Source organism: Brevibacillus choshinensis, from assembly GCF_016811915.1.
Classification (GTDB): Bacteria; Bacillota; Bacilli; order Brevibacillales; family Brevibacillaceae; genus Brevibacillus; species Brevibacillus choshinensis_A.
In genome coordinates, this window is sequence record NZ_CP069127.1 from 3581985 (window position 1) to 3639400 (window position 57416).

General features: G+C 49.6%; 59 protein-coding genes, 1 pseudogene and 1 riboswitch (2 of these 61 cut by a window edge). Of the genes and pseudogenes, 14 read left to right on the forward strand and 46 right to left on the reverse strand.

Annotation, left to right across the window (positions count from 1 at the left end):
* On the reverse strand, nucleotides 1–1036 hold the 5' portion of the coding sequence (locus JNE38_RS18045) for a YifB family Mg chelatase-like AAA ATPase (protein WP_203255032.1). The gene continues 515 nt to the left of window position 1, outside the view; 1036 of the gene's 1551 nt are visible here — the first part of the coding sequence; the start codon lies at nucleotides 1034–1036; its stop codon lies off the left edge, out of view.
* Between the two features lie 201 nt (nucleotides 1037–1237).
* On the opposite strand from JNE38_RS18045, the gene JNE38_RS18050 reads away from it, so the two are divergent.
* Nucleotides 1238–1393 (forward strand): hypothetical protein, encoded by a 156-nt coding sequence (locus JNE38_RS18050; RefSeq protein ID WP_203255033.1) that lies wholly within the window; start codon nucleotides 1238–1240, stop codon nucleotides 1391–1393.
* A 34-nt stretch (nucleotides 1394–1427) separates the two neighbouring features.
* On the opposite strand, the gene lspA is transcribed toward JNE38_RS18050, so the two are convergent.
* The 3 genes from lspA to JNE38_RS18065 form a co-directional block, all read right to left on the reverse strand.
* Nucleotides 1428–1880 (reverse strand): signal peptidase II, encoded by a 453-nt coding sequence (gene lspA, locus JNE38_RS18055; protein ID WP_203255034.1) that lies wholly within the window; start codon nucleotides 1878–1880, stop codon nucleotides 1428–1430.
* 138 nt (nucleotides 1881–2018) lie between these two features.
* Nucleotides 2019–2735, reverse strand: coding sequence for a hypothetical protein (locus tag JNE38_RS18060; protein WP_203255035.1), 717 nt, complete (start codon nucleotides 2733–2735; stop codon nucleotides 2019–2021).
* 151 nt (nucleotides 2736–2886) lie between these two features.
* Nucleotides 2887–4215 (reverse strand): Ig-like domain-containing protein, encoded by a 1329-nt coding sequence (locus JNE38_RS18065; RefSeq protein ID WP_203255036.1) that lies wholly within the window; start codon nucleotides 4213–4215, stop codon nucleotides 2887–2889.
* Between the two features lie 217 nt (nucleotides 4216–4432).
* Between JNE38_RS18065 and JNE38_RS18070 the strand changes: the two genes are divergently transcribed.
* Nucleotides 4433–5251 carry a methyl-accepting chemotaxis protein gene (locus JNE38_RS18070; protein ID WP_203255037.1) on the forward strand — a complete coding sequence of 273 codons (819 nt, stop codon included), beginning with the start codon at nucleotides 4433–4435 and terminating at the stop codon, nucleotides 5249–5251.
* 194 nt (nucleotides 5252–5445) lie between these two features.
* On the opposite strand, the gene JNE38_RS18075 is transcribed toward JNE38_RS18070, so the two are convergent.
* The 32 genes from JNE38_RS18075 to JNE38_RS18230 form a co-directional block, all read right to left on the reverse strand.
* Complete coding sequence (locus JNE38_RS18075; protein ID WP_203255038.1) at nucleotides 5446–5817, reverse strand: YraN family protein; 372 nt, start codon at nucleotides 5815–5817, stop codon at nucleotides 5446–5448.
* A complete protein-coding gene (locus tag JNE38_RS18080; protein WP_203255039.1) occupies nucleotides 5814–6107 on the reverse strand; it encodes an EscU/YscU/HrcU family type III secretion system export apparatus switch protein in 294 nt (97 codons plus the stop codon). Before JNE38_RS18080 ends, JNE38_RS18075 begins: the two co-directional genes overlap by 4 nt.
* A complete protein-coding gene (locus JNE38_RS18085) occupies nucleotides 6104–8005 on the reverse strand; it encodes a hypothetical protein (RefSeq protein ID WP_203255040.1) in 1902 nt (633 codons plus the stop codon). Before JNE38_RS18085 ends, JNE38_RS18080 begins: the two co-directional genes overlap by 4 nt.
* A 39-nt stretch (nucleotides 8006–8044) precedes the next feature.
* Nucleotides 8045–8821, reverse strand: a complete 777-nt coding sequence (locus JNE38_RS18090) for a ribonuclease HII (protein ID WP_203255041.1) — start codon at nucleotides 8819–8821, stop codon at nucleotides 8045–8047.
* 73 nt (nucleotides 8822–8894) lie between these two features.
* Nucleotides 8895–9788, reverse strand: a complete 894-nt coding sequence (gene ylqF / locus JNE38_RS18095) for a ribosome biogenesis GTPase YlqF (protein WP_203255042.1) — start codon at nucleotides 9786–9788, stop codon at nucleotides 8895–8897.
* A 35-nt stretch (nucleotides 9789–9823) separates the two neighbouring features.
* Complete coding sequence (gene lepB / locus JNE38_RS18100; protein ID WP_203357623.1) at nucleotides 9824–10387, reverse strand: signal peptidase I; 564 nt, start codon at nucleotides 10385–10387, stop codon at nucleotides 9824–9826.
* Nucleotides 10388–10495: 108 nt separating this feature from the next.
* A complete protein-coding gene (gene rplS, locus JNE38_RS18105) occupies nucleotides 10496–10843 on the reverse strand; it encodes a 50S ribosomal protein L19 (protein WP_203255043.1) in 348 nt (115 codons plus the stop codon).
* 157 nt (nucleotides 10844–11000) lie between these two features.
* Nucleotides 11001–11747: a tRNA (guanosine(37)-N1)-methyltransferase TrmD gene (trmD, locus tag JNE38_RS18110; protein WP_203255044.1), complete on the reverse strand. Its 747-nt coding sequence runs from the start codon at nucleotides 11745–11747 to the stop codon at nucleotides 11001–11003.
* A 17-nt stretch (nucleotides 11748–11764) separates the two neighbouring features.
* Nucleotides 11765–12280 (reverse strand): ribosome maturation factor RimM, encoded by a 516-nt coding sequence (rimM, locus tag JNE38_RS18115; RefSeq protein WP_428993663.1) that lies wholly within the window; start codon nucleotides 12278–12280, stop codon nucleotides 11765–11767.
* Nucleotides 12281–12302: 22 nt separating this feature from the next.
* Nucleotides 12303–12725, reverse strand: a complete 423-nt coding sequence (locus JNE38_RS18120; protein WP_203255046.1) for a YlqD family protein — start codon at nucleotides 12723–12725, stop codon at nucleotides 12303–12305.
* Nucleotides 12726–12799: 74 nt separating this feature from the next.
* Nucleotides 12800–13027 carry a KH domain-containing protein gene (locus JNE38_RS18125; protein ID WP_203357624.1) on the reverse strand — a complete coding sequence of 76 codons (228 nt, stop codon included), beginning with the start codon at nucleotides 13025–13027 and terminating at the stop codon, nucleotides 12800–12802.
* Between the two features lie 23 nt (nucleotides 13028–13050).
* Nucleotides 13051–13323, reverse strand: a complete 273-nt coding sequence (rpsP, locus tag JNE38_RS18130) for a 30S ribosomal protein S16 (RefSeq protein ID WP_007719713.1) — start codon at nucleotides 13321–13323, stop codon at nucleotides 13051–13053.
* 112 nt (nucleotides 13324–13435) lie between these two features.
* Nucleotides 13436–14848 carry a signal recognition particle protein gene (gene ffh, locus JNE38_RS18135; RefSeq protein ID WP_203255047.1) on the reverse strand — a complete coding sequence of 471 codons (1413 nt, stop codon included), beginning with the start codon at nucleotides 14846–14848 and terminating at the stop codon, nucleotides 13436–13438.
* A gap of 10 nt (nucleotides 14849–14858) precedes the next feature.
* Entirely contained in the window at nucleotides 14859–15197 is a 339-nt protein-coding gene (locus tag JNE38_RS18140) for a putative DNA-binding protein (protein ID WP_203255048.1), read from the reverse strand.
* Nucleotides 15198–15338: 141 nt separating this feature from the next.
* Nucleotides 15339–16346 carry a signal recognition particle-docking protein FtsY gene (ftsY, locus tag JNE38_RS18145; protein WP_203255049.1) on the reverse strand — a complete coding sequence of 336 codons (1008 nt, stop codon included), beginning with the start codon at nucleotides 16344–16346 and terminating at the stop codon, nucleotides 15339–15341.
* A 42-nt stretch (nucleotides 16347–16388) separates the two neighbouring features.
* A complete protein-coding gene (gene smc, locus JNE38_RS18150; protein ID WP_203255050.1) occupies nucleotides 16389–19961 on the reverse strand; it encodes a chromosome segregation protein SMC in 3573 nt (1190 codons plus the stop codon).
* A gap of 229 nt (nucleotides 19962–20190) precedes the next feature.
* Nucleotides 20191–20892, reverse strand: coding sequence for a ribonuclease III (rnc, locus tag JNE38_RS18155; protein WP_203255051.1), 702 nt, complete (start codon nucleotides 20890–20892; stop codon nucleotides 20191–20193).
* Between the two features lie 39 nt (nucleotides 20893–20931).
* Nucleotides 20932–22173: a beta-ketoacyl-ACP synthase II gene (gene fabF, locus JNE38_RS18160; protein WP_203255052.1), complete on the reverse strand. Its 1242-nt coding sequence runs from the start codon at nucleotides 22171–22173 to the stop codon at nucleotides 20932–20934.
* Between the two features lie 144 nt (nucleotides 22174–22317).
* Complete coding sequence (acpP, locus tag JNE38_RS18165; RefSeq protein WP_005834336.1) at nucleotides 22318–22551, reverse strand: acyl carrier protein; 234 nt, start codon at nucleotides 22549–22551, stop codon at nucleotides 22318–22320.
* 114 nt (nucleotides 22552–22665) lie between these two features.
* A complete protein-coding gene (gene fabG / locus JNE38_RS18170) occupies nucleotides 22666–23406 on the reverse strand; it encodes a 3-oxoacyl-[acyl-carrier-protein] reductase (RefSeq protein ID WP_203255053.1) in 741 nt (246 codons plus the stop codon).
* Entirely contained in the window at nucleotides 23400–24350 is a 951-nt protein-coding gene (fabD, locus tag JNE38_RS18175) for an ACP S-malonyltransferase (RefSeq protein WP_203255054.1), read from the reverse strand. Before fabD ends, fabG begins: the two co-directional genes overlap by 7 nt.
* On the reverse strand, nucleotides 24350–25369 hold the full coding sequence (locus JNE38_RS18180) for a beta-ketoacyl-ACP synthase III (RefSeq protein WP_203255055.1): 1020 nt from the start codon (nucleotides 25367–25369) through the stop codon (nucleotides 24350–24352). Before JNE38_RS18180 ends, fabD begins: the two co-directional genes overlap by 1 nt.
* 5 nt (nucleotides 25370–25374) lie before the next feature.
* A complete protein-coding gene (plsX, locus tag JNE38_RS18185; RefSeq protein WP_203255056.1) occupies nucleotides 25375–26382 on the reverse strand; it encodes a phosphate acyltransferase PlsX in 1008 nt (335 codons plus the stop codon).
* Between the two features lie 32 nt (nucleotides 26383–26414).
* The gene (gene fapR, locus JNE38_RS18190; RefSeq protein WP_428993664.1) at nucleotides 26415–27005 is read right to left on the reverse strand and encodes a transcription factor FapR; all 591 of its coding nucleotides are present in this window, start codon (nucleotides 27003–27005) and stop codon (nucleotides 26415–26417) included.
* A gap of 111 nt (nucleotides 27006–27116) precedes the next feature.
* Nucleotides 27117–28082 (reverse strand): ABC transporter ATP-binding protein, encoded by a 966-nt coding sequence (locus tag JNE38_RS18195; protein WP_203255057.1) that lies wholly within the window; start codon nucleotides 28080–28082, stop codon nucleotides 27117–27119.
* Between the two features lie 12 nt (nucleotides 28083–28094).
* Entirely contained in the window at nucleotides 28095–28883 is a 789-nt protein-coding gene (locus tag JNE38_RS18200) for an ABC transporter permease (protein WP_203255058.1), read from the reverse strand.
* Between the two features lie 2 nt (nucleotides 28884–28885).
* A complete protein-coding gene (locus JNE38_RS18205; protein ID WP_203255059.1) occupies nucleotides 28886–29665 on the reverse strand; it encodes an ABC transporter permease in 780 nt (259 codons plus the stop codon).
* Between the two features lie 194 nt (nucleotides 29666–29859).
* Nucleotides 29860–30630, reverse strand: coding sequence for a DeoR/GlpR family DNA-binding transcription regulator (locus tag JNE38_RS18210; RefSeq protein WP_203255060.1), 771 nt, complete (start codon nucleotides 30628–30630; stop codon nucleotides 29860–29862).
* Between the two features lie 215 nt (nucleotides 30631–30845).
* Nucleotides 30846–31016: a 50S ribosomal protein L32 gene (gene rpmF, locus JNE38_RS18215; RefSeq protein ID WP_005834357.1), complete on the reverse strand. Its 171-nt coding sequence runs from the start codon at nucleotides 31014–31016 to the stop codon at nucleotides 30846–30848.
* Nucleotides 31017–31159: 143 nt separating this feature from the next.
* Nucleotides 31160–31681, reverse strand: a complete 522-nt coding sequence (locus JNE38_RS18220; RefSeq protein ID WP_203255061.1) for a YceD family protein — start codon at nucleotides 31679–31681, stop codon at nucleotides 31160–31162.
* An 83-nt stretch (nucleotides 31682–31764) separates the two neighbouring features.
* Nucleotides 31765–32832: a SepM family pheromone-processing serine protease gene (locus JNE38_RS18225; RefSeq protein WP_203255062.1), complete on the reverse strand. Its 1068-nt coding sequence runs from the start codon at nucleotides 32830–32832 to the stop codon at nucleotides 31765–31767.
* Entirely contained in the window at nucleotides 32829–33623 is a 795-nt protein-coding gene (locus tag JNE38_RS18230) for a patatin-like phospholipase family protein (protein ID WP_203357626.1), read from the reverse strand. Before JNE38_RS18230 ends, JNE38_RS18225 begins: the two co-directional genes overlap by 4 nt.
* A gap of 135 nt (nucleotides 33624–33758) precedes the next feature.
* Between JNE38_RS18230 and ylbJ the strand changes: the two genes are divergently transcribed.
* Nucleotides 33759–34988 (forward strand): sporulation integral membrane protein YlbJ, encoded by a 1230-nt coding sequence (gene ylbJ, locus JNE38_RS18235; RefSeq protein WP_203255063.1) that lies wholly within the window; start codon nucleotides 33759–33761, stop codon nucleotides 34986–34988.
* A gap of 3 nt (nucleotides 34989–34991) precedes the next feature.
* On the opposite strand, the gene coaD is transcribed toward ylbJ, so the two are convergent.
* On the reverse strand, nucleotides 34992–35477 hold the full coding sequence (gene coaD, locus JNE38_RS18240) for a pantetheine-phosphate adenylyltransferase (protein ID WP_203255064.1): 486 nt from the start codon (nucleotides 35475–35477) through the stop codon (nucleotides 34992–34994).
* A gap of 7 nt (nucleotides 35478–35484) precedes the next feature.
* A complete protein-coding gene (rsmD, locus tag JNE38_RS18245) occupies nucleotides 35485–36099 on the reverse strand; it encodes a 16S rRNA (guanine(966)-N(2))-methyltransferase RsmD (RefSeq protein WP_203255065.1) in 615 nt (204 codons plus the stop codon).
* Nucleotides 36100–36542: 443 nt separating this feature from the next.
* Here rsmD and JNE38_RS18250 point away from each other — a divergent pair, with 443 nt between their 5' ends.
* The 4 genes from JNE38_RS18250 to JNE38_RS18265 all read left to right on the forward strand — a co-directional run bounded on the left by JNE38_RS18250 (nucleotide 36543) and on the right by JNE38_RS18265 (nucleotide 40145).
* Entirely contained in the window at nucleotides 36543–36686 is a 144-nt protein-coding gene (locus JNE38_RS18250) for a hypothetical protein (protein WP_203255066.1), read from the forward strand.
* A 133-nt stretch (nucleotides 36687–36819) separates the two neighbouring features.
* Nucleotides 36820–37773, forward strand: coding sequence for a non-homologous end joining protein Ku (locus JNE38_RS18255; protein WP_203255067.1), 954 nt, complete (start codon nucleotides 36820–36822; stop codon nucleotides 37771–37773).
* A 126-nt stretch (nucleotides 37774–37899) separates the two neighbouring features.
* Nucleotides 37900–38014: riboswitch (TPP riboswitch) on the forward strand.
* A 149-nt stretch (nucleotides 38015–38163) separates the two neighbouring features.
* Complete coding sequence (thiC, locus tag JNE38_RS18260) at nucleotides 38164–39948, forward strand: phosphomethylpyrimidine synthase ThiC (protein WP_203255068.1); 1785 nt, start codon at nucleotides 38164–38166, stop codon at nucleotides 39946–39948.
* A gap of 26 nt (nucleotides 39949–39974) precedes the next feature.
* Entirely contained in the window at nucleotides 39975–40145 is a 171-nt protein-coding gene (locus JNE38_RS18265) for a hypothetical protein (RefSeq protein WP_203255069.1), read from the forward strand.
* Between the two features lie 65 nt (nucleotides 40146–40210).
* Here the strand turns inward: JNE38_RS18265 and JNE38_RS18270 are convergent, their stop codons facing one another.
* The 7 genes from JNE38_RS18270 to JNE38_RS18300 all read right to left on the reverse strand — a co-directional run bounded on the left by JNE38_RS18270 (nucleotide 40211) and on the right by JNE38_RS18300 (nucleotide 49630).
* Nucleotides 40211–41284, reverse strand: a complete 1074-nt coding sequence (locus JNE38_RS18270) for a glycosyl hydrolase family 18 protein (RefSeq protein WP_238933363.1) — start codon at nucleotides 41282–41284, stop codon at nucleotides 40211–40213.
* Between the two features lie 26 nt (nucleotides 41285–41310).
* Nucleotides 41311–43077, reverse strand: coding sequence for a polysaccharide deacetylase family protein (locus JNE38_RS18275; protein WP_203255070.1), 1767 nt, complete (start codon nucleotides 43075–43077; stop codon nucleotides 41311–41313).
* Nucleotides 43078–43121: 44 nt separating this feature from the next.
* Entirely contained in the window at nucleotides 43122–44969 is a 1848-nt protein-coding gene (locus JNE38_RS18280) for a glycosyltransferase family 2 protein (protein ID WP_203255071.1), read from the reverse strand.
* 23 nt (nucleotides 44970–44992) lie between these two features.
* The gene (locus JNE38_RS18285; RefSeq protein WP_203255072.1) at nucleotides 44993–46306 is read right to left on the reverse strand and encodes a nucleotide sugar dehydrogenase; all 1314 of its coding nucleotides are present in this window, start codon (nucleotides 46304–46306) and stop codon (nucleotides 44993–44995) included.
* 26 nt (nucleotides 46307–46332) lie between these two features.
* Entirely contained in the window at nucleotides 46333–47790 is a 1458-nt protein-coding gene (locus tag JNE38_RS18290) for a polysaccharide deacetylase family protein (RefSeq protein ID WP_203255073.1), read from the reverse strand.
* A gap of 362 nt (nucleotides 47791–48152) precedes the next feature.
* Complete coding sequence (locus JNE38_RS18295) at nucleotides 48153–48482, reverse strand: DUF1904 family protein (RefSeq protein ID WP_203255074.1); 330 nt, start codon at nucleotides 48480–48482, stop codon at nucleotides 48153–48155.
* A 422-nt stretch (nucleotides 48483–48904) separates the two neighbouring features.
* Nucleotides 48905–49630 carry an ATP-dependent DNA ligase gene (locus JNE38_RS18300; RefSeq protein WP_275296723.1) on the reverse strand — a complete coding sequence of 242 codons (726 nt, stop codon included), beginning with the start codon at nucleotides 49628–49630 and terminating at the stop codon, nucleotides 48905–48907.
* A gap of 267 nt (nucleotides 49631–49897) precedes the next feature.
* On the opposite strand from JNE38_RS18300, the gene JNE38_RS18305 reads away from it, so the two are divergent.
* From JNE38_RS18305 to JNE38_RS18335, 7 genes and pseudogenes are all read left to right on the forward strand, one after another.
* Entirely contained in the window at nucleotides 49898–51046 is a 1149-nt protein-coding gene (locus JNE38_RS18305) for a tyrosine-type recombinase/integrase (protein WP_203255075.1), read from the forward strand.
* Nucleotides 51039–52676, forward strand: coding sequence for a site-specific integrase (locus tag JNE38_RS18310; RefSeq protein WP_203255076.1), 1638 nt, complete (start codon nucleotides 51039–51041; stop codon nucleotides 52674–52676). Before JNE38_RS18305 ends, JNE38_RS18310 begins: the two co-directional genes overlap by 8 nt.
* 22 nt (nucleotides 52677–52698) lie before the next feature.
* Nucleotides 52699–54411, forward strand: coding sequence for a tyrosine-type recombinase/integrase (locus JNE38_RS18315; RefSeq protein WP_203255077.1), 1713 nt, complete (start codon nucleotides 52699–52701; stop codon nucleotides 54409–54411).
* Nucleotides 54412–54425: 14 nt separating this feature from the next.
* Nucleotides 54426–54947, forward strand: coding sequence for a hypothetical protein (locus tag JNE38_RS18320; RefSeq protein ID WP_203255078.1), 522 nt, complete (start codon nucleotides 54426–54428; stop codon nucleotides 54945–54947).
* A gap of 92 nt (nucleotides 54948–55039) precedes the next feature.
* On the forward strand, nucleotides 55040–55987 hold the full coding sequence (locus JNE38_RS18325; RefSeq protein ID WP_203255079.1) for an ATP-dependent DNA ligase: 948 nt from the start codon (nucleotides 55040–55042) through the stop codon (nucleotides 55985–55987).
* A gap of 32 nt (nucleotides 55988–56019) precedes the next feature.
* The gene (locus JNE38_RS18330; protein WP_203357628.1) at nucleotides 56020–56421 is read left to right on the forward strand and encodes a VOC family protein; all 402 of its coding nucleotides are present in this window, start codon (nucleotides 56020–56022) and stop codon (nucleotides 56419–56421) included.
* Nucleotides 56422–56794: 373 nt separating this feature from the next.
* Nucleotides 56795–57388: pseudogene (locus JNE38_RS18335) on the forward strand (SOS response-associated peptidase).
* Here the strand turns inward: JNE38_RS18335 and JNE38_RS18340 are convergent.
* On the reverse strand, nucleotides 57375–57416 hold the final stretch of the coding sequence (locus JNE38_RS18340; RefSeq protein WP_238933366.1) for an SDR family NAD(P)-dependent oxidoreductase. 246 nt of this gene lie beyond the right edge of the window; only the last 42 of its 288 coding nucleotides appear in the window; its start codon lies beyond the right edge, outside the window — the gene reads right to left on this strand; the stop codon is at nucleotides 57375–57377. The pseudogene JNE38_RS18335 and the gene JNE38_RS18340 overlap by 14 nt on opposite strands.

Here is a 57416-nt window from a genome sequence, read left to right on the forward strand (position 1 = left end):
GGGCAGGAAACGTAAAGACCTGCTTGGCCCTGCCAATCGTTACGACCCCCGCTTCCAACGGCTGCCGAAGAACCTCCAGCACATGGCGTGAGAATTCTGGCATCTCATCGAGGAACAGAATCCCCCCATGAGAGAGACTGCACTCTCCGGGTCGGGGAATTTGCGTACCTCCACCTATCAGAGCCGTCGAGGTAATCGTGTGGTGCGGGGAACGGAAAGGGCGTTCCCGAATCAGGCCGCTCGTTTTTGTCAGCTGACCTGCGATGCTGTATATTTTCGTGACTTCATAGGATTCATCGGTCGTCATTTGCGGCATAATGCCGGGCAAGCAGGTGGCCAGCAGCGTTTTACCAGAGCCAGGTGGCCCCACGAGCAAGACGTTGTGAAAGCCTGCCGCTGCGATCTCTAGTCCGCGTTTGACAAATTGTTGGCCATATACGTTGGCGAAGTCGGGGATATCGTCGCATTTTTTGGTGCTTGGGGGGCTAGACGCTGTTTGGCTGAGCTCTATGGTCGTTTCATCCAGTCGCAAATCGTGCTTCCAGTAATGAACCGCTGTGGACAAGTCTGCGGAAGGCAGCACGATGATATCGACAAGTCTGGCTTCAGGGGCATTTTGGATGGGAAGGATGACATGTGTGAAGCCGTTACGCTTTGCCTCCAGCAGGATGGGCAAAACACCCGTGACAGGGCGCAACGATCCATCTAGGGCGAGCTCTCCAATAATGAGGATTTGTTCTGTTCGCGGAGTGATCTGTTTGGAAGCGAGCAAAATGCCGAACGCGATGGCGAGGTCGAAGCCCGAGCCTTCTTTTCGCTGGTCGGCAGGAGCGAGATTTACCGTAATGCGCTGCATCGGGTACTCGAAGCCCGCATTGCGCAGAGCTGCACGAACGCGGTCACGCGCTTCTTTTACCGCAGAACCTCCGAGTCCTACCAGATCGAACTGCGGCAGTCCATTAGCGATATCCGTTTCTACGGATACGAGTAAGCCGTCGATCCCGAGTACCGTGCCGGAATAGCTGCATGCATACATGGGTGTATCCCCTCCTCTTTTTTAGGGTAGGAAAAGATAGAGGGGGTGGGCAAGTTTTTTAAGATTGCCCCAAGCAGGTTTATGGAGAGAACGCATTCGCCCCCTTCCAACAATCTGCTTGTTTTTCGTCATTGGCATTCTAAATCCTGCAGCATGACTCATACATTATGCAAAAGGGACATGCTAAAGGAGTTGACAATCATGAGTTTGAGAAGAGCCCTCGGAATGCTTTCAGTGGCTGTCGGAGCGATCTGTCTGATCCAGACCAATAGCGAACTGTCGATAAGCACCAACGCCATTCTTATTGTTCTGACCATTGTATTGATTCTCGTCGGATTGCATTTCTTTGAACAATGACCAGCTTCCTGGCTGGTTTTTCTTTTGCCTCTCCCTAACGACTGCCTCTCCTCCTCGCCACAACCTGCACTATCCCATGCAGCACTAGCAAAACTATGCCCACGTTAATGGCGTGATCCGCGAAATTGAGGATGCCGTTGCCTGAGCGGGATACGAGGAAATCGGTCACGCGTCCAAATACGATTCGATCAATCGCGTTACCGGCCGCTCCTCCGGCTAGAAAGCCCAATGCGAGGTTCAGCAGCTTGGCCACTGGTGCTTCGTGCATGCGAAAATACAAAATCCCGAGAACAAATAAGATCGCTACGACGGCAAAGAGTCGCGCATACCCTTGAAATAAGCTAAAAGCCATGCCTGCATTCTCATAATGCGTCAGCTTTATGCTCCCGATGTAGATCGTATCCCCTACGGCAAGGGTAGCCCGTATGATGATCTTGGAGAGCTGGTCGATGAGAAGAACGAGTATAGCTGGTACGTAAAAAAACATAACGTTCCTTCTTTCTTGTTGCAGAGAACTTGGAATTAGAGTACCGAATACCCACACTTTTTCGAAGAGCCTAAGTCGAATGTGAAAAGAAAAACCCCCTCATGATCGTGACTCAATGAGAGGGTCTGACGATATTCTTTATTCTACCACAATCGTGATTTCCTTGGTTTCCACTCTGTCCGTACGACTTTGCGTCGCCTTTACCTTCAGGGTGTACTCGCCTTTTTTCTCTGGCTTCCAGAGATATACTTTCTTGTACACGCCGTTTTTTCTGCTGGATCCGAGTTCCGTCACTTTTTGGTTGAATTCCAACTTTGTTGTGATGTTGCTGTTGTAGGTAACGAGCACAGGGATTTCTTCTCCCAGTTGAGCGTTGATAACATTTGGAGATACCGTGAGATTGATTTTGTTTTTATCTACTGTCCGAAAGCTTTTTTCAAGATTTCCTTCCACTACCTCACCAGCAGCGTTCTTTTGCTTGATTGCATACAAAAGTATGTACTGGCCTTCCGATTTTGGGGTGAAATAGCCTGTTGTCGTGTAATATTTTTTCGTTCTGCTCAAGGTTGTTTTTACACTTTCGATCTTTTCCCCGTTCGAGATCAGGAAAAAGAATTTCCCTTCACTCTCGAGCGAACCGACAGAATCCGTATTCACCGTAATTTTGTACTTTTTCCCTACTTCCAACGTGCTAGGAAAATCCACAAATTCAGGCTTTAGCTGCCCTGCTGTGGTGGATGCTTCGGATGCTTCGGATACATCGGATGCTTCGGATGCGTCTGCAGCACTGTAGCCGACAAAGGAAATTCCAAACGCCATGACAAACGCCATCATGAGTTTCAGCAATGATTTCAACACAACTCCTCCTCTTTCCATTAGTTAAAATTTTCCACTTATTATATTACCATTTGCTGATTTCTTTTACTAGTATTTTCAAGTTCCTGAGAAGAAAAAGCCCATCGGAGCTTGCGATGCTCATCTCCGATGGACTTTCCTCTGGGGTGTATTATTTTACGGTAACTTTAATTTTTACAGATTCATCTTTGTACTTCGCTGTGATGGTTGCGGTTCCTTTTTTCTTACCTGTTACGACTCCATCCTTAACAGTTGCTACCGAAGAGTCCGATGTGCTCCAGGTTGCTTTGGAGCCTTTCAATTCTTTGTCATCGTAGTACAGGGTGATGGTTTCTTTTTTGCCTTTTTTGACGGAAATGGAAGTGTCGTCAGCTTCCAGGCTGTCAGAGCTTTTTACTGTTACTTCGATTTCAACCTTTTCCCCTTTGTACTTTGCGGTAATGGTTGCCGTACCATTGGCTTTTGCTGTGATAACCCCTTTGCTTACGGTGGCGACAGATGATTTGGAAGTGGTCCATGTAGCGTTAGAAGCACTCACGCTTTTCCCGTCATAGGACAGCTTGATGGTTTCTTTATCCCCTTTTTTCAGGGTGATATCTGTATCGTCTGCCTCGAGCAAATCCGATGTGCTCCCACCGCCAACAGTGACTTCGATTTCGACCTTTTCATTTTTGTACTTAGCCGTAATCGTAGCGGTCCCTTTTCCTTTTGCCTTTACCACACCGTCATCGACAGTAGCCACGGAGGATTTCGAAGTGGTCCACGTTGCTTTGGATCCTGAAATGCTTTCGTCGTCATATTTGAGCTTGATGGTCTCCTCGTCGCCTTTATCCATTTTTAGCTTGGAATCGCTTGCTTCCAGCTTGCCAGAAACGTTTGACTCGACTGTCACTTCAACATACACCGTAAGATCTTTGTATTTTGCCGTGATGATTGCCGCTCCATTCCCTTTTGCCGTGATGACACCACTTTTGACAGTGGCCACAGCCGGATAGGAAGTAGTCCATGTAGCTTTACTCGCTTGCAGAGGTTTACCATTGAAGGTCAGTTCAACCGTCTGCTCTTTCCCTTTTTTCAAGGTCGCTTTCTTGATGCTTGCCTTCAGTTCATCCGGTGCAGATACGGTCACTCTTACTTTCGCCGTTTCTCCACTGTATCGTACCGTGATGATGGCAGTACCGGTTCCTTTCCCCGTCACTACGCCACTACTGGATACCGAAGCGATCGAAGTACTTGAGGAGCTCCATGTCGCGCGTGAGGAATCGAGCGTTTGACCATTGTACTTCAGCTTGATGCTCTGTGTATTTCCTTTCACAACGCTAATTGCGGAAGAACTAACGGTCAACCCCTCAGAATTCGCTGCCTTCACCTGAGTGAGTGATTGTGCATACGTACTGACTGGGAAAGCGAAATGTACCGCACATACCGTAGCCAAAGCTACTGTAACGGTCTGAAAAATACTTTTCTTCATTCTTTTCATGATTTACCTCCAAAAAGTTATCCTTTATATGTTTGACGGATGATGTGGAAAAATGTCACATGATTTTTCCAGTTTTTTTGAAAAACATTTGTTGTTTTATATAACTCTTGTCTGTTTATGAGTTTGTCCGGTTTTGCCGATGTAAATAATAATGATTTTCTCGCACATGTAAGTGTTCCAACAAGGACCGAAAAAAGAGAAAAGGGGAGTTTTGATCATGTCGCCAAAATTAGGAGCCTTGTTAGCATGCCTGGAGGATATCAAGGCGAGCCAGGTCGAAGAGGCCTGCGTTGCATTGACCGACACGGAGAAGTACATAGCCTTTTTAACAAGTGAGACCTTGGGACTCGAGACCAAGCCAGGCACGCTGATTACCGATATCAAAGGAACCGTCACAGAGAAAGCGATTCGAAGCGGCAAAAAAATGATCCAGGAGCAAGGACCAGAGGTTTGCGGTATTCCTTATATCTCCTCAGCCACTCCCATTTTTGAAGATGGAAATCTGGTGGGGTGCCTCACCATTTTGACGGCGAATAGCAAGATCGAGAATATTCGATCGGTATCCTCCACGTTAGCAGCAACCGTAGAGGAAATTACAGCGACTGCAGACCAAGTCGCTTCCGCATCGATACACGTAAACGAACAAATCTTGACGGTTTCGAATGAATCACAATTCGTTACGAAAGAAATTGAAAAGATTTTTAAGGTCCTGTCTTTTGTCAAAGAGATGGCTTCCCAATCTCACATGCTTGGTCTGAATGCTGCTATCGAAGCCGCACGTGCAGGGGAACACGGCAGGGGCTTCAGTATCGTTGCCAATGAGATCCGCAAAATGGCCTCACAAAGCAAAGAAGCTTCGGAAGAAATTCAAAAGCAACTGAAATTTATTGAGAATTCTATACAGAAGATGAACGTCTCCATCCAATCCGTCACTTCTCAGTCGCAAAATCATTCCGCCAGCATCCAGGAGCTCCGCGCCGCTTTTGATCACATCGCGAGTACCGCAACCGAACTGAATGATGAAATCAAAAAATAAGAAAGAGCACTTCCCCGCCTGCCCCGTCATGCGGGGGTTTGTTTGCAAAAAAAATGCTTTCCAGCTGGGTGCTGGAAAGCTCATGTTGATGCTTGGAGGAGTTTCATCGCGTCGAGTACAGTACATAGTACGCTGGGAACAAGGCGGTTGATGTAGACATTACCCCATTCCCAAGCGTTTCAAGAGCCCGTTTTTTAAAAGGCATGCTTGATATGATCGATCTTACTTTCTTCGCTCCCCTCCCCATTTCTTGGACAGTGGATGCCTACGACATCAAAGCGAAATGCGGGTACGAAGGCTGAATATGTCCGAAGATAATCCAAAGCAAGCTCCCTGAGCTTCTGCTGTTTTTTCCAAGTAACGGATTCCGCAGCAGAACCATAGGTGACGCTCGAGCGTGTACGGACTTCCACGAAGACGAGTGTGTCATTGTCAATCGCGATCAAATCGATCTCGCCACGTTTTGTGCGAACATTGCGTCCGACGATCTCGTATCCCTTTTGACAAAGGAATTTCTCCGCCAGCTCTTCTCCACGCTGTCCCAACGCTCGCCGCCTCTCCGTCATCTTTGGCCTCCTCCACCTTTGTCCATCCGATATACGAATGCGAGAATTTCAGCAACGACTTGATACAGCTCAGGTGGAATTTGTTGATCTAAATCCAGCTTGCCCAGTACCTCGACGAGTGAGGGGTCCTCTTGAACCGGTATTTCATGCTCCCTTGCTGTTTTCAGCATGTTTTCAGCGACGTAACCCTTCCCTTTTGCCACCACTTTCGGAGCGTCTATGGTACCCGCTTGATACTTGAGGGCAACTGCCTGTTTTCTCTTGTTGTCGGAAGGGGGGGTCTGGCTCATACGCGAAGATCCACTCCTTTGTATTCGGACAGAATAGCGCCCTTTGAACCAGCCGCCATCGATGTCTTGGTCCGTTGCTCCGGAATGGGCTGCACACGGACAGCTGACAAATGGTATCCCACTTCATGCAATTGCTCAGCAAATCCACCCTTCATTCCTTGAATAAACGGATCGACCCATGGCAGGTCGTTGAAGATTTGCAAATTGACTATTCGGTTCACGATACTCACATCGATCATGGTTGTACCCATCTGCTTTAGTTCCAAATGGAAGAACAGGCGACAATTTTCTGCATCTACTTGCCCGCCTCCCTTTTTCTTTGACTCGATCTGGACATAAGCGGTTTCCTCGCCCTGTGCCAATCGGATGGGAATTTGCATGACGATTTGGGATAACGCCTGATTGGTTGGCTGGAGCATCATCAATTGCTGGCCCGTCACTTGCTGCAAAAGCTGGTCTGCCGCTTCACGCAAGCCAGCCGGTACCGTGTGGGATGGCGCTTGTGTGAGCTGCATGAGCATCGATTTTACCGAATCCATTTGCTTCTGTACACTAGGATCTGCCGCTGCGGCCCCTGATAGCGTCTGACCCATCAACTCGTGCTCATGTGCGATTCCCATTTGCCGGAACAGGGCTTGGATGGGATTCGTGCCTGGAGTAATCGTCTGCGCAGCAGTGTTCGCGTGTGGCAAAAGTGAAGCCGATCTTTGTGATGCCACATTGGCCTGCTCTACTTGCCCTGCTGGCCTACTTTCGATAGATGGTTGAACCCCACCAGAAGCAGGAAGAACACCAGACGGAGTGACTGCTTGAGACTGCGCAGTGCCTCCCTGAACGCTTCCGATGTGTGTAGTTAGACCTTGCGTACCCGTAGAAGCCGCGTTAGCACTAGCAGATTGAACTCGGCCATTCGGAAGCGGGGTTTCGGATTGTAGGATGCTTTTCTGAATATCCTGATGAGCAGGCAAATGAACAGGTGAAGCTCCTGAATTGCCTTTGGCCGCTGTTTGTGCCACTGGTGCAGCTGGCTCGCCGCCTTTTGCAGGAGCGGAGTCAGATGCATTGGCCTCGGGCAAGGAATTAGCGGCTGGAAAATTTGAATGGGCACTGCTCCCTGCACCACTCTGTGCCTGAGCGGACTGTCCCGGTGCAGATGTCACAATCCCCTGGCTTTGCATCCTTCCTGCAGTCTGCTCCGGTTCCCCTGGATTGGAGATCGTCAGCGGCAGAGCCTGGACCCTCTCTTTCAAGTTCATCACCAGCTGTCGAAGCGCAGGATCCGCTTGCTGCGGTGATAAAGGTGCAGCCCCTGCCTCATTCTCTAGAAATTGCGAAGCTTGCTGCAAAAAGTTCTGGATCACCTGACTGACCGGTTTGTCAGCCATGAACGCTTTTAATCCTGCAATGGTATCCGGCGTCAGCGGCAAGCTCCTTTTAACCGCCATCATGAATGCCTCCACTGTTGCATCGTCTGTACCGAGACGAGTGGCTACCGTCGCGAAAGCTTGAACGGTTTCTTTTGTGACAGGTAAATTCGCATTCATCAAAGCGGCGACTATCACTCTGCTTTCTTTTGACTCAGGGAGACCAAGAGAGCGCATCAGTCCTTCCATGGTAGCTTCTTTTCCCGATCCTTCGTCTGGTGTATCCAGCACCTTCAAGGTGACGACATCTGAGGATGGCTGCACTTGAAGCCATGCTTTTTGCCCCGGCTCAAGCTTTGCTTCCAGCTTGGCCTGTACCTGCATTCCCCCAATTTGCACAAGTGCCATGCTATCGGGGTATTGTTTGACCACCGTCCCTTTAAAGACTTGCCCTGGCGTCAGTTCTACCGGTTTGGGGGCGGTTACCGGTGCGCGCTGCACGAAAGATTGAATCAGCTGTGAAGGGGAAAACATGGTTCATCAAACCTCCTGCCAGACCAAGGACAAGGCTCATTACGCCTGCTCTTTTACGCCTGTAAACGTCATCCGATGAATCGGTGTCGCTCCAAAACGCTCGATTGCAGCCAAATGCTCTGCCGTGCCGTAGCCTGCATGTTTTTCGAATCCATACTGTGGATATTCTTTCGCGTAGTCTGCCATCAATCGGTCACGCGTCACTTTGGCTACGATGGAAGCAGCTGCGATGGTAACGCTTTTCCCATCGCCACCGATGATTGGCACTTGCTCACAACGGAGTCCTGTCAACTGCAGTGCGTCAATCAGGCAAGCATCAGGTGCTACGGATGCACGGTCAATCGCCTGATGCATGGCTTCCTTCGTAGCATTCAAAATATTTATCGAGTCAATTCGCTTTGCGTCGATGATTCCGATCCCTACAGCGATCGCATCGCGCATGATGACCTCGTAATAGGCCTCACGTGTTGCCACGGGCACCTTTTTGGAATCGTTCAAGCCCGGCAAATAGAAATCCGCGGGCAAGCAAACGGCAGCGGCTACCACGGGTCCTGCCAACGGTCCACGACCGACCTCATCCACGCCAAACAGATGAACGTGCCCTTTTTCTCGGAGCGCTCGCTCGTACTTCGTCATTTCCGTCCAGAGCAGCGCGAGTTTCTCCTGGCGAGCAATCGCTGCCTCTTGCTGGCGTGCAATCTCCTGGACACCTGCTCGTTTGTCTTCCTTTAACAATTGTAGGAAATCTTTAGGTAGCTCGTCCAATTTTTCGATCCATGCCCGTATTTCCTTTATCGACATTTCCCCTACGTTCATTGATCCATTTCTCCTTATGTACGTAAAAAAACCGCCTACCACAATGATAGACCGGTTTTTTTACACTTTCGCTTTACTCATACAATGAGATGGGTTTGCCTATCGGTTCATCCATTTCCCAATCGATCGGACGCTCCAATGACACCTGTCCCAGCTTTCCGGAACGCAGCTCCCGTAAAAAGAGCTCTGCCGCCTTGTCGTAGTCGATATTTCCTCCCGATACCAGACAGCCTCGCTTCTTGCCGATTTCCTCCAGCATCGCGACCCGGTCTTCCGGCAATTCCTTCAGCTTGAATCGCTCCAGCAAACGCTCCGGATAGTAGTGCATCATGTATGTGATGGCATACAGCGCTACTTCCGTAAAGTCGATGAGCTCGTCCTTGATCGCGCCGCTGGCCGCAAGTCTAAGTCCCACCATCTGATCTTCGAATTTGGGCCACAAAATACCTGGCGTGTCCAACAGCTCGAGGGTATCACCCATCTTCACCCACTGCTGCGCCTTTGTGACGGCAGGACGGTCACCCGTCTGGGCAACGGAGCGCTTTGACAGCCGATTGATCAACGAAGACTTCCCTACATTCGGAATGCCCAAAATCATAATGCGGATCGCACGCCCCTGCATGCCTTTTTCTGATCGCTTCGCCAGCATTTCACCTGCCAGCTCCTTGCATAGCTCAGGCAGCTTGGTTACCCCTTTGCCGCTCAGAGCATCAATCGGCAGTGTGCGAATTCCGAGTCCGCGGAAATACCCTATCCATTGATCTGTTACCCTCTCGTCTGCAAGATCCGCTTTGTTCAATAAAATGAGCCGCGGCTTCTCACTGACAATCTCGTCAATCATCGGGTTTCGGCTGGATAAAGGAAGTCTTGCATCCAGCAATTCGATAACCACATCAATTAATTTTAGCTTCTCCGTCACTTGACGGCGCGCTTTCGCCATGTGGCCCGGAAACCATTGGATTGTCATGCTGTCTCACCTACCTTGAAGCTGTTCGTGCAAAATTATCGTGTCATGCGGATGTCCGCAACCGGCCAAAATGTAAATTCTGCTCGTCCGACGACCGTACTGATCGCGACAGGACCGATCGCCCGGCTGTCATGGCTGTTCAGACGATTGTCTCCCATGACAAAGATGTGATCCGCAGGAATGATTACAGGAGGAAAGTCGTTGGTGAAAAAGGGCTCTCCCTGCTTTTTCGCCTCTTCTTTATGTTGTGCCAGATAAGGCTCTTCTACAACCTTTCCGTTCACCAGAAGCTGATCGTTCTTGACTTCCACTGTATCTCCTGCGACGGCGATCACCCGCTTGATATAGTCGCGTGTCTTTTCCGCATGGAACACAATGATATCTCCTGGCTTCGGATCTCCCAAATAATAAATGGCTTTGTTTACAACCAGTTTTTCATTGTTATGTAAGGTGGTTTCCATGGACTCGCCCTCTACAATAAAGGGGGCAAATAGGAAGGTCCGGATGAGAAACGCTAGGATAATCGCAATGACGAGCGCACGGATCCATTCCCATAGCTCGTTTTTCTTGGGGCGCGTGGAGGTAACTTCTTCGCTCATGATCTGATCCTCCCGTGTTAGCTCGTCCATCATAGACTTTTCTTCCTGAAATGGAAAAAAGAGGCCTGGCTAGCAGACCAGTCCTCTTTCTTATGCGTTAGCAAACGCTTATCGACGGATTTCTTTAATACGAGCTGCTTTACCCACGCGATCACGCAGATAGTACAGTTTCGCACGACGCACTTTACCATGGCGCACGATTTCGATCTTTTCGATCTTAGGCGTGTGCAATGGGAAGGTACGCTCAACACCTACACCGTAAGAAATCTTACGAGCGGTGAAAGTTTCGCTGATACCAGTACCACGACGGCGAATGCATACGCCTTCGAAGAGCTGAATACGCTCACGCTGACCCTCGATAACCTTTACGTGTACACGAACGGTGTCACCAGGTCGGAACGCAGGAATGTCCTGTTTCAGTTGCGCTTTTTCCAATTCACGGATTACTTGGTTCATTTGAATTCCCTCCTTCCGATCAGACGTTCTTACTCGTCTACCAATAGTTGGCTCAGCGCATATGCCTGAGATACGAGTAGCGGACCGCCTTAGTCAGCGGGCAAAATTGCCACAAGAAGTATATTAGCACATTGGGCGACGAACTACAAGACGGTTTCTACGAATTTCCCTCCAGTTTTTTCTCTTTCTCCAGCTCAACTAACAACTTTTTCATTTCTGTTGTCATTTCGAGCTTGTCCAAGAGGTCCGGCCTGCGCTCACGAGTGCGTCTCAGCGATTCCTTCAGACGCCACTTCTCGATATTCGCATGATGGCCGGAGAGGAGGATGTCCGGTACTTTCCATCCTCGGAATTCCGGCGGTCTGGTGTAATGAGGGTACTCCAGAAGCCCTGTTGAAAAAGAATCCTCCACCGCTGATGTCTGATTGCCCAGCGCCCCTGGCTGCAGGCGAACGACGCTGTCGATGACGACCATCGCAGCCAGTTCACCGCCGGTCAGCACATAGTCGCCTATCGATATTTCGTCCGTTACCAGATGCTCGCGAATCCGCTCGTCATAGCCTTCGTAATGCCCGCAAATAAAGACGAGATGCTCTTCCTGTGCGAGCTCTTCCGCCAGCTTCTGATGATAGGGGACGCCTTGGGGGCACATCAGAATCACCCGTGGCTTCTTGTCCCCCGCCATCGATTCCACCGCGCGAAACAAGGGCTCCGGCTTCAATACCATGCCCCCGCCGCCTCCATATGGAGTATCATCAACCGTACCATGCTTGCTTTCTGAGAAGTCGCGAAAATTGGTCACGTGAAAATCCACGATTTCCTTTTCACTAGCTTTCCCCAAGATACTGCTGGATAACACCCCGCTAAACATCTCCGGAAAAAGCGTAAGAATATCAATGCGCATGCAGCTTCAAGCCCTCCTTACAGCAAGCCTTCCATCAGATGGCAGACTACGCGTTTGCCTTTGACATCTACCTGTTTGATGCAATCATCGATGTAGGGCAAGAGGATTTCACCGCGCTTGCCTTTGACGACCCAGACATCATTGGCACCCGGCTGCATCACGTCGACGATTTTGCCCAGCTCTTCGCCTTCATCCGTGACGACCTCACAGCCAATCAGCTGATGGATGTAAAATTCATCGTCCTCCAGATCCATCAATGACTCTTCTGGAATTTTCAATTCGCCGCCCTTGTATTTCTCAATGTCATTGATATTGGTATAGCCATGAAAGCTCAAAATCTCAAACCCTTTGTGCGGCCTTCGAGTGGCTATTTTCACTTTCAATGGCTCTGTGAGTGTGGGGTGAAACAAAAACAGCTCGTTTCCCTTCCGAAACCGTTGGTCAGGAAAATCTGTAGTGGATATGACTCGCACTTCCCCGCGCAATCCGTGGGTATTCACCAGCTTCCCCACTCCGTAAAAACGCTTTTCCAATCCGTCCATTCCTCCTAAGCTCTTACCTTTGGTCTGATGTTCGATGACGAATTTCATGCACCTGACCATCTTTTATCAGGATTTCCGTCCCCGCCATGATTTCATCCCAGACATCTCCGATTTGGACCGTTACAGGGCTTTGCACAGTCTGGTAGTCCATTTCACTGCCCTCTGGCAAATTCTCGGCTTGCTTCAGCTGGAATTGGAGAATCTCGATCTTCTCCCTCCGCTGTTTTTCTTCCTTCGCTATTTTTTCTTGTGCAAGCGCGTATGTATCCGCTGACTTTTTCCTGGCTTCAGCGAGTATCTTTTTCGTTTGAAATTGCCACTGCTCCCATCCATCGCGATGCTGGCGGATCTGTTTCGCGTATTGCTCGACCAACGCAGCACGGGAGGCTTCTGTCATGATGATCTTGACCTGTACCGAACGAAAAATAGTGAGCATTCGTGCCACTCCTTCCGACGTCGCCCAGAATCGCTCATAGGAAAAAAGACTGGGAATGCTCCCAGCCTTTTCACTCAAACAATTTCAACCGTGACACGCTTGTCCGTTTCCACGGATGCCGCCATCACGACTGTGCGCAGTGCTTTTGCAATCCGTCCCTGCTTGCCAATGATCTTCCCCATATCATCAGGGTGGACCGACAATTCAAAGACGAGACTGCGTTCCTTTTCCACTGCATTCACACGAACCTCATTCGGATGATCGACGAGAGCTTTTGCGATCGTTTCGACCAGCGCTTTCATCATCAGACCTCCAGATGAACGGCTTATTTGCCGTATTTGGTTTCGTGTACTTTAGCCATAACGCCTTCTTTGGAGAGAAGGTTACGAACGGTATCAGTTGGAGCTGCACCATTCAGGATCCATTGTACCGCTTTGTCGGTATCAATTTTCACCACTGCCGGTTGAGCAACCGGATTGTAGTAACCGATTTCTTCAATGAAACGGCCATCACGAGGGGAACGAGAGTCAGCTACTACTACACGGTAGAAAGGAGCTTTCTTGGAACCCATACGCTTCAGACGGATTTTAACTGCCATGTTGTGTCACCTCCTGTATAAATCAACGCGATATTCCTTCGCGTTGGTGCTACTATATCTGAACCATCGCGTCAGCTGACGAATCAGTGCCGCGAAGAGAGTTCATGCTAGATCATTTGAACGGCGGTTTGAAATTAAAGGGGAAGTTCATGCCACCCTGGTTTTTGCCGCCCTTACCCATGAACGGGAGTCCGAGTCCACCTTTTTTCTTGGACTTCTTTATCATCTTGTCTGCGGTGCCGGAGAACTGCTTCATCATTTTCTTCATTTCGTCAAATTGCTTGATGAACCGGTTCACTTCCTGAATGCTGGTCCCGCTGCCGTTTGCAATGCGCTTGCGGCGGTTGGCGTTCAGCAGGTCAGGATTGGCCCTCTCCGCTTTCGTCATGGATTTGGCGATCGCTTCCACACGGGCAATCTGCTTCTCATCGACGTTCATTTTTCCCTTCATCTTGTTCATTCCTGGCAGCATGCCGAGAATGTCTTCGAAAGGTCCCAGGTTGCGCAGCTGCTGCATGGAGTCCAGGAACATGTCGAAGGTGAATTCACCCTGACGCATCTGACGTTCCATGTCGCGCGCCTTTTCTTCGTCAACGTTGGCCTGCGCCTTTTCAATCAGGCTGAGCACATCGCCCATTCCCAGGATACGGGAAGCCATACGATCCGGATGAAACGGCTCCAACGCGTCCAGCTTTTCACCCATCGCCGCAAATTTGATCGGCTTGCCGGTGACTGCTTTGACCGATAAGGCCGCACCGCCTCGGGTATCGCCGTCGAGCTTGGTGAGAACCACACCGGTCAGCTCCAGCTGACTGTTAAAGCTCTCTGCTACGTTGACAGCGTCTTGTCCAGTCATCGCATCGACGACGAGCAGGATTTCATCGGGCTTTGCTACCTCGCGAATCTGCTTCAGCTCATCCATCAGTGCTTCGTCGATGTGCAGGCGACCTGCCGTATCGATCAGAACGACATCGAGATGATTCGTCTTGGCATGCTCAATGGCTTGCCGAGCGATTTCTACCGGACTGACTTGATCTCCGAGAGTGAAGACGGGAACACCTAGCTGCTCCCCCAAAACCTGAAGCTGCTTGATTGCTGCAGGACGGTAAATGTCCCCCGCTACCAACAGCGGCTTACGGTTTTGCTTTTGCAAATGCTTGGCCAGCTTACCAGTCGTGGTCGTTTTACCGGCCCCCTGCAAACCTGCCATCATGATGACAGTCGGCGGGCGGTGAGCCATCGTCAGTTGGGCGACACTTCCACCCATCAGCTCGACCAGTTCTTCGTTCACGATCTTGATAACCATTTGACCAGGCGTCAGGCTTTTCATGACATCCTGACCGACTGCGCGCTCTTTTACGCGAGCGACGAAGTCTTTTACTACTTTAAAGTTAACATCTGCTTCCAACAGGGCGAGCCGTACTTCACGCATCGCTTCGTTGACGATGGTTTCGTCAATCTTTCCTCTGCCTCGCAGTTTGTCAAACGCGCTTTGCAGCCGATTGGCTAAGCTCTCAAACGCCATGCGAGCCCTCCTAATCCATCTCTGACAGTTGGTGCAGCAAAGTGTTCAGTTCGTCTCTTGCCTTGCTATCCGCAATCCCATTCACAAGCTCTTTCATGCGGCTCAGCGCGTTCATCCGCTGTTCATGCTTCACTGCGAGATGCAGCTTCTGGTCGTATTCGAACAGTTGCTTTTCTGCTCGCTTGATGTGGTCATAAACAGCTTGGCGGCTGACCTCATGCATCTCGGCGATCTCTGAGAGCGACAAATCATCCAAATAGTACAGCTCCAGATATTCACGCTGCTTGCCCTTGAGTAGCGGCGCATAGAAATCAAACAAGAGGTTGACTTGATTGGTTTTTTCCAGCATGGAATCCAATCCTTTGCTATGAGGTACTCGGTGCGAACTGTAAAGACTTTTTCTTTACAGCACGTAGATTATAGTACCCAATTCCGCACCCAGTGTCAAGGTTTTTTATTGACATCATTTTTTTCTCTTTGAAAACGCGATTTACGCCTCGTTTTGCTCTTCGTTTTCCTCTTGCTGAATCAGTCCTGCGAACAGGGCGTGGACAAATTGCTCTGGGTCAAAACGCTGCAGATCGTCCATCTTCTCACCCAATCCCACGTATTTCACCGGGATGTTCAGCTCGTTGCGGATAGCGATGACGATTCCGCCTTTTGCCGTACCATCGAGCTTGGTCAGGACAAGTCCACTCACGCCGGCAGACTGGCCGAATGTTTTTGCTTGGGACAGCGCGTTTTGCCCTGTCGTCGCATCCAGCACGAGGAGGACCTCATGCGGGGCTCCCGGCAATTCACGTTGGAGGACGCGGTGAACCTTCGCCAGCTCCTCCATGAGATTGACCTTGTTTTGCAGGCGGCCAGCCGTATCGCACAGGAGTATATCTACCTGGCGCGACTTGGCTGCCTGGATCGCATCGTAAATGACAGCAGCGGGATCAGAGCCTTGCTGCTGCTTGATGACATCGACGCCTACGCGGTCGCCCCACACTTCCAATTGCTCAATCGCTGCTGCACGGAATGTGTCTCCCGCTGCCAGCAGGACCTTTTTGCCCTGCTGCTTGAACATGTGAGCCATTTTTCCGATGGTCGTGGTCTTTCCTACTCCGTTTACCCCGACAAACAAAATGACATTAAGACGCCCGTCCTGCACGTTTAGCTCGGTGTCGGCTGCTTCGTCGTTTTTCAGCAAAGCGACGAGCTTTTCCGAGAGAATCGGCTGCAGATCGATGGCATTCTCGATTTTTTGCTTGCGGACTTCGCCGCGCAGATCGTCAATCAGCTCCATGACGGTGTTGACGCCGACATCCGAGGTGATCAAAATTTCTTCGAGTTCATCAAAGAAATCATCATCGATTTTTTTATAGCGGCGAACGAGATCCTCCACTTTCTCCACGAGAAGATCTCGAGTCTTGGCCAGTCCGTCCGTAAACTTCTGGGTGACCTCTTCGGATTTTTGCACAATCGCGTCGCGCAGGCGCTTGAAAAAGCTCATCTTCATCTTCCTTTGCAGGTAATAATCATTCGGCCCCCAAGATTACGAGGCGGATTCAATAAACTTATCGCTTTCCTCCAGCTTCACCGACACCAGCTTGGACACGCCGCCTTCCTGCATCGTGATCCCGTAGAGCACATCCGCACTCTCCATGGTTCCTTTGCGGTGCGTAACGCATATAAACTGTGTCTGATTGCTGAAGTGATGCATGTATTCGGCGAAGCGATTCACGTTTGCTTCATCCAGCGCCGCCTCTACCTCGTCCAAGACGCAGAACGGAACAGGCTTGACACGCAGGATCGCAAACAGGAGCGCCATCGCGGTCAGTGCCCGCTCCCCACCGGAGAGCAGCGCCAAATTTTGCAGCTTCTTGCCAGGCGGCTGAGCAACGATATCAATCCCTGTGTCCAGCAGACTTTCCGGATTGGACAAGAGCAGATCCGCACGTCCTCCACCGAACAGCTTCACAAATACGTCGCGGAACTGCTCGGAAATCGCTTCAAACGTTTCCTTGAATCGGCGGGACATTTCTGTGTCCATCTCTTCAATGACCTGGTAGAGCATGTCTTTGGCTTCGTTCAGATCGGCTTCCTGTGAGCTTAGGAATTGCTGGCGCTCAGACAGACGTTCAAACTCCTCGATCGCTCCCAGGTTCACGGTACCCAGCGCACCGATCTGCTTTTTGAGGCGCGCAACAATCTGCACTTCGTCGGATATCTCACCGCGAGCCGGGTACTTTTGCTTCGCCAGATCGTAGCTCATTTCGTATTCTTCGGAGAGTTTGTTCAACAGGTGATCCAGCTCCACCTCATTGCGGTTCACCTTGACTTCTTCCTGATGCAGCTTTTCTTCGAGAGACTTCACTTCCCTGCGAATCTCTTTCACCTGCTGCTCGACTTGCTCCTGTTTGTAGAACAGAGTGGCCCGCTCGCTGCGGCGCTCCTGTATCAGACCGGCTACCCGGTCCTTGTCCTGCCGCAGCTCTGTAATTTTTTGATCGAGCTCGGAACCGGATGTTTCGTTGGTTCTCTCCAGCTCGTCGAGAGAAGCGAGGGTCGCATTTTGCTCCTCCCACTCCTTTTGCAGCGAGGTCTTTTGCTCCATCAATCGCTCTGTCTGCTCGATCCGCGACTGATATTCCTGCATGACCTGCGCACCCTGCACTTTGAGGCTGGTAATTTTCTGGTTCATTTCTTCCTTGGATTCGAGCTGTTCCTGTCGTTTGGCTTCAGCCTGTGCAACCAGGGCAGCCAGCTCCTTCTCCTCTGCATCCAGGGCAGCGAGAGACGCTTGCAGTTCCTCCTGCTTGCGGATCGCATCCTCCATCTCGCGGCGATATCCAGAGATGTCTTGCTCCACCAGCTTGATACGCTCACTCAAGGACCGGCCTTCCGCTTCTGTTTGCTGCAGCAGCCCTTTGACTTCCTGTTCTTTCAAGCGCAAGGACTCACCTTGGCTGCGCAGGGATTCCTGCTCCTGCTCCCACTTTCGAAGTTCATTTGCCAGTTGATCCATATGCGTAGTATGCCCAGAAATTGCCTGGTCGATTTCGGTCATCTGAACTTCCAGCTCTTCGGCTTGGCGATTTCGCCCCAGAAGATTGGTGCTGTTCTTTTTCAAGGCACCCCCGGTCATAGAACCGCCGGCATTGACGATATCCCCCTCGAGCGTAACCACCCGATAGCGATAGCTCAGAGCACGCGCGACCTTATTGGCTTGCTCCAGCGTCTCTGTCACGATCACGTTGCCGAGCAGCGACTCCAGAATCGGACGATACGTTTCCTCGAACGAAACCAGCTCGCTTGCGATCCCTACTACACCGGACTCCTTGGCCAGCTGACGTTTGTCATCCGACTGAAGCTGGCGCGGGCGGATGACATCCAATGGCAAGAAAGTCGCACGTCCGGCATTATGCTTCTTCAGGTGAGCGATGGCAGCACGACCTGCGCCTTCATTCTCTACCACGACGTTTTGCAGGGCACCGCCAAGCGCAACCTCCAAGGCCGTTTCATATTGCTGCGGAACGACGACCAACTCGGCTACTGCCCCGTGAATGCCTGCAAAGCCCCGTTCGCGAGCCTTGAGAATTTCTTTTACACCCTGCTGAAAGCCGGCAAACTCCGACTGCATTTCTTTTAACAGATCCAGGCGAGACTTGGCCGCTTCCTTCTTTTGTTCCCACCCGCGCAGCTCGCGGCGAGCGGTTTCCAGACGAGCTTGTCCCTCGCGATTGCGTTCCATCAGTTCTTTGTAGCTCGCGACGGTCTCCTGTATCGTCTGATCAATAGATTCCAGCTGTGCTTTGAAAGAGTCGAGCTTGGCCAGGCGTTGCTGCTCTTCCTGATCCAGCTGTTCTTTCCCCGAAAGCTGACGATCGAGCCGTGCCTGACTCGTTTGCACCAGTTGCTGCTGGTGACGCATTTCGTTTCGCAAATTGGCCATTTCGTTCAGCTTTTCGAAATAGTCACCTTTCAATCGTTCCACATCATCTGTCAGGGACTGCACCATCGAGAAAAACTGCCCTTCCGCTTCCTTCAGCGATTCACCCGCTTCTATCATTCGGCGGTTGGCTTCCTGGGCACGGTCTTGTTCTTCCGTGAGCTCTGTCTCCACCGCATGCTGCTTCTCCGTGATGCGATGCATCTGCTCCATCGTCTGCTGTCGATTGGCATTCAGGTTGCGCATGCGCTCCCGCAAAACTTCGCGCTGCCCCTCTACCTTCTCCGCCTCTTCGCTCACGGTCAAAAGAACCTGCTGCAGCTCTTCGATCGATTGATCAATCTGGGTGACGTGGAAGCGCGCCTGCTCCAGGTCTGCTTCCTGTTTCGATGCTTCCGTCGATTGTGCGACCAGCTGCTCCTGCAGCTCTGAAACACGCTGCGTGGCAGCTTCCCACTTGGCATGTGCTGCCTCGATCTGCTGCACGTAAAGCGCTACCTCGTGTTCGACCAGTTTGCGATGAAGCTCCTTGTAGGTGCGGGCTGTCTCCGCTTGCTCTTGCAACGGCCCGATTTGCTCGGTAATTTCACTTACTATGTCATGAATACGGACGAGATTTTGCTCGGTTTCATCCAGCTTCTTCTCCGCTTCACGTTTTCTTGTCTTATACTTGACGATCCCGGCGGCTTCTTCAAAAATGCCGCGGCGGTCTTCTGATTTGGTACTGAGGATTTCTTCGATTTTCCCTTGGCCGATAATCGAATACGCTTCTTTCCCCAAACCGGTATCCATGAACAGCTCCATGATGTCCTTCAGACGGCAGGATCTGTTGTTTATGTAGTACTCACTGTCGCCGGACCGATATACTCTGCGAGTAACCGAGACTTCCGAATACTCCACATCGAGGGAGCGGTCCGTATTGTCCAACGTGAGGGTCACCTCGGCAAAATTGACGGGCTTGCGGGTGTCACTGCCGGCAAAAATGATGTCCTCCATCTTTGCTCCGCGAAGCGATTTGGCGCTCTGCTCACCCAAAACCCAACGGATGGAGTCGGAAACATTACTTTTTCCGCTTCCGTTCGGGCCCACAACCGCTGTCACTCCAGGTACAAATTCCAGTTCCGTCCGGTCGGCGAAGGACTTAAATCCTGCCAGTTCCAGGCGTTTTAAATACATACTGACGGTCCTCCCTTAACAGCCCATCCGAAATATAGCTTGCATGCTCGAAAAGAAGCCCCTGCAAACGGACAGGAGCTTACTTCACTCAGCTACTTCGTCATATCGACATAAGTGTAACATAGAAGAGTACGTCTCGCAGTAATTTCCACTTGTTTACGAGGAGGAAAAGAGAAAGCCGCACCACTCGGCAAGAGTAGGTGCAGCCTTCTTTCAACACAACATCCTCTTATTTATCTCCCAGCTTGACCAATGCGCGCGCTGCCGCCTGCTGTTCCGCTTCCTTTTTGGATCGGCCCGAGCCGACGCCCAGCGAGCGATTGTTCAATAGAACCTCAGAGACGAACTCCCGATTATGAGCTGGTCCTTTTTCTTCTACGATGCGATATTGGATGTCTCCCAGATTGTCTTGTTGAACAAATTCCTGCAACTGGCTCTTGAAGTCGGTAACCTGGGCAAACTCTCCCTTATCTACCCGAGGATAGACGTATTTCTCCATAAAGGTAAATACTGCATCCACCCCTTGATCCAAATAAAGGGCGCCTACAAATGCTTCAAAAACGTCCGCTAGCAAGGCAGGTCGTTGACGTCCCCCCGTCAACTCTTCCCCTTTTCCCAGCAGAACGAGATCGCCGAAATTCAGCAGCTCAGCAAACTTCACCAGAGACGGTTCACAGACAATAGCTGCTCGAAGCTTCGTCATTTCCCCTTCACTCATCTTGGGAAATGTCTTGTACAAGAACTGGGAAACTGTCAATTCGAGGACAGCATCCCCCAAAAACTCCAGTCGCTCATTGTCTTGAATCCGTTTTCCGCGTTGCTCGTTCACGTAGGAAGAATGGGTGAATGCCTGCCGCAGCACGCTCTCATCATGAAAGCGCACGCCTATTTTCTCTTGCAGCTGTGCAAAACTCATCACCCTCACCGCCATTCCAGGAGACTTCCTACTCATTCTATCAGTAGGACTCATTTATGCTTCGTATCGTTTCAAAATAACCGTAGCGTTGTGGCCGCCGAATCCAAAGGTATTGGATACAGCCACATCCACTTTCGCCTTGCGTGCTTGATTCGGCACGTAGTCGAGGTCACATTCCGGATCCGGATTGTCCAAGTTGATCGTCGGAGGCAGGATTTGATCGCGCAGCGCGTACGCTGTGGCAATCGCCTCAATGCCACCTGTCGCTCCCAGCAAGTGTCCTGTCATCGATTTGGTCGAGCTGACAGCCAGCTTGTAGGCATGCTCGCCAAATACGGATTTGATCGCTTGCGTCTCTGCGATGTCCCCTTGATCCGTAGAAGTACCGTGCGCATTGATGTAATCCACTTCAGCAGGATCGACGCCTGCATCTTTCAAGGCATTGGTCATGCAGCGAGCTGCACCTTCCCCGCCTGGAGATGGAGAAGTAATGTGATGGGCGTCCGCGCTCATGCCATAGCCAATCACTTCGGCAATGATTGTCGCTCCGCGTTTTTTCGCATGCTCCAATTCTTCCAGAATGACGACGCCTGCGCCCTCACCCATGACGAAGCCATCGCGGTGTTTGTCAAATGGGCGGCTTGCTTTTTGCGGTTCGTCATTGCGAGTGGACATCGCTTTAGCCGAGCAGAAGCCTGCGAATGCCATCGGACGTACCGTTGCTTCTGCACCACCCGCGATCATCACATCCGCGTGATCAAACTGGATCAGGCGAAGCGCATCGCCAATTGCATTGGTGCCTGTGGCGCAGGCTGTGATTGCACTGGACGTCGGACCTTTTGCTCCATACTGGATGGAAACCGCCCCAGAGGCCATGTTTGCAATCAGCATCGGAATAAAGAAAGGACTCACACGACGAGGACCTTTTTCCAGCAAGGTCGTGTGCTGCTCCTCCCAGGTGGACAGACCGCCAATCCCGGACCCGATGTATACACCCACTCGCTCCGCATTTTCAGCTGTGATTTCCAGCTTGGCGTCTTCAACCGCCATTTTAGCAGCGGCTAATCCAAATTGAACGAATCGGTCTGTACGTCGAACTTCTTTTTTATCCATATACAGCTCAGGGTTGAAATCCTTGACTTCCCCCGCGATCTGCGTCGGATAATCCGTAGCGTCAAATGCAGTCAATCGGTCAATGCCTGATTTTCCTTCCAGCAGGCTGTTCCAGAAAGTCTGCGCGTCATTTCCCACCGGGGAGATGACTCCGACGCCGGTAATCACCACTCTTCGTTTCATTACGATCACCTCTATATAAAAGTCAGCAATCTGCTTCTTATTACTCCATTTTAGCCAAACAAGATTCTTCTTTACGTGCGCAGTTATGTACAGTTGGTAATGAAGGAGAAGTCCCGTATGATACGGGACTTCCAACTGATCGACCTACTTGTGAGATTCTATGTATTTTACAACCTCACCTACAGAAGTGATCTTTTCAGCATCTTCGTCAGAAATCTCTAAATCAAACTCATCTTCGAGTTCCATTACGAGTTCTACTACATCCAGGGAGTCAGCGCCCAGGTCTTCTTTGAAAGAAGCCTCCAAAGTAATCTTGGACTCATCTACACCCAGACGATCGACGATGATTTTCTTCACGCGCTCCAATGTATCTGCCATTTTGCTTCACCCCCTCTCCCGTATTATAGTGGATGAGCCTTCAAAAAACCAGTTTCTAGATTACAGGAGAAATCCATCCAATCCCTGGCTCTGAATGCTCTGTCACCCATGTGACTACATGTACATACCGCCATCCACGTGAAGCGTCTGGCCAGTCATATAATTCGCCGCATCAGATGCGAGGAACAAAACAACGGAAGCAATATCGTCCGTCTGCCCCAATCTGCCGAGCGGAATCTGTCCCATCATGCCCGCTTTCACATCTTCCGAAAGAACGGAAGTCATTTCGGTATCAATAAAGCCTGGCGCTACCGCATTTACCGTGATGCCGCGTGTAGCGAGCTCGCGCGCAGCCGTCTTGGTCAAGCCGATGACACCCGCTTTTGCCGCCACGTAGTTCGCTTGGCCAGGATTCCCCAGCACGCCAACAACGGAAGTGATGTTGATAATCTTGCCGGAACGCTGCTTCATCATCGGGCGAGTCGCTGCTTTCAGGCAGTTGAATACGCCTTTCAGGTTGGTCGCGATGACATCGTCCCATTCGTCCTCTTTCATGCGCATCAAGAGATTGTCACGTGTAATTCCCGCATTATTGACGAGGATATCGATTGCTCCGAAATGATCCAGAGCAGATTTGAACATCTCGTTTACTTCTTCGGTTTGGGACACATTTGCACGTACCATAATCGCGTCGCGTCCCATTTCCTTGATGAGAGCCACCGTTTCCGCAGCAGCTGCTTCGCTTCCTGCGTAGTTCACCACCACATTGGCTCCCGCGTCCGCCAGCTTCAAGGCGATCGCGCGTCCGATTCCTCGGGATGCGCCTGTGACCAGGGCTGTTTTACCTGCTAGCATAGTACCCCTCCGTTCAGCAGCTCTGTCAATGAATCCATGTCTTGCACGGAAATGATGGTGGTTTCAGCCGGTGCAATCTTTTTGATCAATCCAGCCAGCACTTTTCCCGGTCCGATCTCTACGAAAGTCGTAACTCCCTGCTCGACCATCCATTGAACGGTGTCTTCCCAAAGCACCGGAGCCGACACTTGTTTGACCAGACTGTCCACGATCGTCTGCGCTTCCGATACGGGCCGTGCGGTCACGTTCGCCACGACAGGAATGCTTGCTTCCTCCACGGTGATTCCCGCCAAGACCGCATGCAGCTTATCTGCTGCAGGCTGCATCAGACTGGAGTGGAACGGTCCGCTTACATTCAGCGGCAATACACGTTTTGCCCCTGCTTCTTTGGCTTTTTCACCAGCGAGCTTGACACCTTCCGCAGAACCGGAGATGACGATCTGTCCCGCACAGTTCATGTTCGCCATCTGTACCGGATGCCCGGATTGAGTCACCGCTTCACATACCGCATGCAATACGGCACGATCCAGGTTGAGCACAGCAGCCATGGCACCTTCGCCCGCCGGCACCGCTTCTTCCATGAATTGGCCGCGGGCACGGACGGTTTTGACTGCATCCGCAAACGAAAGAGCACCCGCAGCAACCAGCGCAGAATATTCGCCCAAGCTGTGTCCTGCCACAAAATCCGGTTTGAATTCCGGCTGCTTTTCTTTAAAGGCTGCAAGCACTGCCACGCTTGCGGTCAGAATCGCAGGCTGTGTATTCGCAGTCAGGCGCAGCTCTTCCTCTGGCCCTTCAAAGCACAAGCTCGAAAGGGAAAAGCCCAATGCTTCATCTGCTTGCTGAAAGACGAGACGAGCAGCCTCGGATTGCTCGGTCAGAGCCTGGCCCATGCCAACGAATTGCGACCCTTGACCTGGAAAGACGAATGCTACCTTCCCCATTACTTCTCGCTCCCTTCAGCAGGTGTCGTCGACCATTTCAAGAGAGTGGCTCCCCAAGTCAAGCCGCCTCCGAAACCTACGAGAACCAGATTGTCGCCCTCTTTTACCCGACCAGATTGAACAGCCTCATCCAATGCGACCGGAATGGAAGCCGAGGACATGTTTCCGTAGCGATCCAGGTTAATGACGACTTTGTCTTCGCTCAGGCCGAAGCGCTGCACCGCGGAATCGATGATGCGCTTATTTGCCTGATGCGGCACCAAGAGATTGATATCGTCCTTCGTCAAGCCTGCTTTCGTCAAGACTGCCTCTGTCGCGGAGTTCATGACGCGAACGGCAAATTTAAAGACTTCGCCGCCAGCCATTGCGAGGTAGTGAAGATCCCCTTCCACGGATTCGCTGGAAGCCGGGATGCGCGAACCACCTGCAGGCAAGCAGAGCAGAGGACCGCCAGAACCGTCTGCGCCCAGCTCAAAGGACTGGAAGCCAAAGCCTTCCGCCACTTCCCCGATGACAGCAGCACCCGCTCCGTCACCGAACAGCACGCATGTATTTCGATCTTTGTAGTTCGTAATTTTGGACAAGCTCTCCACACCAACAACCAAAACGTATTTGTACAGGCCATTCGCAATAAATTGCGTCGCTGTCGTTATTCCGTACAGGAAGCCTGTGCAAGCTGCGGACAAATCCATTGCAGATGCACGGGTCGCTCCCAATTTATCCTGCAGGATGCAAGCCGTAGACGGGAACATCGTGTCTGGTGTCACTGTCGCGACGATGATCATATCCAGCTGTTCCGGGCTCAGGTTTGCTTTCTCCAGCGCTTTTTTGGCTGCCTCGTAAGCAAGATCAGAAGAAGCTTGTTCCGGGGAGCTGATGCGTCGCTCGCGAATCCCGGTCCGGGAAACGATCCATTCGTCTGAAGTGTCCACCATTTTTTCCAGATCAAAGTTGGACAACACTCTCTCAGGGGTGTAGGAGCCCGTTGCCAAAATACCTACTGAACGTTTGCCATTCATCTGCCTCACTCGCTTTCTGGCGTACTGTTTTTCTGCAATGCTTGCGCAATGATATCGTTGACATCCTGTTTTACAAAACGAGCGGCGCTCGCAATCGCATTTTTGATTGCTTTTTCATCGGAAGAACCATGCGCCTTGATGACAGGACTGCGCAATCCGAGCAGGGGTGCCCCGCCGTATTCCGCGTAATCCATACGTTTCCGGAAGCGCATCAGGCCCGGTTTGAGAATAGCCGCTCCTACCTTATTAATCAGGCTGGAAGTAAACTCCTGCTTCAGCTGCGAAAAGATTGTAGAAGCAGAACCTTCGACAGCTTTTAACAAAACATTTCCTACAAAACCGTCGCAGACGAGGACATCGCATGCCCCTTGAAGGACGTCGCGCGCCTCCACGTTGCCTACGAAGTTCAAGTCAGCTTGCTGCAGCATAGGAAAAACCGCTTTTGTCAGCTCGTTTCCTTTTCCCTCTTCGGTGCCTACGTTCAGCAAGCCTACCGTCGGGCGTTCAAAGCCCAAGACCCGCTCTGCGTACAGACTTCCCATCAGAGCATATTGCAGCAAATGATGCGGTTTTGCGTCCATGTTGGCGCCGACATCCAGAGTCAGCGTCACCCGTCCCTTTACATTTGGGATGAATGCAGCCAGTGCCGGCCGTTCGATTCCTTCCATGCGCCCTGCATATAGCAAGCCCGCTGTCATGAGCGCACCAGTGTTCCCAGCCGATATCGCCGCATCCACCAGATTTTCTCGTGCCATCTGGACAGCCACTACGAGAGACGAGTTTTTCTTTCTCCGTACGGCTTTCACCGGTTCATCATCCGTCTCGATGACTTCCGATGTCGGTACAATCTCTATGTTAGCCGGAATATCCCCCGGCAGATGGCTCCGAATGCCTTGTTCATCCCCCACCAGCACTACCGTAATCGATGGGTTTTCCTTGACGGCAGCCAATGCTCCCTGCACCGTACTGCGCGGTGCGTTATCGCCGCCCATCGCATCCACTGCAATTCGCAACCGAGTCTCCTCCTTAATTTCAACCATGCTGTTTATGTGACAGCTGACATCCCGACGACGCGGAACGTGGCGGTAAATACAAGCTCACCTTGCACTTTTGTCTCTACGCGCACTTTGCACTCGTCGCCATTGCGGCTCCGCACCAGCGCCTTTGCGACCAGCTTTTCGCCCAATCGCGCAGGCCGCACGAAGCGAATTCTAGCCGTTGCCGTCAGCGCCACATCTGCATTGATGACCGCCACAGCCAATGAATTGGCTTGAGCAAATATGTAGTGTCCACGAGCGATTTGCGTTCGTGAAAAGACGTGTTCTTCTTTGATCTCCAAAACGGAAATCGCCTGGGAATCAAGCTGCAGATCGATGATTTCACCGATGACTTCGTCGATCCCGAGTGACTTCACCGGGTCCAGACTCTTCTCGGCCACCGATTTGATTCGCTCTCGAAGTTCCGGAATCCCCAGTTCCAATCGATCTAAGCGTATTGTTTGAATACTGACCTGAAATAACTCTGCCAGATCCTCGTCAGTCGCGAAAGGATTTTCTTGCAATGACTGCACCAATCGAGTCTGGCGATCCTTTTTCGGCAAGCGGGCGATGCTCGACACCCCCCCAGCAAGATTCATGTAATCTCATCTATGATTGCGATCAGTTTTTAATACCTGGTACCAAACAAAGTATAAGGGAGGTTTCTTAGAATTACAAGCAAAGATGGCAAAAATGGCTCTATGGTCGTGTTAGTACAATCGCTTGATGACTTCCTCGATATCCGGTTCTTTCATGCGGATATCTACCGGCTCTCCCCATTTCCCCAGTTCTGCAAGCAGCTTCGGCGATGAGGTCTTGGCCTTGTCAAAATAAAGGAATAGCTCGTTTCCGGCCACCTCCGCCCTCACCACACCTTCGATGACTGCCGGAACAACTGGTTCAGACCGGTACTCCGCCACAATCATGCTAGTCAATCCAATCTGGTTGCGAAGCCCATCCAACGTAGTATCGAGCATCTTCTTTCCGTGGTTGATCAAGATGATCCTGCTGCACAGCTGCTCGATGTCATCCATATCATGCGTCGTCAGGAGGATCGTCTTTTTGCCTGTTTGGTTCACTTCCCGCAAAAAGGAGCGAATCCTCGTCTTGGCTACAACGTCGAGTCCGATGGTAGGTTCATCCAAAAACAGCACAGGCGGATCATGAAGAAGCGCTGCCGCCAGATCAGCCCGCATCCTTTGACCCAAAGACAGCTTGCGCACAGGCGTATCCAAAAACTCGTGGAGATCCAAAAGCTCGTTGTACCTGTCCATCGCCTTGCGATAAGAAGGAGCATCGATCTTGTACATCGCCTGCAAGATTTCAAACGAGTCCCGAACAGGCAAGTCCCACCACAGCTGCGTGCGCTGTCCGAATACGACACCGATGTTGGCTGCGACCTTTTTACGTTCTGTTTGCGGGCTGTAGCCACCTACGCGAATGTCCCCGCACGTAGGATGGAGTATGCCTGACAGCATCTTGATGGTCGTCGATTTACCCGCGCCATTCGGTCCGATATACCCGACAAAATCGCCTTCTCGTATGGAAAAAGAGATGTCATCCACTGCCTTGATTTCTTTTTGCTGTCTGGAAAAAAGAGTCCGAATCGAAGAGAATTTCCCTTTCGTAGGCTCGGCCTGGAAAAAAGATTTGCCGATGTGAACCGCTTCAATCATCGAGATTCCCTCCTAGCTTCCCGTACTGTGATAATGACGAATTCCCCAGCGCCAAAAGGAAATGGCACAGCCTAGAGCCACTCCGGCAACCAGCGGCGTCAGCAGTGGGTAGAACCAGGTGCCCCCTTTTCCCAGTAGATACAGCATGGGCACGTAGTTCATATACGCAATGGGGATAGCCGAGAAAAACAGCCACTTCAACCAGCTCGGATACAGAGCGATCGGGTAGTTCGACGCATTCGCCGGCGCGTAGATGGTAAAAGTCTGCAAGTCCTTGCTCTGTTGCAGCCAGAAGCAGGCAGCCGCAGTGGAGAGCCCGATGGAAAAATATATCACGCCGCCCGAGAGGATAGCCACGGGGACGAACAACAGCAATAGGGCTGTGCTCTCCCCTTGGAGGAGCATTCCTGACAGTGAGACGGCGAGTACTGCCAAGCCTTGCACCACTCCCCCGATCCGCGATAGATCCAGATTGCGGGTGAGCAGCAAAAGCAACGGAGAAACAGGACGGATCAATAGCTGATCCAGCTCTCCCTGCATGACATATCTCTCAAATTCATGGATTTCCGGCGCGACGAGTCGATAAAGGGAAATCGCTGACGACGAGATGCCGTACAGGATTCCTACCTCGTACAAATTCCAGCCAATCATGTCGTGAAACCGGTACAAAATCGCAGAGAGAACGACGAAATCCAGAACCATGATCATCCCGGTCGTCGCGGCACTGGTCAAGAAGTTGATTTTGTACTGCATCTGAGCGCGTATGCTGCTTGCGATCAATTTTCGATATAGGGCAAACATATTCATCCCCCTTGAATTTCCAGCTTGCGTCTCGCCATTCTGGTCAACAGCAAAGCAGATCCGGTCAACAAAAGTGCCCAAGCAAGCTGGATCCATATTCCTGTAGGCGCGGCTAACTGCAAGTAGATCATGACGGGATAGTAAATCAGTCCCGAGAAAGGAAGATACGGAGCCACTTTCCCCATAAAACCGGGAAGCAGATCGAGCGGTATCATTTGTCCGCCTAGCCCAAACAAAAGGGAGATCAAAATGTAGTGAATCCAGCGAATTTCCGTCGTCCAAAAAGAGGTGATTCCTGCGTGGAAAAACAGCAAGAGGCCGATGTACACTCCGAGCAGCAGGGAAATGCCCGCCCAGATGTATGTCATGACATTCGAAGGGAAAAAGAAACCGACAGCCAGTCCGAGAATCAGGGCGATCGGCAGGCTTCTGTAGCAGGCGTTGTAGGCGATTCGTCCCACCTCATGACTGAGGACATACCAGAGGTAATGGACTGGCCTCAGCAAATCCAGACTCACCGCTCCGCTCCTCACTCCAACCTGCACATTCAGTCCGGGAGACAAGAAGGCAGTCACCCACAAGACACTCTGGCATACTGCGATGTAATGCGCCATCGTTTCTGCATCGTATGGCCCTGCCACCTGCTTCCCTTTCAGGACGCCTTCCCAAATGGCGATAAATACGAGGCCGAAGATCGAGCTTGCCACATTGTTGACAAAATGGGATAAACGGTATTGAAGATTGCGAAGATAGCTTTTATGAATAATCCGCCAATAGACCATGGCACCCTCCTTTTGAGCAGCGAGAAGTAAGATTATACAAGAATCTGGAAAATGCCGCAATATGGATTTTTATGTCTGTCAGCTTCCTATCAAACAAAAAGAAAGCCCTTCTAAACGAAGGACTTTCCCTGATAAATTCACTTGCTGTCACGCTCGCTTTCGCCTATCACGCCAGCCAAATGAAGTTTACCCGCTTATTTATGTAAGTCATCTGCGACCAGAAGCTCAACTTCATGGCGCTGCAGTGCTTCGAGCAAGTCCGCACTGGGCTTTTGATCGGTCACAATGATGTCCAATTGATGCAGCTCCGCCACCCGATACAGCATGGATTTGCCGAATTTGGTGTGGTCCGCCAGCACGACGACCTGGTCTGCGCGCTTCATCATTTCCTTGATCAAATAGCCGGACTCCTCTGATGGCGAAACAAGTCCATGGGGTGTGATACCGCACGCCCCGATAAACAGCTTGTCGACATGGTAATCGGAGAGGTTTTCGATCGTACGGGAACCGTAAGCGTACTGATCTTCGGGATGAACATCTCCGCCCAGCAGCTTTACATGAAAACCTTTTTTGGCTGCAAGGCTGGACGCCGCAGCGAGCGAGCTGGTGATGATGACGTGGTCGGTCGTTTCCAAGGACTCGATCGCAAGCTGCACCGTCGTGGATGCATCAAGCAGCAAATAATCTCCGTCCTTGACCAGACCCGCAGCGATAGCAGCAATGCTGCGCTTTCCGCCTAGATCGAGCTGCATGCGCTCCTGGTAGGAATAGCTTTTCTTGGTAAGGGTGGGCAAAACGGCTCCGCCTCGCGTCCGCAGAATCCTTCCCTGTTCCTCCAGCTTGACGATATCCCGCCTGGCTGTATCCCGGGAGACCCCGAACTGCTCCACTACGTCCTGAACACTAATCCGCTGATGATCCTGCAAATAGTGCAAGATGGCTTCGAGCCTCTCTTCTTGGAACATCACACTTTCACTCCATCCATGCGCGACTGCAACCTTCATGCTTATTGTAAGCGATTCAACGACCATCCGCAAGCAATAATAAGCATTATTAAGTAAACGTAAGTAATTTTATCAATCGACGATCTTCTCTTAAGGGTGCTCCCTCCGTTTCCCGCTTCTTTTCCAAATAAAAAAGACAAGGTGATTGCTCACCTTGTCTTTTGAGTAGCTTGATCTTACTTCGCTACTTTCACACCTTTGTAGTGACCGCAGCTTGGGCAAACGCGATGCGCAAGCTTGTATTCGCTGCAATTATCGCATTTGATCATGCCTGGAATCTCTAATTTGAAGTGCGTACGACGCATTCTTTTACGGGTTTTGGAAGTTCTCCGTTGAGGTACTGCCATCTTCCTTACACCTCCTTCAACTGACAAATGCTAAGATGCTCTATTTGGGTGGATAGTATAGGCAAAAAGCTTATGCCATCCTTCAAAAATGAGACGCTCCAATCGGGATGATCGGCGTCCCATCTTGAAAACAATAGGAACGACTACTTGCTGCTGTCCTTGAACAAATCAGCCAACCCAGCCAAACGTGGGTCAATCCGTTCGTTCTTGCAGCTGCACGCCACTTCATTGCGGTTGACACCGCAAGTCGGGCACAACCCCTTGCAATCTTCCTCGCAAAGCGGGAAGGTCGGCATGGCGAGCAGAAAATCTTCCTGAAGCAACGAGTCCAGTTCGATCTCGTCCCCCTCCAGCGGAAGAATATCACTATCCTCGTCTTCACGGACAATCGGATCATCTTCATGCGCGAAGGTTTCGGAAAATGGAACTGTCGCATGGTGGGTAAAAGGCTTGAGGCAACGGGCACACACAAAGTCCACGTCTGCTTTCAGATTACCTTTTACATAGTAGAGATTGCCTAACTGTACCGCTTCGCCCTTTGCATCAACCGGAGTGATTCCTCTGATTTCGTCATGGCGATTTTTCAGCTCTGCTGCATCGAGCGTGAGCTGGAACGGCAAGGGCTCTCCCTTTCGATGCTCTAACTCTGTCAACTTGATATTCATAGCTTTCACCTCATGCACAACAAGGATGATTATAGACCCTGCCCAAAGCTTTGTCAACCATTTTCCCTTGACAGCTTATCTCGTCAGGAAGGTTTCTTTGGCTGCTCGTTCAGATAGGCAACCGCATCATTTACGGTCTTGACCGGCACTACCTTCATTTTGGTCCCAATGCGCTTTGCCGTGGCGAGAGCCTCTTGATAATTGGAGTCCGCGCCGGGTGTATCCTGAGGGGCAAAGAAGATGTCAGCGCCAGCTTTGTCGGCTGCTACGACCTTATGATTGATCCCGCCGATCCTCCCTACTGTGCCATCCAGCGAGATCGTGCCTGTCCCTGCGACGTTGTACCCCTTCGTTAGATCCGTATCGGTCTTCAACTGGTCCAAAATCTCCAGCGTCATCATCAATCCAGCAGACGGACCTCCGATTCCATTGGATGCGATGTTCACCTTTTTCGGGATCACGATATTTTGCTTGTTATCCGGGCGAACACCGATTCCGACTGACTTTGATTCAGGCAGTGGTACCAAGGTTAACATCGTTTTGGCTTCTTGTCCATCTCTTGTGTATGTAATGCTTACAGAGTCTCCCGCTTTCTTCTTGGAGAGTACCTGTAGGAGATCTTTGGCTTCCGGAGTCGGCACCCCATCGACAGATGTGATGACGTCCCCGATCTTCAGCACCTTTTTCGCTGGAAGGCCCTCGATGGTGCCCATTACCCAGACTCCCTGCTTCTCCACCTTTACATCATATCCGGCAAGGCGGAAGGCAACTGCCTCAGCGAGCTTCTGTGAATTGTCCATGACAGCCTGCTCGCGTCGGACAAAGTCTTCGTTGCTCTCTCCTTGGCTCACGACCAGTTCCTTTTGCATCAACTCAGCGTCTGGAGATACTTTGGCATAGACATACCATGCGAGATTCGCCTCTCCCATGCGTACCGTTGTCAGCATAAACGAACCGGCTTCGTCCTTTTTCCCGCCTTCTACCTCGATCATCGGAGCCAGCTCAATTGCTGAGCCTGGACGCGTAATGTAATAATTCGTTGGGATAAAAAAAGAGAGGCCCAGCGCGACTGATGCCAGAGCCAGCATCCAGCTTACGCCTTTGGTGCCTTTCGCTCTTTTCTGATTGGAGTTTAGCCGATCCTCACTCATTTTACTGCCTCCCAGTTCTCGATCAATTCGTGAATGCGCGCTGCATGCTCCATCCCCGCGCGCTCACCCAGTTCAATGATTTCTTCGACTCCGCTGTATGCGATACTGCTATAATGTCCAACATCCGGCCGGATTACGAGATCGGCGGACAGGATCCTGTGTCGCAGGATTTCCCGTTCCATGACGTCGATGGTCTGCGCGATGACATCGAAAATGGTCGATACCTTCATCGGTGTATCCACCTGCGCAACGTCAACGGCTATGACGATATCTGCTCCCATTTCACGAATCACGGTTACAGGCACCCGGTCAATGACACCTCCGTCCACCAACAGCCGATTGCCTACCTTCTCCGGAACGAATATGCCAGGAATCGAGATGCTCGCTCGCACAGCCTGATCAATCGGGCCTTCCCGAAAGACCACGCGCTCTCCTGATTCGATATCCGTCGCCACGATTGCCAGCGGTTTGTTCAACTCCTCGATTCGCTTGCCGTGCGTGAGAAGTCGAATCAATTGTTTAATTTTTTCACCAGCTACAAAGCCGAGACTGGGTACGGTCAGATCGAGCCAATGCTTTCGCTTCAGGTTCTTTGCCAGCTTTCCCATCATGTGTGGTTCGATTCCATTTGCGTAGACAGCCGCGATCAAGCTCCCCATGCTGCTGCCTGCGAGCATATCCACTTCAATTCCGTGCGCCTCCAGTGACTTGAGTACGCCGATGTGAGCAAACCCCCGCGCTCCACCTGATCCGAGGGCTACCCCAACCACCGGTTTCCGTTTCGCTGCCATCATCACATTCCCCCTGTAAAAAGCGTATGTGGGCAGGTGCCGATCCTTTCGCACTTGGAGCCTTTTGCCGGAGCATAGTTTGCGGGTTAGTTACGTAGACATGTACTATTCAGGCAGTCGGTTCAGGAGGATTCCATGTCACGCCACTCTCCGATATTTACCCTGTTGTTCGCCTTTTCGACGATAGCCCTCGTTTTTGCACTGGTAGCCTATTCGCAGATCTCGTTTGAAGCAGCCGTCCGCGGACTGAAAATATGGTGGGAAGTGGTATTTCCATCCACCCTGCCATTTATCGTCCTCTCCGAGATTCTGATGGGTCTCGGTGTCGTTCACTTTGTGGGCGTCTTGCTGGAGCCGCTCATGCGTCCGTTGTTTAACGTCCCTGGCACAGGCGGCTTCGTTCTCGCCATGGGTTTTTCCTCCGGATATCCGGTTGCCGCCAAACTGACGACGCGCCTGCGGCAGCAAGGAAATGTGACTCAGGCAGAAGGGGAACGTCTCGTCTCCTTTACGACTACGGGCGACCCGTTATTCGTCATGGGCGCGGTCGCAATCGGCTTCTTTCACAGCGAGCAGATGGGGCTGGTACTTGCCCTTACCCATTATCTATCCGCCGTAATCATGGGACTGCTCTACCGCTTCCACGCCCCTTTTGCCGTGGTCAGCAAGCCCTTGGAAAAGACGGACCAGCCACTCCCTCTGAGAGCGCTACAGGCCATGCATCGGGCGCGGCTGCGCGATGGTCGTCCCTTTGGCAAGCTCATGGGAGATGCTGTCCATTCTGCCTTGAACACACTGTTTATGATCGGCGGCTTCATCATTGTCTTCTCGGTGCTGATCCAGTTGTTCTCCGCGATTCATCTCACGCAAATCATCAGTACGTTTCTGTCCATTTTCCTTGTGCCTTTTGGCTTTCCACCCGCATTCTCCCATGCGATTGTCGCCGGCTTGTTCGAGGTGACGCTCGGAGCGCAAGCAGCCAGCGCCGTGCCGGATGGCGTCTCGATGGTATGGAAAGCCGCGATCGCGAGCGCCATTCTATCTTGGGGAGGTCTGAGCGTGCATGCACAAGTGGCCAGCATTCTCAGCGAAACGGACATTCGGGTCGCCCCTTACTTGCTCGCTCGCTCCTTGCACGCAATCGCTGCTGCCATCTTGACCTTCATTCTCTGGGGGCCTCTCCATACGAGTGCCTGGCTCTCGGAGAAAACCATCCCCGTATTTCTGCCGAGCACTTCAGAGATCCCATTGATCGGCTGGTGGGATACGTTTTGGCATTCCAGCTTGCTCGCTCTTGGAGTCGCCGTTTTATTGCTGTTGGCAAGCGTCTTGTTCCGGCGGATCAGGCCTAACCGCATGCGCTAATGCTTACTCTTTCGCATTCATCTTGGCCATCAGCGCCCGCTCAACGGCAGGTGGCACCAAATCCTTCACACTTGCCTGGTAGCTGGCCACTTCCTTCACGATGCTTGAGCTCAGGTAGGAGTACTGATTGCTCGTCATCATGAAAAATGTCTCCACTTCTTCATTCAGCTTCTTGTTGATAGAAGCAACCTGCATTTCGTATTCAAAATCAGACACAGCGCGCAATCCCCGGATAATGACCTGGGCATTGCGCTTTTTCATGTAATCGATCAAAAGACCGTCAAACGAATCCACTTCCACATTGCCCAAATCGGCAGTTACTTGCCGCAGAAGCTCCACCCGTTCTTCCACACTGAACAAGGACTTCTTCTTTGCGTTGATCAAAACGGCAACGATCACCTTGTCAAACACTTTCGACCCGCGCGTGATAATATCGAGATGACCGTACGTAACCGGATCAAAACTCCCTGAACAAACCGCAATGGTCATGACTCACTCATCCTTCCTCGGATTGCGCTGCTTCACCTGTCGATTCGTCTGATTCTTCCTCTTGGGATTCACGATCAAAGTAGTACAAGGTCACAGCCGTATCGCCGTATGTCGAGGCACGATCCTGTACGCAATCGCCAATCTCTTCCGGCAGTTTGACACCGACGTCGTGCTCGGCGATAATCCAAGCCCCTTCCGCCAGCATATTCAGATCTTGCAGCTGCTGGATTTCTTCCGCAATTTTTTGATGGGCGTACGGAGGATCGAGAAACACGAGATCAAACGCTTGTTTCCGTGTCGCCAACGTACGGATCGCCCGGTCGGCATCCATTCGATACAGATCTGCCTGTTGTTCCAGTCTGCAAGCAGCCAAATTTTGTTTGACGACAGCAAAGGCCTTTGCATCCCGTTCGACAAAAACGGCACGCTCCGCTCCTCTGCTCAACGCTTCAATGCCCAACCCGCCGGTACCGGCATACAAATCCAATGCCCAACCGCCGTCAAAATAAGGACCGATCATGTTAAAAATCGATTCTTTCACTTTGTCAGTCGTTGGCCGAGTTCCTTTTCCCGGAACAGCCGTCAACCGACGTCCTTTGTGTTCACCCGCGATGACCCGCATTCGTTTTCACCTGTCAATTCCAATTATGTATTCGTTCTTGTTGCAGGAAGACCCAAGAATGATTTCATACTATCACAACTGGTAGTACGCGTAAAATTGCAAGTGGAAATTTTATGCTGCCCTGGATGTATACAAGGCCAACAATTGGGAAATGCTTATGGATAGCGACGCAACGGTGTCGCTGACAACCGCGGAGAAGACTTACGTTTCCCCATAAGCTCTTCCTCCGGTTTCTCCTCTCCCATAATTGAAAGGCGGTTCACTTTGGCGCACGGCGTGTCTGATAGGAGCATTCCGTGCCATCTCTCCCCGTGAGGGAGGAGTTGAACAGCTGCCTCATCGCCTTGTGGTGATGGGGTATTTTTTTTGTCTTCGGGCACGATAAAAGGCAGGGTGTACCTCGTACAGCCACCCAGATCCTTTCCGAATAGGAGTGAATGACCTTGGCCGAAAAACAACCTTCCAAGCAAAAGCTCGAAGCATCGGAAGCCCAATCCATCGCAGATCGCACGGGAGAAGGCGTAGAGCAAGCGAGACAAATGCAATCCGAAGCCGATCAATCCGACATCATCAAACACGGACAATAAAGGGTGCCAGCCAGCCGTACTTCCAACGGCTGGCTTTTTTATCTGCTGAGATCCCCCTCACCTGCATTTTCCTTGGCGCACCTGTCGCGCGCAGCAAATACTAAAAAGCAAAGGCGCAGACTGGAGGAATGTCATGCATACGGTATGGAAAGGCTCGATCAGCTTTGGTCTGGTGAATATCCCCGTCAAAATGTTTACGGCAACTGAGGAGCGCGATATCCGCTTTCGCCAGCTCCACAAGGAATGCCATACGCCCATAAAATACACCAAGATGTGTCCCCACTGCCAGCGCGAACTCGAAGCCAGCGAGATCGTCCGCGGTTACGAATACGAAAAAGGGCATTTTGTCATCATCGACGATTCGGATCTGGAAGCCATTACGCCGGAAACCAGAAGGGCGATTGAAATTCTCGATTTCGTCGATTTGAAAGATATCGACCCGATCTACTTTGACAAAAGCTATTTTCTCTCCCCCCAGGAAACCGGCGATAAAGCCTATTCCCTTCTGCGCGCTGCCATGGAGGAGACGGGAAAGATCGCAGTCGCCCAGGTAACCATGCGCAATCGGCAGAGCCTGGCAGTCGTGCGCTTGTATGAGCATTGCATCATGCTGGAGACCATTTTTTACCCCGATGAGGTTCGTCCCGTGAGCCAAGTACCTGCCCTTCCGGATTTTAACGTTGCCTTGTCGGAAAATGAGCTGAAAATGGCCACGGAACTCATCAACAACATGACGGTCCCATTCGAACCAGGCAAGTATACGGACGAGTATCGGGCCGAGCTGCAGGCAATGATCGAGAAAAAGCTGGAGGGGCAAGAGATTGCTACGTCCCCTGCCGTACCGCGCACCAATGTCATCGATCTCATGCAAGCGCTGCGGGAAAGCCTCGAAGCGACTGGCGGAAATGGACCTGGTCCGATCAAGCTCGAGCCCGAACCGACGCCTGAGCCTGTGAAAAAGAAGACCGGCCGTAAACAGACCGCTGCAGCCCCAAAAGAGGCGGCCCCCGTCCAAAAGGCTGCAGGCGACACGACAGCCGGTTCCACCACCAAGACGCTGCGGAGAAAGAAAACAACAACCGTATGACAAGAGAAGAAAGACCAAAACCTGTCCGGCATGGACAGGTTTTTTGGTATGGGTCACACCTTCCTTTCTCAAACTTTTACTTGAAAATAGAAATGGGTGCCTGTATGCTAATCATGAAATCGATCAAGTACATAGCACGGGAGCTTGGGAATAACCAGGCTGAGAGGATGGCTGATTTGCCATCGACCGTTGAACCTGAACTGGGTAATGCCAGCGGAGGAATTGTCATAAACGACACGATCAGAACGTGTATCTTTAGGATACCCGTATCTGTTCTTCTCTCGCGTCTGGCGTCGCATGCTCCCATGCGGCGCTTTTTCATGGCGCGGGGATTCTTTCGCCTCCCGCAAGGTTCGCGCATTGTGCAACCATGACCAAGGAGGTTTTCTTATGCCCCACACATCCAGCACCCCCCCGTTTCAACTGTCACCAGTCGTATCCTTTCCAGGCAGCAAAAAAGTCTACGCGAGCGGAAGCAGACCTGATATTCGCGTCCCCATGAGAGAAATATCCTTGCATCCTTCTGAAGGACCGACGGGAGAGGTACCCAATCCCCCTCTCCGCGTCTATGACACCAGCGGAGAATACACCCGAGAAGGCTATGTTCCTGACAGTTCCCGCGGTCTTCCCCCTTTGCGTTCACGCTGGATCGAAGAGCGGGAGGATACAGAAGCCTACGAGGGGCGGCCCATCCAGCTTCGCGACAACGGCATTCGAAACGAAAATCGCCTGCATGAGGTCCCCTCTTTCCCACACGAAGGTCATCACCCCCTGCGAGCCAAGCAGGGAAAACCCGTCACTCAGCTTCACTACGCGAAAAGTGGCATCGTGACACCCGAGATGGAATTTGTCGCACTGCGTGAAGGAGTCGATCCCGATTTTGTACGTGAAGAAATCGCCAGGGGCAGAGCCATCATTCCCGTCAATATCAACCACCCAGAGAGCGAGCCCATGATCATCGGACGGAACTTCCACGTCAAGGTGAACGCCAACATCGGCACTTCTGCCGTCACCTCATCCATTGGAGAAGAAGTGGAAAAGATGATGTGGTCGGTTCGTTGGGGAGCGGACACGATTATGGACCTGTCTACAGGAGCACATATCCACACCACACGTGAATGGATCATCCGCAACAGCCCTGTCCCGGTCGGTACGGTCCCGATCTATCAGGCTTTGGAAAAAGTGAACGGCAAGGCGGAGGACCTGACTTGGGAGATCTATCGCGACACGCTGATCGAACAGGCAGAGCAAGGCGTAGACTACTTCACCATCCACGCCGGCGTCCTGCTCCGCTATATCCCCCTCACAGCCAAACGGGTGACAGGCATCGTCTCGCGCGGCGGTTCCATCCTGGCTGCATGGTGCCTGGCCCATCATAAAGAAAACTTCCTGTACACTCATTTTGAGGAAATTTGCGAAATTCTCAAAGCGTATGATATCGCTGTTTCGCTAGGAGACGGCTTGAGACCCGGATCGATCGCCGACGCCAACGACGAGGCGCAATTTGCCGAGCTGGAGACGCTAGGAGAATTGACGAAAATCGCATGGGAGCACGATGTGCAAGTTATGATCGAAGGCCCTGGACATGTACCGATGCATCAAATCAAAGAAAACATGGATAAACAGTTGACGATTTGCCATGAAGCCCCTTTCTACACACTCGGACCGCTGACCACCGATATCGCGCCAGGCTATGATCACATTACCTCGGCCATTGGGGCTGCCATGATCGGATGGTTTGGTACGGCCATGCTCTGCTACGTGACTCCCAAGGAACACCTCGGCTTGCCGAACAAGGAAGACGTACGCAATGGCTTGATCGCCTACAAAATCGCCGCGCATGCCGCCGATCTGGCAAAGGGGCACCCTCGAGCAAAGCAACGCGACGATGCCCTGTCCAAGGCACGCTTTGAATTCCGCTGGGTGGATCAATTTAACCTCTCGCTCGATCCTGAACGAGCGCGTGAGTACCACGATGAAACGCTGCCTGCAGAAGGTGCCAAATCAGCCCACTTTTGCTCGATGTGCGGACCTAAGTTTTGCAGCATGCGCATTACGCAGGATATTCGTGCGTACGCGCAGGTTAGGCAATTGAGCGAGGAAGCAGCGCTTGAAGAAGGGTTGCAGGAAAAAGCCGACGAGTTTCGCAAGGGCGGCAGCCGCATTTATAAGTAATGCATGCGAAAGGGAGGCAGTACCTGATGGAAGAAGCGTTCAGGCTGCGGGAAGAAATCGCGCGCCTTCAAGAAGCGATCCAGGAGCATCAACGCCAGCTCCTCGATTTGCAAAAAAGCTGCACACACCAGTTTCAAGAGTCCTCTCTCGCGCGAACGTGCGTGAAGTGCTCGCTAACCGAGAGCCTCTATTATTGACAAGGATGGAACGGCAAAAAGACCGAAGAGCCTCTCTCTTCGGTCTTTCTTTGCCACAACGGCTATCACTCATTCATAAAGCGGACACTTTCCCGACTCAAGCCGCCCAGACGCCACAAGGCTAGATTGTGGTACCCTTCACTTGAAATCACATTCGCCCAGGTCTTCAGCGTCGTCTCATCCGCATACCAGACCGTGTGCTTCTGTTTCTTTTCGTCTACATATTGAAAATGGATGCTGCCGCTCGCATTATCTCGTCTAGGCACCTCCACACTCGATTTCGCAAGCCCAGCAGCTTGCTCCTCGGTTACCGCTTTTACCTCTCCCGATTCCGACCAGTCAAACCCGCCAGCCGCGAGGGCGATGACCTTCTCTCCCGGCACTGTCTTCATGCGGGCTGCCAGCTCCATAATAAAGGAACGGTCTGCCTTGGGTCCTGGCCCGCTCTGAGTACCGTACAAGTTGTAGGCCATCATCACATATACGGGTCCCTTGGGCAAGGAGAGACTCTCGATCGGCGTCCGCGGTTCAAGTACGATTCGAAGCGTCTTCTCCTGCTCCTGGAGCCGCGTGTACAGCTCGTTGATAAAGGCCATCATGTTGTCCCAATCTTTTTCATCGATACGCTCGTAATCAATCTCCACCCCATGAAAATGATACGTGGACAGCGCCTCCATGATCTGATTGATATGCCTGGCGCGACTTTCCAGAGTGGCCATCAATCGGGTCACGATGGTCGGTTCCTTTTGGAGATCGGAGCCATCTTGGCGTTTCTGATCATTGACAATCGTTAAATCCACATGAACCAAGCTGCTTTTCCGAGCGATTTCTTGGACTTTGGGCAGTCCCTTTTTAAATTCGTCCGTAAACAAAAGGTTGTCCGACTCGTCGAAATACGCAGCGAACATTTGGACACTGGCCAAACCATTCGTCATCCCTTGAAAATTCTCCGTGCCTGCCTTCCACTGCCAGTCGACCAACCAGGCTGTCTTCTCCAAAGGATGTTCCGCGGCTTCGACTGTTTTCATCGAATCGGGAGCGGTTCCCACGTTTCCACAGCCCGAAAGGAACGCACCCAATGCAGGTAGGCAAACCGTGAGGACTATCGCCTGTTTTTTCATCTGCTTGATTATTGTCACCTGCCTTGAACCTCCTTTCCTCCTGATTAAAACGTTTCGATCACCCAATCGATCGCTGCAGAGATCGCTCCTGAAATGACATGGACCACTTTTTCAAATCCGGTGAACGAATTTCTGAATAAGACAGGATCCGTACCCGTCGCACCTTCTGCCAGGGCAGTCACGTTCAGATCTGTAAAAACGGCATCATAAATGTCATCTTTTTTGTTTTGTTCACTGTACTCGGATTCCAGTGCCACACCGCCGCTCTCGATTCCCTTGTCTATCTCCTGCTTCTCTGCCAAGACCTGCTTGTCCACTGCAACGGTCAATCGGTTGCCTCTGAGCGTCATTTCCAACTGCCTTGAGTGCTGGATGTTGTCAGGGTAGCCTTCCTCTTCTTTTTCGGCCCCTCTCTCTGCCTGGGCCTTACTGTAAACCGTTGCCTTGTCGTAGGCCAAATCCTCTGCCTTCCATTGCACCTCGCTCAATTTGGTTGAGGAGAGCTCCTTCACGGCACTGCCCGCTTTTTTCTCTTCCATCTTCAGTTCATTATTTTGCAGGATCAATCGGACGAAGGAATCCTTTTGACGGTCGTATCGCAGGTATATCGATTGCTTTCCCACAACATTTCCCTCTAGCATGACGGACACGCTCAGATCCCGGCTTTTCTCGCTATCCCGCAAATACAGCATGCCGTTTTCTCCCGGCGGGGAAGTCAGAATGATATGATTATCCTTGTACTCGTCCGCTCCGCTTAATCGATCCCACTTCTTTGCAAGCTCTTCGTCCCCTCGTGCGAATTTCATCTTCTGCTGCGCATCTTTTTGGATTTTCATGAGCAAGTGATTGGTGTACCAGTAGGGGGCAGGCTGGACGCGCGTCAGGTTGTAGAGACTGTCCCCGCTGGAATTGTAGGCGTTGCCTTCGCGGTTGAAGTGCATCGCGAACAGCTGACGGATGTTGGCATCATTCACATCAGTAACCAGTCTGTTCATCCCCTGGTAGAGGGTATTGGCGTGCATGATCATGTACACTTGGGGCACAAAGCCCAGCTGGCTCGTGTAAATATCCTTCATTTGCTGGTAGTCTTGTGTGATACGGGCTTCCATTTGCGAGCGGTCTTCCACGGGAATCATGTTGCTGTCCCGAATGAAGTCCATTAAGTAATGATTGTAATACTCCACCTGATCTTTCGTCGGCAGCTCTCTTTCGTCTTTCATCCCGATAAACTGACCGTCACGATCAAAAATGTTGATGTACGTCAGGCGATAGCCGTTTGTCCCCAGTTCCCAATAGCCATTCTCCTGCATGCGCTGCAAGTCTTTGGGCTGCAAGAACTTGTTGTCGCTATTCCCCATTTTATTGGCATAGGTCAATGCGGTCGCCTTGTAGTTGTACTTTTCCAGGAGCGGCTGGGCGAACAACTGCGAATCATTTCGTCCATCCTCAAAAGCCAAAAACAAGGCTTTCTTTGGCAATGGCTTCTTTTCACGATAAAAGTCAAGAATGTCCTGCTGCGAGATCGTTACGTATCCTTGCTGCTGCAGCGCCTTCAGCTGTTCATCCAGATACTCTTTTGCCATCAGCTTGGGCGTGCCATTGCGACCTACCCCGAAATAGGACAGGGCAATGAACCCTTTATCGTTTCGCCATTGCGATCGGTCCGCTTCCACATACTGCTTCGTATCGAAAACGGCTTGATACACCAACATTCCCACGAATAACAATATCGCGAACTGCCAGACGGTCCGAATCTTTTTTCTGCGATCCTTCTTGCGATAATCCAGGGCGGCATTGCGTTTTCCCTTCATTTCATCTACCACCCTTACTCATGAGATCTATGGTGCTGCGATCGTTAAAAAGGCAAACCAAACCCCTTTTTGTTCTTTTGCCTGCGAGCTTCCTTTTTCTTCCTCGCTTCGATGTCTTGCGGAGTTTCCCGCGTCCCCCAGGTGGATTTCCAAAAGGTCACCCATGCGACCGGCATCTGCCAGAGAAGGACAAATTCGTAGAACACACAAAAGACGAATCCAAACAGCCAAAGTCTGCTCTTGCGGTACAGCAAATGAGCCAAACTCATGAGCATCGCCATCAGGAGCAGCCCCATCAAAAATGTCCCCGGGAAAACGCGGTGAACGATCGGGACGTAGACCAGGTTGTACAGCACAATGACAGGCGCAGCAATGGGAACGATCAGCCCAATGTAAAAGAACAACGCCATAAACGGTTCTTTTCGCCAGATGAAAGTGCTGGCGCGCAAAGATTCGCGCAGCCACGAACGCTTCCAGCGCATCTGCTGCTTCAAAAACACACCCATGTCCGATGGAACAATCGTCGAGCAGATCGCCGAGTCTTGATAAGACGTCCGATGGGTTTCCAAAATGAAGTTGGTCATGCTTCGGTCATCCCCGAATGTCGCAGGCTGTCCGAGAAATTTCTGCGTCAGCCAAGCCTCGGAATGCTTGATCACCAAATCTTTCCGGTAGCAGGACAGCGGTCCCGATAAACATGTCACACTGTCAAACCACGCTTCCGCTGCTTTCATGATGCGAAAAGCAATGTAATAACGAACCGTTTGCAGCTTCGTAATGGAGTTCGTAAATTTGTTCTCCACGTCAGTACGGCCTGCGACGCCTCCCATTTTGGGGTCCTGAAAGGGCTGCACCAGATGGCGGATGGCAGTCGGCTCCAAAAAGCTATCCGAGTCCACGAATACGACCAGATCGTGCTTGGCCATCTCGACCCCTTTCACGAGGGCGACCCGCTTCCCTCCATTTTCGGGAAGCACATACATCCGCACCCTCTCTTTGGTCATGAACCGCTCGGCTTCCCGGTGAATCATTTGAATGACCTTTTCGATTTGCTCCACAGATCTGTCGGTAGAACGGTCATCCACCACAATGACCTCCAGCTTGTCGATCGGGTAGTTTTGATTCACGCAGCTCAGAATCGTCCGATGAATCCATTCTTCTTCATTAAAGCATGGAATGATGATGGACACTCCAGGGGTAAAGTCGGGATTGACCTGCACGTCCCGATAGAGGGCGCCGAAGAAGTAGCGTGTCAACAGAAAGGCCGCCGCAATGAGACTATAGAGGTACAGCAAGATGTTGTACTTGAAGTAAATGACGCTCTCTGCCCGCATGAGCATGATGAAAAGAGTGGAGACGAGCAGCATCGCGCTGGAAGTGTAAATCGCATAGCCCCATCTCTTTTTCTGCAGGTACTCCGTAAGTGGCTTTGCGAATTCAAAGGCAACCAGCAGCTTCTCTTGACCGTCATCCTCCCTCGTAAAGCATCTGACGACAGTCGCATCCAGTTTTACGGAAGACTCAAACCCTTCTGGCATCGTTCCAGGCGGGATATTCCCATGAATCGCAACGTTCTTCCCTACGAATAAGCGCTTCGCGGCGGCCGGGCCAAATTCGGCCAGCAAGCCAGTCGAAGAAATATCGACTGCCCGTCCCTTAAACCCATTCTTTTTCAGTTGTTTGCGGGGATAGATGACGATATCAAAATTTGCCATATACCGGAGGCTCAGCAACCTGAGCTTGTCCAAATCGTCGGGAGCATCCGAAGCCTGACCTCTGCGATCTGCTTGTGCACGAATATTTTCCGGATCAGGGACGTTTGACAGGAGCCGCCGATCTGCTCGAGAAACAGTCAGGACTTCCTCCACTTTTTTCTTTTTCTTTTTAAACATACTGTCGCTCTCCCCATTCCCTCTTACAAGCTCCAGTAATAGTACCCTTTGCTCTCGAATGCGGCTTTGTCGAAAATGCCTTTGACGTCGATCATGATTTTGGTCTTGCCGCTTCCGTACATGACCTCAAAATCCTCCACGCTCATCGCTGCAAAAGGGGCATGCGGAACCGCCACCACGACCACATCCAAATCTTTCAGTGCCTCCTGTTGTGAGAGCTCGATCCGGTACTCTTCGTACGCTTCTTCCGGATCTACCAGTGGATCCACAATGAGAGGAGCCATCCCGTACTCGTGCAGCTCGTCCACGATGTCCGTCACTTTTGTATTGCGAATGTCCGAACAGTTTTCTTTGTAAGCCAGACCCATGATGCCCATCTTGACGTTCTTGACGTCCAGCTTTAAACGGACAACGGTTTTGATGATCTGCTCAGCGATGTATTTGCCCATCCCATCATTGATATGACGGCCAGCCAGAATGATTTTTGAGCGGTATCCGCTGTCCTCTGCCTTGTACGTCAAGTAGTAAGGATCGATACCGATGCAATGCCCGCCGACGAGTCCAGGCGTGAATTTCAGAAAGTTCCATTTCGTGCTGGCTGCCTGAAGAACCGCTTTGGTGTTGATCCCCATCTGATGGAACAGCATCGCCAGCTCATTCATGAAAGCGATGTTGATGTCGCGCTGCGCATTTTCAATCACTTTCGCCGCTTCTGCGACTTTGATGCTTTCTGCTCGATAGACCCCCGCTTCCACGGCCAGCCCATAGACACGCGCCACTGTCTCCAACGTTTCTTCATCGATACCAGATACGATTTTGACAATGGTTTCGAAGCGGTGGGCTTCATCTCCCGGATTGATTCGCTCCGGTGAGTACCCGACCTTGAAATCCGTTCCGCATTGCATGCCAGACTCGCTCTCCAAAATCGGGATGCATATTTCCTCCGTTACACCTGGATAAACAGTCGATTCAAACACGATGACGGAGCCTTTTGGCATATGCCTAGCCACTGTGCGGGTCGCCGACTGTACATAGTGCAGATCTGGCACATTTCCGCTTTTAATAGGAGTGGGAACCGCAATAATGAAAAATCGCGCTTCTTTCAATCTCGTTTCTTCGTCCGTAAAGTCAATCGTACACTCTCGCAGACGCTCTTCCTCTATGCAGCCATCGAGACATGTCCCGTTTCTGTAATGCTCCACCTTTTGGCGGTTCACATCAAAACCGATGACGGAAGCTTTTTGCGCCAAGGCAACTGCCACAGGCAATCCCACATAGCCTAGTCCGACGACCGCGATTTTTTCCTCTAGATCTACAATCGCTTCATACAGATTCATGTTGTTTCTACCTCTCTACTTGTCGATTATGGACCAAACATTTCTGTCATTTTCACAAAGGTGTAGCCTCTGCTTCGAAGCTTTTGAATCACGATCGGCAACGCCTCTACCGTGTGTGTGTCGTCCAGCATGTGTAATAAAATGACGCTTCCGTTCTGTGTTTGCTCCAGGATGGCATTCGTAATCTCGTCTGCTGTCTTGCTCTTGATGTAGTCGGAAGGATCTACGTCAAAATTCGTAATGGTGTGATAGCCTGTGGCACTAATCGCCTTCAGTGTGCTCTCGTCGAATACACCCGTAGGCGGACGGAAATACATGGTCGGCTTCTGCTGGATGGCTTCCGTAATGATCTGATGCGCTTTGACGATCTCATCCTGCAGCTGGGCCTGCGTAATTTTCGTCACTACCGGATGGGAGTACGTGTGATTCCCCACATCGTGTCCTGCTTCCGCAATGGCCCGAGCGAGATTCGGGTTCCTTTCCACACCATCTGCCCGCAAGAAGAAAGAAGCTTTGACATGGTACTTGTCCAGGATGTCCAAAATTCTCGTGATGGTGTAATCCGTTCCCCAGTCATCAAAGGACAAGGCGATTTGCTTTTTGCCTGTCTCTTCTTTATTGACATACCGATAGGAGGACTCATGGTCGTTTAGGTTGACTCGCGCTGCGTCATAGCCACCGATCTGCTGCAGCGGTTTTCTCTCTTTCCCCCCATGGATCAGCTCGCGCAGAGGAATGAATCGATACCCCACGTCTTCTGCTGCTCGAGCGAGAAGAGAAACATTCTCTACAAGCTGCTTGCTCTCTTCGGTATCGATTGCAATGACGCCGCCACGATTGATGTATTTCCGCACGTAATGCATTTTTTGAGCGTCCGTTTCCTTCCCCCAATCGTGCAGAAACAGACTGGAAGAGATGACGGCTTCTTGATCCGCTTGAGCAGCTGCCAAACGGATGTCGTCCGAGTAGTTTCCCGTTTTCGTTCTGACATAGCGAGGGGTGATCCCTGTTTCCTTTTGGATCACATCCTTGCTCAGTTTGATTTCCGAGTACATTTGATCGTAGGAAAGCTTGGTCAGATCGAGCTGGTTCAACGTGTTGTTCTCAACCTCATGTCCACGCGAGGCGATTTCCTTTGCCAGATCCGGTTCCTCTGCCACTCTCATGCCGGGTAAAAAGAAAGCAGCCTTCAGATGATACTTGTCCAATTCATCCAAAAGCTTCTTCATCGTCTCTCTATCTGTCATTCCGTTAAAGGTGAGGGATAGTTCCCGATTGGTGGTATACACAAACGGAAACGCCTTGCTTTTTTCTCCACTGTAGCGAATGATTTCATGTGTCGTTTTGGATTTTTGCGTACTGTAGCCGACAGTCTGTTCCTCTCCGTGAAAAGGGGCACAGCCGGCTAACAAAACAAGCACCATGAATAACGAGAACATGGGAAACCAGTAGTTTTTGCTTCTTTTGCCCGTAGCAGTCTGCATTTGCTTACTCCTTTTTTCCCGTCATGCCTATGCAATCTCTCGATATTCTAGTGACAAATCCATACCGTTCATGCGTGAATCTAATCAGGCATATGTAATAGGACGATGCTCCCGTTCTTCGTCTGTTTCAGGATGCCACCCCCGTAGGCGTAGGAGGGCGAAACAGCGTCACCGTCTGCTGTTGGATTGCTTCTGTGATCACACGATGGGCTTTGATCAGTTCATTTTACATAATACGACACTATTCGACAATGTTTTTGTGATTTCCCCTGTCGCGCTGACCTAGCCCTCCAGACATGGGAAAATCGATCAGCCAATAAAAAAAGCCGGCTCCCCACACAAGGGAACTCGACCTTTTTCACTTACCGAATAGATTTCGCCTGCAACAGCAATCCCTCTTTATAGTAGAGAGAGGGAGACAGCAGGATAAAAAAGATATGGGTATTCTCAAATCCATGTGGTTTGAGAATCTCGTGAATCATATAGGCAATCGCATCGTGCTTTTCTTGTTCGCGCTCAAACATCATGATTTCGACAGAGTGCGGACTGTTCGTAATTTGTTCGACGAGCAAAAGTTCAATTTTGACTTTTTCTTTCGCAACTTCTGCGATCCGAGCAAATTCATCGATGATTACGGGAGAAGCTTCCTGCAACCACTCTTTTTCAAACCCTTTAAATCGAAGAAACGGCAAGACAATTCCTTCTTTCCCTAGACCTGATCGAAATCAAGTCTATAAAATAAGTACTACAGCAATTATAATCATCTAAATAATTGTAGATCAATTAAAAATGTATTAATGAAATTAAAACAGATGAAACAAAAAGGAAGGGCTATATCAGAGAATACTTTCCAGCGTGAAGGTGTGGTGGACGTACCACTGCTGCGGAAGTTACTCAACCAGATATAGCCCATGTCTCAGCCCAATCGAATGCGAACAATTGCGAATGATCTGTAAAGGATTACATACAGTATAACCCGAAATACTATACTTTATCAAATAAAAAGTTTCTTATAATTCTCATTCTTCATTCCTTCCCCTTTCACCTGCGCATGATCGGAAGCGTAGAGTAATGGTTGCCCCGAAAGAAAAGCCCAATGCATGGCACTGAGCTTTTAGCGGTTTGTCGCATTTTGCTCGAGGGTGCATAGCTTTGGAGGAACGTCCACAAAGCCTTGTATGCTCGGTTGCCGCAAGGAATGCCCCTCTCTCCACTCTGCAAATGCAATCTTCACGGTGAGCTCAGGCAATAGCCACAGCGATTCCGCAGTACGCGGCGGTCGATTTGCAAATGGCATTTGCGCCGTAACCAGCGGCTGGATCTGCTCTGTCAGATTCCGCCAGTCTGCCTGGCTCAGCTTGCCTGTACCGGCATGGCCGATATACCAAAAGCGCCCCGCTTCATCAAATAAGCCGAGCATCAAGGCGTTCACGATGTTGTTCCGCAATGTCACGCCCCCTACTACGGCAACGAGATCCCGATAAAACTTTTTCTTCCTCCAGCGCTGATCCTTTCCATCGATCTGATACGTGCTGGTTACGTCTTTGATCATGATCCCTTCCATTCCTTGCGCCTCTACCACCTGATATAACCCTTCGAGGGAAGAGAAGTTTTCCACGAATTGAATGTGGGCATTCGGCGTGATGTTCCTGCGCAATAGCTCCTGGCGCTCTTTCAAGGGCAAGGACGTGACCCAGTCGCCATTCAAATAAAGGATGTCAAAAATCATATAGGTGATGGGCACGCTTCTTTGCATCTGGGGTACTTTCTCCATACGCCGGAGCCCGTCTCTTCTCATGACTTCATAAAAGGACGGCTTCCCATCCTCCCCAAGTGCGATGACTTCCCCATCTTATTGGGGGTTATTTATTTATTCAACACATACATCATCAAAGTGATTATTCTTAATGGATAAGCTCTCAATTATGAACTATTTGCAACCAAATATACATTCAGACTGTTCTTTACATTTCAATATGTGTCATATAGAATCTAGGTTATTAGTTGGAGGATGTGTATATTTATTGAAGTTTGGACTTTATCTTGATATGACGGTTATTCAAACATGTTATGTGTACTTTATGTTTATAGTTAGGAGAATGAATTATTGGAAGAGTCTATTCAATATAAAACTGTAATTCCTATAAATGGTGATCCTTACAAAACCATTGCTAAGGATGGAATGCCAATCTATCTTGTAAGTGAATATTTGAAGGACTGTCAAAGGACATCCTCTAAGTTCTCAAATACAGCCTACACATATGTTACAAATCTTCTTCCCTTTTTTCGTTGGCTCGATTCACAGGAACTAACGATAGAAGATATAACCCTTCACCATGTGAAAAGTTATATAGAGTTTCTTCGTCAACAAGATTTAACACAACGAACGATAAGGCAATACGGGGGAGCTATACTCCGGTTTATTAGATGGTGCATGGAGCCTGATGATGCAGAAAAATTATTATATCGGGAAAAAGGTAGACCAATAATATCCAGAGGTTTATTAACCAGTATTAATCGAGGGGAAATGGCCGGATTAAGGGATTGTCTACCTAAAGTAAGAAGGAATTTGCCAGAAGTTATGAGTCAAGAGGAATTAAATAAGATTAGAGCGTGGATTTCAGAAACATATCAAGATGATCCCAAGCTATCTACCTTGTATCGTTGTATTATTGAAGTTTTATTTGGAGCTGCAGTAAGACGAGGGGAATTGTTAGCACTTAGAATCGATTCGTTTGATGGTAAAAACTTACTTGTAAAAAACATTCCCGAGAATGAATTTGATGTTTCCACAATAAAGAAAATCGGAGCATCACTAAAGACAGGTGAAAGGAAGTTACCACTGGACTCTTATACCGCCTATTGGATTCACCGATGGAAAACCGAATGTAGACCTGCTAAGGCTCATCATCTTGGACATGGTTTTATGTTTACGAGTCTTCATCCAGATCGTTATGGTCAACCTCTGACAGGAGAGGCATTAAGATGGCTCTTAAACAGGATTAATCACCCACAATATGGTGCAGGATTAAAACGAAATATTCATCCCCATCTTTTTAGACACACCTGGGCAACGCTTGCAATAGAAGGTGGTGTTTCACTCACATCGATCCAATGGTTTTTGGGTCATACTAGCCCAAACTCTACACAAATCTATACTCATATCTCTGATCCAACAATAACTATGGAGTTAAACGAGTGGAGAAAACAAAAAGCTTACAAATACTTTGGTTTAAATGAGGTAGACAATGATTAGATATACCAATAGTAGAGGAAGAACTGTAGAATTTCATGATAATAATACATGGGTCTCTTATTATGGTCCTAATGGCAGTCGACCCAGAACATTTACATTTGTCTTTGATATAATTCCGGTTTCTTGGAGAGCCAAAGTTATGCAAATTCTACGTTCAACATTCGATAAAACTACTCCAAGTAATACTTATAACGTTTATAATTCGTTTCGACTCTTTTTCTCATGGTTGGATCAAATAGGTAACCCCTCTTTCGACTCTTTTGACCAGGTTGATGACATTTTTTGGGGAGCGTTCGATGATTGGTTGGAAGTAACAAGGAAATGTATAATCTCAACTCGCAGGGCCATATTTTATTCTCTTAAAACAGGTATTAAGGAATCAATAGATTTGGAGTTGCAAATAGCTACTGGAGTAAGCATATACCATCTTGAAGACATAATGCTTACGCGTTTCAGGAAAGTAAAGCAACAGATGATGCTTCAATTGAACGAAAAAGTACTGACAACGAGTGAGTGTGAAATAATATACGCAGTTATCGCACAACAGTATCACGAGGCTCAAAAAGTCATCGTTGCACCAATTGGAGAATTACCTCCCGGATTTAAACGAAAAGAAAGAACTGGAAGATATGCTAAAGTACCAGGAAAACTGTTGGAAAGACAGGTGGATATGCTTGCCGTTACAGCTATTTGGTTGGGTCTTACACATGGTATGCGTCCAGAGGAATTTGCAACATGTACATTGGATGATATTATTGTAGACCCTCTTGGTGCGAACCACAAAATGTATTGCCATGCTGCAAATAAACCATCACGGTACATACCTATACCACAGTTAACATTAGATATCATAAATCTATTCATTCGATTTACAGAACGCTGCCGAAGGCAGCTAGAAACAGATCTCCTATGTGTAGATTGGGATAATGCTGGACTGCCTAAAAAAGTATCCCTGGCTCACCATTTAAAGCGTTTTGTTCATAATTTTGATATAAAGGACGACAACGGAAAGCCATTACCTGTTAACATGAAAAATCTTCGGCGCACATTTGGTTCACAAATAGCTTCCTATACGAACAATCCAGAATTAGCTAGAAGAATTATGGGGCACGCATATATAAGTACAACAAAAGAACACTATACGCTACAAAGGTTATCTGAGCTCAGTCACAATGTATCGAAAGGGTTACGCCTCTTTGCATTACAAATTACAATGAGTTATAAAAGCCCAATTATTGATATAGATGCCGAACGACCAGATATAGCCGAAAGCTTAAAAAACTCGCCAGACCGTGATCATGAATTTGGAATATGCACGGTCCCCCAAACAACAGACGAATTAGCAAACTCTTGCGCTAGAGCAAGACATTGTTTTGAATGTGAGTTTCTCGTAGTAGAAACAAAGAAGAGAGAAAACTTCGTCCTCGAAAAGAAACTATACCTTCAGCTCGCAGAGAATGAAGCAGATGAACGCATCAAACAACAAAAATTACGTAGAGCTCAACAAGCAGAAGCTTGGATTGTATTGATTGATCAGAAAATAGAAAAACATTTCGATTCTAAAGAGAAGATTCAGATTATGGATAAAGAGAATCGTTCACGCCGTAAACGTACTTATTACCGAAAATAATATACTGAGAAGGACATAGAAAATGCGAACGTACATGCTGCCAGAAGACGTCGGATACAAAGAAAAACAGCATTCATATCCGGAGCAAATGATTAATATCATTGACCTATTTCATTCACATGAAATTTCAAAAGAAGGAACCAATTCATTTGAAGGGGACGCATGGGATTTAACTGTATTAGCCGGAACCTCAAAATCAAGAGTAAAAGGAGCCTTTACCGTTAAGTTTGACTCCTTTCAGGATTGGTCTAAGCCATTCTGTAAGGCATTTATTGCACACCTATTATTCAAGAAATACTCCCCCACTACCTTGGTACGAAATACACTCGAGTTAAAATCGTTTTATTGGTTTCTTAGAGATTACTATCCCGAAATGACGAGTATATACGAAATAAATGAGTCAGTCATTCAGGGCTATATACATTATTTGATTTCCATGGAGAAGGTAGATCATTATAAGCAGCGAAGGTATGCTGTTCTAGAATTCTTTTTTAGTTGGCTAAAAAAAGTATTCAAAGAGGATTTTGATTTTCCTGTTTTACCAAAACAGCCGTTTAAAGATGATTCAATACGATCAAAGACTATGATGGATGAGGAAGAAAAGGCCGTCCCTTTTGAGGTTTGCCAACAGATCATGAAAGCGGTGGGAGTAGAGGAAGACCTCCTAAAGAAAAAAATAGAATGTAGTAACAAGAGATGGGAAAAAAACAAAAATTGGAGACCTAAGCCAACGCATAGCTTCAAAAAAAGACATCTTCTATATTGTCAGGTATTAAAACTTTTAATGGCCACTGGGAGAAGAATTTCACACATTCTAGATTTAAGCTCCACTCCTTTATTAGAAGGAAGGGACAATGATGCTGATGGTGTGTGGATGGTATGGGATGAAACAAAGACTGGACAAGGTCATCAAAAGGTTTTTATTCCCGAACCGTTAGCTACTATTGTACGGGAATCGATTGGCATTTGCCTTGAGCTTTCAGAAGACTATCGAGAAAGAGCTGATGACAAATATAGAGATATGCTGTTCTTGAGTGATTTTGGGCCCACACGTATATCCCCTCTTACACAGACCGGTTTTAGAAACTTCTTGAATGGAGGATATACAAGTGGAGTTCCTTTCGTTGAAAGGTACTCTATTCGCCATAATGGAGAACTATATCGTATTAAGTCGCATGGATTCCGTCATACACGAGCTACGCAACTAGCTTTAGGTGGAGCTGGTTTAGGTACCATACAGCATGATCTTGCTCATAATAGCGAAATCATGACGAATCGATATATTAATGGTACTGCTGTTGTCCAAAAAGAAGTGACAGAATTTCACAATAAGAAACTACTATTTGGTAAAGCACTCCCCATCTTATTTAGTGGGAATGACGCACCTGTTCGGAATTGTGGAACGTATACAGACGAAGAGTTGGCACTGTGGGAAGAGCAAGGTGCTTTTTTTCATCCTAATAAGTACGGGTATTGCATCCTTCCAATTGAAAATGGACCTTGTCCTACTGGAAATCCCTGTTGGATAGGATGTGAAAATGACAAAGACGTTGGATGTCGTTATCTTATGTACACCCCTTCAATATTAGCATCTATGGAAGCAGACATTACATTAGTTAAGATACGTTTGGAAAAGGCTCTAAATGAACGACCTAATTCTCCAATTGTGGGTCACTATCAATCTATTATTCGACGCTATGAATCAGTACAAGATCAGTTTAAGAAATACACATAAGGAGAATGTTAGTCATGGCAAACAATCGAATTATTCATGGTAAGAATACCCAGGTCAGGATTCAGGAGGCGTGGGACCTAATTATTCTAAATGGTAAACACCCAACGGTAACTGAATTCGCTAAGATGTCGAAGATCTCCTATAGTACATTTACTCATAAGTACAAAGATTGGGCAGATAAGGTTCGTGAAAGAAGAGACATGAAACGTGGAACTCGAAAACTCTCACCGGTTACCTTGCCCAAAAATACGGTAACGATAGAAACCTGGAAGCAAGCCGAGGATCAAATTAATGACTTACAAAAAGATTTGACCAAGCTAAGGAGAGAGCTTGAAAGAGTAGTGAAGGAACTTAAAGAGGCGAAACCTTTAGCAGCAAAGTCAGTAAAATTGGAAAGCGATAATAGCCGATTACTAGGAGCTATAGACTACCTCTATTCACAGCTTAAGATGAGAGGCGCCACCACTGAACAGCTTCAGTTGATCGTGAAAACTGTTCAGAAACATATTTTTCCTGTATCAATTTCTAATGAATAGTGAATGACGAACATTAATTCACAATTAGTTGGAAAGATTGTCTCCTAAATTGGGAACAATATCAATAAAAGCTCTCGAATTTAGGAGGAAGTATGGACTTTAAACCTATCATTCCATTTGAACCAATAAGTACTGATCGATTGCCTAGTGGCGAAAACTGGATCGCACAAATTAAGTGGGACGGCGTAAGAATGTTAACTTATTATGACGGCCGTAAGACAAGCCTAATCAACAGGAGATTAAATGATAGAACATTACAGTATCCCGAATTATTAGATGTAAAATCTTATTGCTCAAGTTCTTCCTTTATCCTTGACGGGGAGTTTATAGCTTTTGACAATAAGAAGCCGTCCTTTCATGAAATCATGAAAAGAGACAGCTTACGAAATAAGCAAAGCATCGATCTTGCAATCAACCAAACACCTGTCACCTACATGATATTTGACATTTTGTATTATAACGGTGATTGGCTTAATGAACAGCCATTAACTCAAAGGTATCAAATACTTGAACAAATTATTAATCCTCAACCACATGTACAGGTTGTACAAAATTTTTATGATGCGAACGCTCTATACGCGGTAATGATACAACACGAAATGGAAGGTGTTGTTTGCAAGGATCTTACTAGCACTTATGCAATTAAAGGTAAAGACAAGCGATGGCAGAAAAAGAAAATTTTTCGAGACCTCTTCGCTGTTATCGGAGGTGTAACACTTCGAAACGGAATTGTAAACGCGTTACTTCTTGGATTGTACAACGATGACGGAGAATTAATTTATATTGGGCATGCAGGTACTGGAAAATTTAGTAACAAGACTTGGCTTGACCTAACACAGATGATACGACCCATAATCATACAAAATAATCCTTTCAGTAATCAACCTGAAAGAAATAAAGATGCTATATGGGTCAAGCCTGAGATCGTTGTCAAAGTGAAGTTTATGGAATGGACACTCGGCAAGATAATGAGGCATCCTAGTGTTCAAGCTATTGTTAACACCCCTGTATCAGATTGTTCATTTCCCCAAAACCAATAAGTTTTATTTATGACACCACAGCAACACGAGGGCTGCTAAGGCTCCCTAGTACAATTTCGGAAACGTTGTTGGATCGACTCGTTGTGTTCTATGAGAAAGTCACAGGTGTTTTGGCGAAGCGCCCCGCGCCTGTCTTCGCTGAGTTCGTTCTGCCATCGTGTACCCTGGCGATCGGCCACTCCCAAACGGTGCAACTGTTCGGCGCCGGTTCGCGCGCGGCTGACAACCACACCGTCATCATCGAGTTTCGCGTCCACGACGTTGATGCCGAGTACACGCGCTTGATGCCGCTTGTCGACGAGTGGGTACAGGAACCGACAACGATGCCATGGGGGAACCGCTCTGCACTGTTTCGCGCCCCCGACGGCAACCTCGTCAACCTCTTCGCTCCGGTTACCGAGGAAGCGCTCGAGCGGTTCAGCGGCAGGCCTTAACGGACAACGTTCCTACGCTAAGGGTAATGGATGGAGTTCTCGCCTGAAACTCTCCTGCCCGCCGCGTGGCGTGTCCATGTTGGAAGTATTCTCTGGTCGGCAGCTGGTGGTTGCAAAAGTTCTCGGGGACGTTAGTTGAATAACAACAGCGGCAGGTCTAAGACTTATTTTCTAGTCTTGGTCCGCCGCTGTTTCTTTTAACGGATAAATCTAAAACTTATCTTTCAAAAGGCGACGATTCTTCCATTCAAAAACCGTGTTAGATCAACGATTCCAGTCTAATATTTTATTTTCACCGAACATAATTTACTCCATTGCAATCTGGTTTATCACGTTATCAATCTGCTAAGATGGTCATAAGACGTGAATGAAGATGTGCGGACGATTTACCATTGTATTTGAACCAGAACTACTGATTCGACGTTTTGGTGTGAATGAGATTCCCTTCGAATGGAGGGCACTATACAATGCAGCTCCTGGGCAGAAAATCCCTGCTATTATTGAGGACAAAGGGGAACGACGTTTGGGATAACTAAAGTGGGGGCTGGTACCATTCTGGGCAAAAGACGAGAAAATCGGATATAAAATGATCAATGCGAAATCGGAGACCATACAAGAGAATCCCGCCTTCAAAAATCTTTTCGCACGTAAACGCTGCATTATACCTGCGGATGGTTTTTACGAATGGAAAAAGGTCGGGAAAGCAAAGCAGCCCATGCGTATTATGATGAAGAGTGGGGAGTCGTTCGCGTTCGCAGGTCTATTTGATTCATGGACGAGTCCAGAAGGGGAAAAAGTGCACACCTGTACAATCATCACAACGCAGCCGAATGGAGTTGTATCTGATATTCATGATCGCATGCCTGTCATTTTACGAGAACAGGACGAGCATTTATGGCTAGATCGTGAGCGATTCGATTCTAACATGCTGCAGTCGCTGCTCGTACCCCCAACTATTGTTCACTAAGATATCGATAGTACCAAACTGTTTGATC

Bases quoted from the DNA above. Each gene is read 5' to 3' on its own strand.
- JNE38_RS18080 (WP_203255039.1), bottom strand. From the start codon at position 6,107: ATGAGCCAGACCCCCCCTTCCGACAACAAGAGAAAACAGGCAGTTGCC.
- rpsP (WP_007719713.1), bottom strand. From the start codon at position 13,323: ATGGCAGTTAAAATCCGTCTGAAGCGTATGGGTTCCAAGAAAGCTCCT.
- JNE38_RS18050 (WP_203255033.1), top strand. From the start codon at position 1,238: ATGAGTTTGAGAAGAGCCCTCGGAATGCTTTCAGTGGCTGTCGGAGCG.
- fabD (WP_203255054.1), bottom strand. From the start codon at position 24,350: ATGGGGAAGGTAGCATTCGTCTTTCCAGGTCAAGGGTCGCAATTCGTT.
- JNE38_RS18310 (WP_203255076.1), top strand. From the start codon at position 51,039: ATGATTAGATATACCAATAGTAGAGGAAGAACTGTAGAATTTCATGAT.
- JNE38_RS18225 (WP_203255062.1), bottom strand. From the start codon at position 32,832: ATGAGTGAGGATCGGCTAAACTCCAATCAGAAAAGAGCGAAAGGCACC.
- JNE38_RS18315 (WP_203255077.1), top strand. From the start codon at position 52,699: ATGCGAACGTACATGCTGCCAGAAGACGTCGGATACAAAGAAAAACAG.
- coaD (WP_203255064.1), bottom strand. From the start codon at position 35,477: ATGACCATTGCGGTTTGTTCAGGGAGTTTTGATCCGGTTACGTACGGT.
- rpmF (WP_005834357.1), bottom strand. From the start codon at position 31,016: ATGGCAGTACCTCAACGGAGAACTTCCAAAACCCGTAAAAGAATGCGT.
- acpP (WP_005834336.1), bottom strand. From the start codon at position 22,551: ATGGCAGATACATTGGAGCGCGTGAAGAAAATCATCGTCGATCGTCTG.
- ffh (WP_203255047.1), bottom strand. From the start codon at position 14,848: ATGGCGTTTGAGAGCTTAGCCAATCGGCTGCAAAGCGCGTTTGACAAA.
- trmD (WP_203255044.1), bottom strand. From the start codon at position 11,747: ATGCGCATTGATATTCTTACGCTTTTTCCGGAGATGTTTAGCGGGGTG.
- JNE38_RS18075 (WP_203255038.1), bottom strand. From the start codon at position 5,817: ATGACGGAGAGGCGGCGAGCGTTGGGACAGCGTGGAGAAGAGCTGGCG.
- JNE38_RS18325 (WP_203255079.1), top strand. From the start codon at position 55,040: ATGGACTTTAAACCTATCATTCCATTTGAACCAATAAGTACTGATCGA.
- JNE38_RS18220 (WP_203255061.1), bottom strand. From the start codon at position 31,681: ATGAATATCAAGTTGACAGAGTTAGAGCATCGAAAGGGAGAGCCCTTG.
- fabF (WP_203255052.1), bottom strand. From the start codon at position 22,173: ATGAAACGAAGAGTGGTGATTACCGGCGTCGGAGTCATCTCCCCGGTG.
- fapR (WP_428993664.1), bottom strand. From the start codon at position 27,005: ATGAATCTTGCTGGGGGGGTGTCGAGCATCGCCCGCTTGCCGAAAAAG.
- JNE38_RS18285 (WP_203255072.1), bottom strand. From the start codon at position 46,306: ATGAATCTGTATGAAGCGATTGTAGATCTAGAGGAAAAAATCGCGGTC.
- thiC (WP_203255068.1), top strand. From the start codon at position 38,164: ATGCCCCACACATCCAGCACCCCCCCGTTTCAACTGTCACCAGTCGTA.
- JNE38_RS18210 (WP_203255060.1), bottom strand. From the start codon at position 30,630: ATGTTCCAAGAAGAGAGGCTCGAAGCCATCTTGCACTATTTGCAGGAT.
- smc (WP_203255050.1), bottom strand. From the start codon at position 19,961: ATGTATTTAAAACGCCTGGAACTGGCAGGATTTAAGTCCTTCGCCGAC.
- lepB (WP_203357623.1), bottom strand. From the start codon at position 10,387: ATGAGCGAAGAAGTTACCTCCACGCGCCCCAAGAAAAACGAGCTATGG.
- fabG (WP_203255053.1), bottom strand. From the start codon at position 23,406: ATGCTAGCAGGTAAAACAGCCCTGGTCACAGGCGCATCCCGAGGAATC.
- rnc (WP_203255051.1), bottom strand. From the start codon at position 20,892: ATGGCGGTGAGGGTGATGAGTTTTGCACAGCTGCAAGAGAAAATAGGC.
- rplS (WP_203255043.1), bottom strand. From the start codon at position 10,843: ATGAACCAAGTAATCCGTGAATTGGAAAAAGCGCAACTGAAACAGGAC.
- ylbJ (WP_203255063.1), top strand. From the start codon at position 33,759: ATGTCACGCCACTCTCCGATATTTACCCTGTTGTTCGCCTTTTCGACG.
- JNE38_RS18255 (WP_203255067.1), top strand. From the start codon at position 36,820: ATGCATACGGTATGGAAAGGCTCGATCAGCTTTGGTCTGGTGAATATC.
- JNE38_RS18180 (WP_203255055.1), bottom strand. From the start codon at position 25,369: ATGAATGGCAAACGTTCAGTAGGTATTTTGGCAACGGGCTCCTACACC.
- JNE38_RS18195 (WP_203255057.1), bottom strand. From the start codon at position 28,082: ATGATTGAAGCGGTTCACATCGGCAAATCTTTTTTCCAGGCCGAGCCT.
- lspA (WP_203255034.1), bottom strand. From the start codon at position 1,880: ATGTTTTTTTACGTACCAGCTATACTCGTTCTTCTCATCGACCAGCTC.
- JNE38_RS18090 (WP_203255041.1), bottom strand. From the start codon at position 8,821: ATGAACGTAGGGGAAATGTCGATAAAGGAAATACGGGCATGGATCGAA.
- rsmD (WP_203255065.1), bottom strand. From the start codon at position 36,099: ATGCGGGTCATCGCGGGTGAACACAAAGGACGTCGGTTGACGGCTGTT.
- JNE38_RS18070 (WP_203255037.1), top strand. From the start codon at position 4,433: ATGTCGCCAAAATTAGGAGCCTTGTTAGCATGCCTGGAGGATATCAAG.
- JNE38_RS18275 (WP_203255070.1), bottom strand. From the start codon at position 43,077: ATGAAGGGAAAACGCAATGCCGCCCTGGATTATCGCAAGAAGGATCGC.
- JNE38_RS18125 (WP_203357624.1), bottom strand. From the start codon at position 13,027: ATGAAAGCGCTGGTCGAAACGATCGCAAAAGCTCTCGTCGATCATCCG.
- JNE38_RS18120 (WP_203255046.1), bottom strand. From the start codon at position 12,725: ATGCTCACTATTTTTCGTTCGGTACAGGTCAAGATCATCATGACAGAA.
- JNE38_RS18205 (WP_203255059.1), bottom strand. From the start codon at position 29,665: ATGGTCTATTGGCGGATTATTCATAAAAGCTATCTTCGCAATCTTCAA.
- JNE38_RS18320 (WP_203255078.1), top strand. From the start codon at position 54,426: ATGGCAAACAATCGAATTATTCATGGTAAGAATACCCAGGTCAGGATT.
- JNE38_RS18290 (WP_203255073.1), bottom strand. From the start codon at position 47,790: ATGCAGACTGCTACGGGCAAAAGAAGCAAAAACTACTGGTTTCCCATG.
- JNE38_RS18065 (WP_203255036.1), bottom strand. From the start codon at position 4,215: ATGAAAAGAATGAAGAAAAGTATTTTTCAGACCGTTACAGTAGCTTTG.
- JNE38_RS18230 (WP_203357626.1), bottom strand. From the start codon at position 33,623: ATGGCAGCGAAACGGAAACCGGTGGTTGGGGTAGCCCTCGGATCAGGT.
- ylqF (WP_203255042.1), bottom strand. From the start codon at position 9,788: ATGACAATCCAATGGTTTCCGGGCCACATGGCGAAAGCGCGCCGTCAA.
- JNE38_RS18265 (WP_203255069.1), top strand. From the start codon at position 39,975: ATGGAAGAAGCGTTCAGGCTGCGGGAAGAAATCGCGCGCCTTCAAGAA.
- ftsY (WP_203255049.1), bottom strand. From the start codon at position 16,346: ATGAGCTTTTTCAAGCGCCTGCGCGACGCGATTGTGCAAAAATCCGAA.
- JNE38_RS18200 (WP_203255058.1), bottom strand. From the start codon at position 28,883: ATGTTTGCCCTATATCGAAAATTGATCGCAAGCAGCATACGCGCTCAG.
- JNE38_RS18085 (WP_203255040.1), bottom strand. From the start codon at position 8,005: ATGTTTTCCCCTTCACAGCTGATTCAATCTTTCGTGCAGCGCGCACCG.
- JNE38_RS18280 (WP_203255071.1), bottom strand. From the start codon at position 44,969: ATGTTTAAAAAGAAAAAGAAAAAAGTGGAGGAAGTCCTGACTGTTTCT.
- JNE38_RS18140 (WP_203255048.1), bottom strand. From the start codon at position 15,197: ATGCTGGAAAAAACCAATCAAGTCAACCTCTTGTTTGATTTCTATGCG.